Origin of the sequence: Collinsella sp. AF08-23 (genome assembly GCF_003479805.1) — a bacterium.
Lineage (GTDB): Bacteria > Actinomycetota > Coriobacteriia > Coriobacteriales > Coriobacteriaceae > Collinsella.
In genome coordinates, this window is sequence record NZ_QUHV01000016.1 from 1 (window position 1) to 54,661 (window position 54,661).

The 54,661-nt window shown below is 59.9% G+C and carries 53 protein-coding genes and 1 pseudogene; 33 read left to right on the forward strand and 21 right to left on the reverse strand.

All coding sequences use genetic code 11. The features are described 5' to 3' along the window. Positions 1-1,650 (forward strand): hypothetical protein (locus tag DWV48_RS09235; protein ID WP_158574855.1); only part of this gene is annotated, 1,650 nt, incomplete at its 5' end. A gap of 123 nt (positions 1,651-1,773) precedes the next feature. Here DWV48_RS09235 and DWV48_RS08320 read toward each other — a convergent pair. Further along, positions 1,774-2,496 (reverse strand): UTRA domain-containing protein, encoded by a 723-nt coding sequence (locus DWV48_RS08320; protein ID WP_118654345.1) that lies wholly within the window; start codon positions 2,494-2,496, stop codon positions 1,774-1,776. A gap of 310 nt (positions 2,497-2,806) precedes the next feature. On the opposite strand from DWV48_RS08320, the gene DWV48_RS08325 reads away from it, so the two are divergent. The 17 genes from DWV48_RS08325 (at position 2,807) to DWV48_RS08405 (ending at position 25,612) form a co-directional block, all read left to right on the forward strand. Next, positions 2,807-4,399, forward strand: a complete 1,593-nt coding sequence (locus DWV48_RS08325) for an alpha-glucoside-specific PTS transporter subunit IIBC (protein WP_118654346.1) — start codon at positions 2,807-2,809, stop codon at positions 4,397-4,399. A 175-nt stretch (positions 4,400-4,574) separates the two neighbouring features. Next, on the forward strand, positions 4,575-5,918 hold the full coding sequence (locus DWV48_RS08330) for a 6-phospho-alpha-glucosidase (protein ID WP_118654347.1): 1,344 nt from the start codon (positions 4,575-4,577) through the stop codon (positions 5,916-5,918). A gap of 159 nt (positions 5,919-6,077) precedes the next feature. Continuing rightward, positions 6,078-6,740, forward strand: coding sequence for a hypothetical protein (locus DWV48_RS08335; RefSeq protein ID WP_233546244.1), 663 nt, complete (start codon positions 6,078-6,080; stop codon positions 6,738-6,740). Between the two features lie 141 nt (positions 6,741-6,881). Continuing rightward, positions 6,882-8,147 (forward strand): 4Fe-4S dicluster domain-containing protein, encoded by a 1,266-nt coding sequence (locus DWV48_RS08340; RefSeq protein ID WP_118654349.1) that lies wholly within the window; start codon positions 6,882-6,884, stop codon positions 8,145-8,147. Positions 8,148-8,580: 433 nt separating this feature from the next. Beyond that, on the forward strand, positions 8,581-9,660 hold the full coding sequence (gene ychF / locus DWV48_RS08345) for a redox-regulated ATPase YchF (protein WP_118654350.1): 1,080 nt from the start codon (positions 8,581-8,583) through the stop codon (positions 9,658-9,660). 12 nt (positions 9,661-9,672) lie between these two features. Then, positions 9,673-10,050: a DUF1648 domain-containing protein gene (locus DWV48_RS08350; protein ID WP_118654351.1), complete on the forward strand. Its 378-nt coding sequence runs from the start codon at positions 9,673-9,675 to the stop codon at positions 10,048-10,050. Positions 10,051-10,228: 178 nt separating this feature from the next. Beyond that, on the forward strand, positions 10,229-11,590 hold the full coding sequence (rsxC, locus tag DWV48_RS08355; protein WP_118654352.1) for an electron transport complex subunit RsxC: 1,362 nt from the start codon (positions 10,229-10,231) through the stop codon (positions 11,588-11,590). Between the two features lie 3 nt (positions 11,591-11,593). After that, on the forward strand, positions 11,594-12,526 hold the full coding sequence (locus tag DWV48_RS08360) for an RnfABCDGE type electron transport complex subunit D (RefSeq protein ID WP_118654353.1): 933 nt from the start codon (positions 11,594-11,596) through the stop codon (positions 12,524-12,526). Next, the gene (locus DWV48_RS08365; RefSeq protein WP_233546245.1) at positions 12,513-13,106 is read left to right on the forward strand and encodes an FMN-binding protein; all 594 of its coding nucleotides are present in this window, start codon (positions 12,513-12,515) and stop codon (positions 13,104-13,106) included. The genes DWV48_RS08360 and DWV48_RS08365 overlap by 14 nt, the downstream gene beginning before the upstream one ends. Continuing rightward, positions 13,106-13,765, forward strand: a complete 660-nt coding sequence (locus DWV48_RS08370) for an Rnf-Nqr domain containing protein (RefSeq protein ID WP_118654354.1) — start codon at positions 13,106-13,108, stop codon at positions 13,763-13,765. Before DWV48_RS08365 ends, DWV48_RS08370 begins: the two co-directional genes overlap by 1 nt. Then, positions 13,765-14,361, forward strand: a complete 597-nt coding sequence (locus DWV48_RS08375) for an Rnf-Nqr domain containing protein (RefSeq protein ID WP_118654355.1) — start codon at positions 13,765-13,767, stop codon at positions 14,359-14,361. The genes DWV48_RS08370 and DWV48_RS08375 overlap by 1 nt, the downstream gene beginning before the upstream one ends. A 13-nt stretch (positions 14,362-14,374) precedes the next feature. After that, a complete protein-coding gene (locus DWV48_RS08380) occupies positions 14,375-14,566 on the forward strand; it encodes a hypothetical protein (RefSeq protein ID WP_118654356.1) in 192 nt (63 codons plus the stop codon). Between the two features lie 721 nt (positions 14,567-15,287). Then, complete coding sequence (ligA, locus tag DWV48_RS08385; protein WP_118654382.1) at positions 15,288-17,516, forward strand: NAD-dependent DNA ligase LigA; 2,229 nt, start codon at positions 15,288-15,290, stop codon at positions 17,514-17,516. A gap of 456 nt (positions 17,517-17,972) precedes the next feature. Next, the gene (locus DWV48_RS08390) at positions 17,973-19,052 is read left to right on the forward strand and encodes a serine hydrolase (RefSeq protein WP_233546246.1); all 1,080 of its coding nucleotides are present in this window, start codon (positions 17,973-17,975) and stop codon (positions 19,050-19,052) included. Positions 19,053-19,175: 123 nt separating this feature from the next. After that, positions 19,176-20,030, forward strand: coding sequence for an HAD-IIB family hydrolase (locus DWV48_RS08395; protein ID WP_118654358.1), 855 nt, complete (start codon positions 19,176-19,178; stop codon positions 20,028-20,030). Positions 20,031-20,153: 123 nt separating this feature from the next. Then, complete coding sequence (locus tag DWV48_RS08400; protein WP_118654359.1) at positions 20,154-20,927, forward strand: TetR/AcrR family transcriptional regulator; 774 nt, start codon at positions 20,154-20,156, stop codon at positions 20,925-20,927. A 2-nt stretch (positions 20,928-20,929) separates the two neighbouring features. Then, entirely contained in the window at positions 20,930-25,612 is a 4,683-nt protein-coding gene (locus DWV48_RS08405) for a 2-hydroxyacyl-CoA dehydratase (protein WP_118654360.1), read from the forward strand. Between the two features lie 595 nt (positions 25,613-26,207). Here the strand turns inward: DWV48_RS08405 and DWV48_RS09465 are convergent. From DWV48_RS09465 to DWV48_RS08435, 6 genes are all read right to left on the reverse strand, one after another. After that, positions 26,208-26,369 carry a YccF domain-containing protein gene (locus DWV48_RS09465; RefSeq protein WP_118654383.1) on the reverse strand — a complete coding sequence of 54 codons (162 nt, stop codon included), beginning with the start codon at positions 26,367-26,369 and terminating at the stop codon, positions 26,208-26,210. Continuing rightward, positions 26,366-27,175, reverse strand: coding sequence for a hypothetical protein (locus tag DWV48_RS08415; RefSeq protein WP_118654361.1), 810 nt, complete (start codon positions 27,173-27,175; stop codon positions 26,366-26,368). Before DWV48_RS08415 ends, DWV48_RS09465 begins: the two co-directional genes overlap by 4 nt. A gap of 73 nt (positions 27,176-27,248) precedes the next feature. After that, positions 27,249-28,106: a metallophosphoesterase gene (locus tag DWV48_RS08420; RefSeq protein WP_118654362.1), complete on the reverse strand. Its 858-nt coding sequence runs from the start codon at positions 28,104-28,106 to the stop codon at positions 27,249-27,251. 357 nt (positions 28,107-28,463) lie between these two features. Beyond that, the gene (locus DWV48_RS08425) at positions 28,464-29,477 is read right to left on the reverse strand and encodes a putative ABC transporter permease (RefSeq protein ID WP_118654363.1); all 1,014 of its coding nucleotides are present in this window, start codon (positions 29,475-29,477) and stop codon (positions 28,464-28,466) included. 5 nt (positions 29,478-29,482) lie between these two features. Next, a complete protein-coding gene (locus tag DWV48_RS08430; protein WP_233546247.1) occupies positions 29,483-30,049 on the reverse strand; it encodes an HD domain-containing protein in 567 nt (188 codons plus the stop codon). Between the two features lie 261 nt (positions 30,050-30,310). Next, positions 30,311-31,453, reverse strand: coding sequence for a DUF389 domain-containing protein (locus tag DWV48_RS08435; RefSeq protein WP_118654385.1), 1,143 nt, complete (start codon positions 31,451-31,453; stop codon positions 30,311-30,313). 193 nt (positions 31,454-31,646) lie between these two features. On the opposite strand from DWV48_RS08435, the gene DWV48_RS08440 reads away from it, so the two are divergent. Next, entirely contained in the window at positions 31,647-32,189 is a 543-nt protein-coding gene (locus DWV48_RS08440) for a hypothetical protein (protein ID WP_118654364.1), read from the forward strand. On the opposite strand, the gene DWV48_RS08445 is transcribed toward DWV48_RS08440, so the two are convergent. Next, positions 32,161-33,255, reverse strand: coding sequence for an asparaginase (locus DWV48_RS08445; protein ID WP_118654365.1), 1,095 nt, complete (start codon positions 33,253-33,255; stop codon positions 32,161-32,163). The two genes, DWV48_RS08440 and DWV48_RS08445, sit on opposite strands and share 29 nt — an antisense overlap. Before the next feature lie 230 nt (positions 33,256-33,485). On the opposite strand from DWV48_RS08445, the gene guaA reads away from it, so the two are divergent. Beyond that, positions 33,486-35,096, forward strand: coding sequence for a glutamine-hydrolyzing GMP synthase (guaA, locus tag DWV48_RS08450; protein ID WP_118654366.1), 1,611 nt, complete (start codon positions 33,486-33,488; stop codon positions 35,094-35,096). Between the two features lie 506 nt (positions 35,097-35,602). On the opposite strand, the gene DWV48_RS08455 is transcribed toward guaA, so the two are convergent. Continuing rightward, positions 35,603-36,016, reverse strand: a complete 414-nt coding sequence (locus DWV48_RS08455) for a helix-turn-helix domain-containing protein (RefSeq protein ID WP_114949426.1) — start codon at positions 36,014-36,016, stop codon at positions 35,603-35,605. A 135-nt stretch (positions 36,017-36,151) separates the two neighbouring features. Between DWV48_RS08455 and DWV48_RS08460 the strand changes: the two genes are divergently transcribed. From DWV48_RS08460 to DWV48_RS08480, 5 genes are all read left to right on the forward strand, one after another. Further along, positions 36,152-36,358 (forward strand): hypothetical protein, encoded by a 207-nt coding sequence (locus DWV48_RS08460; RefSeq protein ID WP_039688987.1) that lies wholly within the window; start codon positions 36,152-36,154, stop codon positions 36,356-36,358. After that, positions 36,345-37,418: a site-specific integrase gene (locus DWV48_RS08465; RefSeq protein ID WP_118654367.1), complete on the forward strand. Its 1,074-nt coding sequence runs from the start codon at positions 36,345-36,347 to the stop codon at positions 37,416-37,418. The genes DWV48_RS08460 and DWV48_RS08465 overlap by 14 nt, the downstream gene beginning before the upstream one ends. A gap of 2 nt (positions 37,419-37,420) precedes the next feature. Next, positions 37,421-37,789, forward strand: a complete 369-nt coding sequence (locus DWV48_RS08470) for a hypothetical protein (RefSeq protein WP_114949428.1) — start codon at positions 37,421-37,423, stop codon at positions 37,787-37,789. An 80-nt stretch (positions 37,790-37,869) separates the two neighbouring features. After that, a complete protein-coding gene (locus tag DWV48_RS08475) occupies positions 37,870-38,292 on the forward strand; it encodes a hypothetical protein (protein WP_118654368.1) in 423 nt (140 codons plus the stop codon). A gap of 60 nt (positions 38,293-38,352) precedes the next feature. Continuing rightward, a complete protein-coding gene (locus DWV48_RS08480) occupies positions 38,353-38,979 on the forward strand; it encodes a restriction endonuclease subunit S (protein ID WP_118654369.1) in 627 nt (208 codons plus the stop codon). Here DWV48_RS08480 and DWV48_RS08485 read toward each other — a convergent pair. Further along, complete coding sequence (locus tag DWV48_RS08485) at positions 38,948-39,526, reverse strand: restriction endonuclease subunit S (RefSeq protein ID WP_158574857.1); 579 nt, start codon at positions 39,524-39,526, stop codon at positions 38,948-38,950. The genes DWV48_RS08480 and DWV48_RS08485 overlap by 32 nt on opposite strands. Further along, positions 39,516-40,565 (reverse strand): N-6 DNA methylase, encoded by a 1,050-nt coding sequence (locus DWV48_RS08490; RefSeq protein WP_255413670.1) that lies wholly within the window; start codon positions 40,563-40,565, stop codon positions 39,516-39,518. The genes DWV48_RS08485 and DWV48_RS08490 overlap by 11 nt, the downstream gene beginning before the upstream one ends. Positions 40,566-40,688: 123 nt before the next feature. Between DWV48_RS08490 and DWV48_RS08495 the strand changes: the two genes are divergently transcribed. Beyond that, positions 40,689-41,771, forward strand: a complete 1,083-nt coding sequence (locus DWV48_RS08495) for an IS1595 family transposase (protein WP_158574858.1) — start codon at positions 40,689-40,691, stop codon at positions 41,769-41,771. 71 nt (positions 41,772-41,842) lie between these two features. Here DWV48_RS08495 and DWV48_RS08500 read toward each other — a convergent pair whose 3' ends face one another. Then, the gene (locus tag DWV48_RS08500; RefSeq protein ID WP_039689008.1) at positions 41,843-42,337 is read right to left on the reverse strand and encodes a nucleotidyltransferase domain-containing protein; all 495 of its coding nucleotides are present in this window, start codon (positions 42,335-42,337) and stop codon (positions 41,843-41,845) included. A gap of 88 nt (positions 42,338-42,425) precedes the next feature. On the opposite strand from DWV48_RS08500, the gene DWV48_RS08505 reads away from it, so the two are divergent. The 3 genes from DWV48_RS08505 (at position 42,426) to DWV48_RS08515 (ending at position 44,825) form a co-directional block, all read left to right on the forward strand. Further along, positions 42,426-42,644 carry an N-acetyltransferase gene (locus DWV48_RS08505; RefSeq protein ID WP_199588941.1) on the forward strand — a complete coding sequence of 73 codons (219 nt, stop codon included), beginning with the start codon at positions 42,426-42,428 and terminating at the stop codon, positions 42,642-42,644. Beyond that, a complete protein-coding gene (gene aph(2'')-If, locus DWV48_RS08510; protein WP_118654373.1) occupies positions 42,644-43,531 on the forward strand; it encodes an APH(2'')-If/Ih family aminoglycoside O-phosphotransferase in 888 nt (295 codons plus the stop codon). The genes DWV48_RS08505 and aph(2'')-If overlap by 1 nt, the downstream gene beginning before the upstream one ends. 844 nt (positions 43,532-44,375) lie before the next feature. Further along, positions 44,376-44,825 carry a hypothetical protein gene (locus tag DWV48_RS08515; RefSeq protein ID WP_117774390.1) on the forward strand — a complete coding sequence of 150 codons (450 nt, stop codon included), beginning with the start codon at positions 44,376-44,378 and terminating at the stop codon, positions 44,823-44,825. A gap of 217 nt (positions 44,826-45,042) precedes the next feature. Here the strand turns inward: DWV48_RS08515 and DWV48_RS08520 are convergent, their stop codons facing one another. The 5 genes from DWV48_RS08520 to DWV48_RS08545 form a co-directional block, all read right to left on the reverse strand. After that, complete coding sequence (locus tag DWV48_RS08520) at positions 45,043-45,462, reverse strand: YjdF family protein (protein ID WP_118654374.1); 420 nt, start codon at positions 45,460-45,462, stop codon at positions 45,043-45,045. 393 nt (positions 45,463-45,855) lie between these two features. Further along, positions 45,856-46,158 (reverse strand): hypothetical protein, encoded by a 303-nt coding sequence (locus DWV48_RS08530; RefSeq protein ID WP_118654375.1) that lies wholly within the window; start codon positions 46,156-46,158, stop codon positions 45,856-45,858. Between the two features lie 179 nt (positions 46,159-46,337). Beyond that, positions 46,338-47,246: a radical SAM mobile pair protein B gene (locus tag DWV48_RS08535; RefSeq protein WP_055252675.1), complete on the reverse strand. Its 909-nt coding sequence runs from the start codon at positions 47,244-47,246 to the stop codon at positions 46,338-46,340. Then, on the reverse strand, positions 47,234-47,923 hold the full coding sequence (locus DWV48_RS08540; RefSeq protein WP_055252677.1) for a radical SAM mobile pair protein A: 690 nt from the start codon (positions 47,921-47,923) through the stop codon (positions 47,234-47,236). Before DWV48_RS08540 ends, DWV48_RS08535 begins: the two co-directional genes overlap by 13 nt. After that, positions 47,920-48,120, reverse strand: coding sequence for a hypothetical protein (locus DWV48_RS08545; protein WP_118654376.1), 201 nt, complete (start codon positions 48,118-48,120; stop codon positions 47,920-47,922). Before DWV48_RS08545 ends, DWV48_RS08540 begins: the two co-directional genes overlap by 4 nt. Positions 48,121-48,263: 143 nt before the next feature. On the opposite strand from DWV48_RS08545, the gene DWV48_RS08550 reads away from it, so the two are divergent. Further along, positions 48,264-48,824, forward strand: a complete 561-nt coding sequence (locus DWV48_RS08550) for a TetR/AcrR family transcriptional regulator (protein WP_118654377.1) — start codon at positions 48,264-48,266, stop codon at positions 48,822-48,824. A 268-nt stretch (positions 48,825-49,092) separates the two neighbouring features. On the opposite strand, the gene DWV48_RS08555 is transcribed toward DWV48_RS08550, so the two are convergent. Then, positions 49,093-49,446, reverse strand: coding sequence for a cupin domain-containing protein (locus DWV48_RS08555; protein ID WP_118654378.1), 354 nt, complete (start codon positions 49,444-49,446; stop codon positions 49,093-49,095). Positions 49,447-49,598: 152 nt separating this feature from the next. Here DWV48_RS08555 and DWV48_RS08560 point away from each other — a divergent pair, with 152 nt between their 5' ends. Together DWV48_RS08560 and DWV48_RS08565 are read left to right on the forward strand one after the other, a co-directional pair. Next, the gene (locus DWV48_RS08560) at positions 49,599-49,925 is read left to right on the forward strand and encodes a helix-turn-helix domain-containing protein (RefSeq protein WP_117820992.1); all 327 of its coding nucleotides are present in this window, start codon (positions 49,599-49,601) and stop codon (positions 49,923-49,925) included. A 77-nt stretch (positions 49,926-50,002) separates the two neighbouring features. Then, positions 50,003-50,320 (forward strand): annotated as a pseudogene (locus DWV48_RS08565) (GyrI-like domain-containing protein); the annotation flags it as partial. 83 nt (positions 50,321-50,403) lie between these two features. Here the strand turns inward: DWV48_RS08565 and DWV48_RS08570 are convergent. The 3 genes from DWV48_RS08570 to DWV48_RS09115 all read right to left on the reverse strand — a co-directional run bounded on the left by DWV48_RS08570 (position 50,404) and on the right by DWV48_RS09115 (position 52,682). Beyond that, positions 50,404-50,823, reverse strand: coding sequence for a YjdF family protein (locus tag DWV48_RS08570; RefSeq protein WP_118654379.1), 420 nt, complete (start codon positions 50,821-50,823; stop codon positions 50,404-50,406). A gap of 504 nt (positions 50,824-51,327) precedes the next feature. Next, positions 51,328-52,290, reverse strand: coding sequence for an Abi family protein (locus tag DWV48_RS08580; RefSeq protein ID WP_075844146.1), 963 nt, complete (start codon positions 52,288-52,290; stop codon positions 51,328-51,330). A gap of 113 nt (positions 52,291-52,403) precedes the next feature. Next, on the reverse strand, positions 52,404-52,682 hold the full coding sequence (locus DWV48_RS09115; RefSeq protein ID WP_129583900.1) for a hypothetical protein: 279 nt from the start codon (positions 52,680-52,682) through the stop codon (positions 52,404-52,406). Between the two features lie 174 nt (positions 52,683-52,856). On the opposite strand from DWV48_RS09115, the gene DWV48_RS08585 reads away from it, so the two are divergent. Beyond that, positions 52,857-54,080 (forward strand): ATP-binding protein, encoded by a 1,224-nt coding sequence (locus DWV48_RS08585; RefSeq protein ID WP_118654380.1) that lies wholly within the window; start codon positions 52,857-52,859, stop codon positions 54,078-54,080. Positions 54,081-54,661: the final 581 nt, after the last annotated feature.

The window sequence follows — 54,661 nt, forward strand, 5'->3', positions numbered from 1 at the left end:
GAGCATTTCCCAGTTGACAAAACTATAGGAACACCCCCCTCCATCATTTGGCCTGTACTGCTTGTATTGAGCGCCGCATTTCTGCTTACGGGAGCCTTTACTAACGAATTGTGGTTTGACGAGAGCTTCTCAGTTGCTATGGCGACCCACTCGTTTGCGGAGATTTGGGACATTGGTGCTTTGGATGTTCACCCTGTGCTGTACTACTGGATGCTCCATCTGGTGAACGTAATTTTTGGAACGAATTTAATCGTCTATCGCGTGGTTACGCTGCTTCCAACGTTCTTGTTCGCCGTGCTGGGCGCAACGGTCGTTCGACGGGATTACGGCGATATTGCCGGTCTGCTGTTTGCCGTGATGTCCGTTATGTTGCCGCACGCCTCGTCAATGTCCGTGCAGCTTCGCATGTATTCTTGGGCTGCTTTTTCGATCGGGGCGTGTTTCCTGTGCGCGCTGCATATCAAAAAGCTGTCCGATGCAGGCGCCCGACGCCCGACGCGCCTTTGGGTTCTTTTTGCCCTAGCGAGCCTCGCCTCGGCATATTTGCATTATTTTGGTGCCATTGCCGCATTCATTATTAACTTGCTGCTCATGATTCATCTGCTGCGCGGCGTTGCGGCAAAGTCGGAAAATGCTCAATCCAACATGGGCGCATTTGTGGTATCGACCGTATGCCAGCTTGCCTTGTACGCCCCGTGGTTACTTAAACTGTTGGACCAGCTCTCCGTGGTATCAACGTCTTATTGGATTAAGCTCACGCCCGCCCGCCTTGCTCAAATGATGGTATATCCGCTCGTTTCGACCCAGATGCTCGATGAGGCTCGTGGTCTGAGCGGTGGCATGTTCCAAATGGTTGCGCTGGTGTTCCTTGCGCTTGCTGCTGCGCTTCTGCTTCTACTTGCCTCTCTGTTTATCAGGTTTTGCATGATTTCATTGAGGCCGATGGCACGCGGGTCCCATTGTCGCGTGCAGCGCTCGGATGATTGGGCCGTCGACGTTTGGTGGGGCGTTGCAGTGTATGCAGGTACGGTGGCGTTCGCCTTGGCTGCTTCGGTGCTTCTGGCATCCCCTATAGCTGTTGCTCGCTACTTTTACGTTGCGTTGCCGCCTTTGCTGCTGGCCATCTCTATCGTTGCGGCAAAGCTTTTGGGTGTGCGTGCAATCGCCTGCGGCTGTGCGGCGCTCATCGCTGTGGGGCTATATGGCCAGGCGGTTTTTGTGGTCGCCGGGTATTCCCAGCTCAACAATGAGCCGATTGACTATCTCGAGGCGGTGGCGCACACCTACGATAACGATGGTGAGCCCACCGTTATTTCAAGTAATATTATGTGTGCAGGAACGTATGCGGTGATGTGCGACGATGTGCCGCAGACGTTCATTGCCCCCGATACGGGTATCGGCCGCGCGTACCGCGTGTACGCGCCCGTTATGTCGTTTGCGGCACATGTCGAGGAGGTCCTGAGTGCCTCCGGGCGATTTATTGTGGTGCTTGATGAAGACAATGCGGAGGAAAACGACGTATACGAGGTCACGTCGCTTGCAGATGACCTCGTGGCGACCGGTGCATTTGAGGTGGTTGAGGGAAGGACGTTCTATCGTCCGTACGAGCGGAACAACTATACGGTTACCGTGCTTGAGCGCATGCAATGACACGTGGCTTTGGCCACGGTTGCAGCCATGCTCGCCCCCGTTTTCCGTAGGGAATGCGGAGGCGTTGCACGTGGGAAGGGGTGCGGTTGACTCGCGGACGGGTCGACGGGCCAACGCGGCAGCTTATCGCGTGCGAATGGTGGTGGAGTACTGGGAGAAAGTCTCGGGCCGTTGACGCGTCTCGGTGTATTCGACCATGATGCCCTCAAGGTCAAATGTGTGGCTGCGCATAACCGAGACGGCGTTGAACCCATCAAGATCGATGCAGCGCTCGTCCTGCTCGGTTACGCCTTCAACGGTGATGATGCGGCGGCTTGTGGCGATTTTGATTCTGCGCTCCCCCTCTAAAAAACGATAGATGCCGCCCTCTACGATCGGGGGCGTGAGCCCCTCAACCACCGACGAGAGGTAGTAGCTTTCGTCGGTCGAGAGAGCCTTGCCGTCGGCGATGCGGACGCGCAGCACGTGCGTGAGCTCGCTTCCTGCAGGAAAGCCCGTCAGACGGGCGAGGTCTTCGTCTGCCGTGAGGTCCTCAAGTACCAGGCATCGCGTGGTCGGCGTGAAATTGAGGCGCGCTGCCATCTCGTTGAAGGTTTCAAGCCCGTCGTAGCCGCGGCTTACGTCGAGCGTGGGGTCGCGGATAACGCGCACGCCCTTACCCTGCTGCGACTGCACATAGCCGTCGGACGCGAGCTCGGCGAGCGCCCGCCGTACCGAGCTGCGCGAGCAGCTGTACCTGCCCGTAAGCTCGTTTTCGGAGGGCAAAAACGCGCCATACGCAATATCTCCGCATTCGATGCGGCCTTTGAGATCTTGATAGATGTCTTGGTAGACCGATTTAGGCATGATGACCCCACGTCCGTGCGAGCTTACCTTGTTTGAGCTTGTACGAACATGATACTGCAACAGGGCGCGCTGGTGTACGATCGCGCATGCCGTCGACCATCAGCATGGAAACACGTTCACCGGTAAAAACCGACCGTTCAGGGAAGGTCCCTTCTCAATAATTGACTTGTACGAACAAGTAAGCAATTATGATGCCACACAACTTGTACGAACAAGCAATCCCGTAAAGGCGCCAAGGGATGTTCGCGCAGGTGGCACGTAGCGCCCCGCAAAGGACGGGACGCACGAGAGGGGAAAGGAACTTCCTGCCATGATGCAGAAGATTCAGAAGTTCGGAGGTGCGATGTTCACCCCGGTCATGCTGTTCGCGTTCGCGGGCGTCGTGATCGGATTTGGCACGCTCTTCACGACCGAGGTCATCTTTGGGCCTCTCGCCGCACCCGACACCATGTGGTACGGCGTCTGGAATGTCATCCTTCAGGGTGGTTGGACCGTCTTCAACCAGCTGCCGTTGCTATTCGCCGTGTCGCTTCCCATTGGCCTCGCCAATAAGCAGAACGCTCGTTGCTGCATGGAAGCTCTTGTGGGCTACCTCACGTTCCAGTACTTCGTGAGCACGCTGCTCTCGCAGTGGGGCGGCTTCTTCGGTGTCGACTTCGCCGCCGAGGTGGGCGGAACGTCCGGACTTGCCATGATCGCCTCGATCAAGACGCTCGACATGGGCATGATCGGCGCTCTCGCTGTCTCCGGCATCGTGATTGCCATCCACAACAAGTTCTACGAGGTCGAACTGCCCGAATGGCTGGGCGTCTTTGCCGGTTCCACCTTCGTCTACATCGTCACGTTCTTCGTGATGCTCCCGGTTGCCTTCCTTGCCTGCCTCGGCTGGCCCCATGTCCAGGACGGCATCCGTGCCTTCCAGGGCTTCGTGGCAACCACCGGCACCTTGGGCGTGGGCGTGTTCGCCTTCCTTGAGCGCGCGCTCATCCCGTTCGGTCTGCACCATCTCATGTACAGCCCGTTCTATTATGACAATGCCGTGGTCGACGGCGGCATCTACACCGCCTTCGCCACCGCACTGCCCCAGATCGCCGCATCCACCGATTCGCTCAAGGAGCTCGCTCCCTACGCCGCCTTCACTTGTTCCAGCTGGTCGAAGATCTTCGGTTGCCCGGGCATCGCGCTTGCCTTCTACGCCACCGCCAAGCCCGAGAAGAAGAAGGAGCTGCTCTCCCTGCTCATCCCCATTACCCTCACCGCGATCTTCTGCGGCGTGACCGAGCCCATCGAGTTCACCTTCCTGTTCATCGCCCCGCCGCTGTTCCTGGTCCACTGCATCATCACGGCGTTCCTCGCCATGGCTATCAACATGGTCGGCTGCGTGGGCGTGTTCGCCGGTGGCCTCATCGAGATCAGCTCGCTGAACTTCATTCCGCTCATGGCCAATCACTGGCAGCAGTACTTCATGACGCTCGCCATCGGCCTCGTCTTTACCCTCATCTGGTTTGTGGTCTTCCGCTTCCTCATCCTCAAGTTCGACTTCAAGACCCCTGGTCGCGAGGATGATGCCGAGGAGGTTAAGTTCCGCAGCAAGGCCGAGTACCGCGCCGCCAAGAATGGCGAGCTCGCCGATGCCGTAGGCGTCGAGATCGACGAGTCCGACCCCTACGCGGTCATGGCTGCGGCCGTCCTCGAGCTGCTCGGCGGTGCGGACAACATCGTCGACGTGACCAACTGCGTGACCCGTCTGCGCGTCAACGTGAAGGACGAGACCCTCGTGGCCGACGATCCCGACTTCAAGTCCATTGGTACGAGCGGCATCGCCAAGAACGGCAAGGGCATGCAGGTCATCATCGGCCTCAAGGTGCCCAAGGTCCGCGATCGCTTCGAAGCTCTTCTCTAAGGGGTGGGCAGGCGCCGGGCGGTGACGCCTTGCGTCTCCCAAAACGCGCCGACCATCACGGGGCCGCCCGTCCCAGCACAACCGGGCACGCCATTTTGGTACCAACCGGGCGCCGCACGTGGCCGCGGCGGCGCCCCCAAAACAGGTAGGCGGCCGGATCCAGGAGGGATCAACCATGGCAAAGTCCAGCTACGCAGTAACCATCGCCGGCGGCGGCTCTACCTTCACCCCCGGCATCGCGCTGATGCTCCTCAAGGAGCACGATCGCTTCCCCGTGGACAAGGTCATCTTCTACGACAACAACGCCGAGCGCCAGGAGATCGTGGCCAAGGCCTGCGAGATCTACTTCAAGGAGAATGCGCCTGAGCTCGACTTCTCCTACACCACCGACCCTGTGGAGGCATTCACCGGCATCGACTTCGTCCTCGCCCACATCCGTGTGGGCCTCTACGCCATGCGCGAGCTCGACGAGAAGATCCCGCTGAAGTACGGATGCGTGGGCCAGGAGACCTGCGGCGCCGGCGGCATCGCCTACGGCATGCGCTCCATCGGCGGCGTCATCGAGATCCTCGACTACATGGAGAAGTACTCTCCCAACGCCTGGATGCTCAACTACTCCAACCCGGCCGCCATCGTGGCCGAGGCCTGCCGCGTGCTGCGCCCGAACTCCAAGATCATCAACATCTGCGACATGCCCATCGACCTCATGGACAAGATGGCCGTCATGTGCGGTCTTGAGGATCACCGCGACCTGCAGTACAGCTACTACGGCCTGAACCACTACGGCTGGTTCACCAAGATCTTTGACAAGCAGGGCAACGACCTCATGCCCGAAATCAAGAAGCACATGGCCAAGAACGGTTACCTCGACGGCATCAGCCATGAGGAGGGCCAGGAGCAGCATATCGACGAGTCCTGGATCCACACCTTCGGCAAGGCCAAGGACGTCTATGCGCTCGACCCGGAGACCATCCCGAACACCTACCTCAAGTACTATACCTTCCCGGACTATGTGGTTGAGACCTCCAACCCCGAGTACACCCGCGCCAACGAGGTCATGGACGGCCGCGAGAAGAAGGTCTTCGGCGCCTGCCGCAAGGTGATCGAGACCGGCACCGCCAAGGGTGCGGGCTTCGAGGCCGATGCGCACGCCACCTACATCGTCGACCTGGCCTGCGCCTTGGCCGAGAACACGGGTGAGCGCTTCTTGCTCATCGTCCCCAACGACGGTGCCGTGTCAAACTTCGACGAGACCGCCATGGTCGAGGTCCCCTGCATCGTGGGCTCCAACGGCTACGAGAAGATCTGCCAGGGCAAGGTCCCGCAGTGGCAGAAGGGCATGCTCGAGCAGCAGGTCTCCGTCGAGAAGCTCGTCGTCCAGGCCTGGGTCGAGGGCTCCTACCAGAAGCTGTGGCAGGCGCTGACGCTCTCCGCCACCATCCCGTCCGCCAAGGTCGCCAAGCAGATTTTGGACGAGCTCATCGAGGCCAACAAGGGCTTCTGGCCCGAGCTCAAGTAGTCGACTTCCCCAAGCACCGCACCTCGCCCCTCAATCGTCGGGCGCCGCTCGCAAGGCGTGCGCCCTCCTCTTTCAGGGCGATCTGCGGCACTTGGGAAAGCCTTAAAAACCCTTGAGGTGGCATGGTTGCGTGTTGGCAGGCGAAAGGATGTATTGGGCATGGCGAAGAAGACGAGGGCGCAGGCTGCGGCGGCTGGTACGAAGGCCGATGTTCGGCGCGAGGGGCGCTCGGGCGTGCAGGGCCAAGTAGCTCGCAACGGAGAGACGGCGGGCGCACGCAAAGCCAATGCCCCCGGCGATCGTCAATCCTGGTGGCTACCGGCACTTGACGAGGAGAACTTGCCTGGCCGTGAGCAGCTCACGAAGCGCATCTTCACGACGGTCGAGGTCGTGCTGTGCCTTGTGCTGGTGGGGTCGGTCGCGGTGTTGTCCATGACGGGCGGTGGGCTTTCGGCCGAGGGCCTGCAAGCGACGTTCGCCGAGAACCCCGCCGCATCGATCACGCTCATCGCCGCGTGCCTGCAGCCGTTCGTGGCGTATTTGCTGCGGTTCGTCTACCGTCATTACGCGCAGGGGGACACGGGCTATGCCGTGTCGAACCTCATCGCGCTTCTGTGCGCCGAGATGCTCCTGCAAAATATCGTGGGAATCGCCGGTATGGCCGTGCTGCTCTGGCGCACGTGGAGGCGCGGCTCCGAGGGCCTTGATGCCTGGCGTGCGCATCGTGGCGTCGGCGGCATGCTCGTCGATATCTCCGGAGCTCTCGTGGTGCTGGCACTCGCCGGTATCTGCTTCTTCGCGAGCACGCGCCTTGGCGTGTAGCGGACGGCAGGCACCTTGGGCGCGCCTCTGCATTTGGAACTCTCGCGAAGTGAGTCGGCGCTGAGTACAATATGGTGCTGTGAACGCGCCCGTCTGGATGGCGGGCGCGTTTTTCGGCAAATCGAGCGCAAGGGGATACGCATGGCTCAGCAGCGCGACATGTTCGACGACATTATCGATATCAGCAAGGGCATCGATGCGCTCAAAAACCCGTTCGGCGGCATTACCGACGCGCTGATCGGCACGGTGGACGATTCCAAGCCGCATTGGAACCCGGCGGATTACAAGGAACGTCCGCGTGTGAACTGCATTCCATGCCTGGCCTGCAAGTCCGACAAGAGCGGCTGCCGCGCGTGCATCGACGTGTGCCCCGTTAACGCCATCGAGATCGAGGACGGCGCCATCGACGTGCTCGACAGCTGCCGCAAGTGCGGCCTGTGCGTGGCATCGTGTCCCACGGAGGCGTTCGTGAGCCCGCGCCTGCAGCCCAAGAAGGTTTACGACGCCGTGGCTCGCGCGGCGACCGCTCACGAGACGGCCTACGTCACCTGTACGCGTGCCCTCAAGCGCGTCCCGCGCGAGAACGAAGTCGTGCTTGCCTGCGTGGGCGATGTCACGCGCGAGACGTGGTTCTCCATCCTCACCGATTTTCCCAACGTGAGCGTGTACCTGCCGCTCGACATCTGCACGGCCTGTCGAAACGCCGCGGGCGAGGAGATGCTCGGCGAGGCCATCGCGACTGCCGAGGAGTGGGCCGGTCGTGGCATGGGTCTCGAGGTCGAGCCGAAGGACCTTGTGTGCAACAAACGCCGCGAGTACGAGCGCAAGGAGTTCGTCGACAACATCGTGCGCCAGACGGGTCTGACGGTGTCCAAGCTCACGCCGGCGACCGCTGCCGTGGCAACCGTGACGCAGCGCATCCGCGAGCATTCGAGCCGCGTGAGCGCGCTGGAGAAGACTCTCAACACCGCCTGCGGGACGACGTCGCAAAAGCGCCGCCGCGTCCTCACCCAGGGTCGCCAGCTCATGCTTTCCACACTTCAGCAGCACCCGGAGCTCGCGGAGAACGTGCGGGTGCAGATACCCGAGTGCGACCATGACAAATGCACCATGTGCGGGGATTGCGTCGCGGCGTGCCCCGTGTTCGCATGCGATCTGCTCGCAAGTGGCAAGCTCGCCATTGAACCCACGTATTGCATCGGCTGCGGCCTGTGCGCCGAGGTGTGCGGCGACCACGCCCTCACGATGGTCGAGCGCGATGGCGCCGAGCTCGTGGTTCCCGATCCCGAGGCCGAGCGCAAGGCGAAGCTCGCTGCGGAGGCCAAGGCCGAGTATGCCGAGGCTAAGGCCCAGGTCAAGAAGACCGTGGACAAGGTCCTCGACAGCGTGGAGAAGTTCGCGGAGTAAGGGACGCGGAAATAATTCGTACGACCCCGCGCTTCTGGCTCGATCTTGAGACAACATATCAGCTGAAGATGCTCGAGAGCCGGGAAATGCCCGAAGTGCGAGCGCTTGCCTGATGTGATTACCCTACATATGGTCAAATAACGCCAAATGTAGGGTAATACTCGATTAAAACTCGCGAGAGTTAACTTTCGCGGAGCTTTCACGGGGATGCATCCGCAAAAATGCCGCGAGAGTTAACTCTCGACAAGGAGTAGGCAGATTTGCAGCAAGATTGCAGGGAGGGATTGCGGTAGAGGGATTGCGGCGGAGGGATTGCGGGGCCGCGCGGCGCGAGGGGCTTGACCCCCGCGTCTCTTTGCTATGTCAACGGGCTATAATAACAAGGTTTACATGTTAACGGCGCCATATGCGCCGCGTTGAGTAAAGGAATCCCATGGCACTCTCCATCGGAATCGTCGGCTTGCCCAACGTGGGCAAGTCCACGCTGTTCACCGCCCTTACCAAGAAGGGCGGCCTGGCCGCAAACTACCCGTTCGCCACGATCGACCCCAACGTGGGCATCGTCGATGTCCCGGACGACCGCCTGCAGGCGCTCGCCGACATCGTGCATCCTGGTCGCATCGTTCCCGCGACGGTCGAGTTTGTCGACATCGCCGGCCTGGTCAAGGGTGCCGCCTCCGAGGGCGCAGGCCTGGGCAACCAGTTCCTGGCGAACATCCGCGAGTGCGATGCCATCTGCCAGGTGGTTCGCTATTTCAAGGACCCGGACGTCATGCGCGAGGCCAACCACACGGGCGATTTCGTCGACCCCGCGAGCGATGCCGAGACCATCATGACCGAGCTCATCCTGGCCGACATGCAGTCGCTCGAGAAGCAGCTTCCCAAGCTCGAGAAGGAGGCCAAGCGCGACGCCGAGCTCAAGCCCAAGCTCGAGATCGCCAAGCGCCAGCTCGAGTGGCTCAACGAGGGCAACCGCGCCGCCACGCTCGAGATGACCGACGAAGAGCGCGCCGCCGCCAAGGGCCTCTTCCTGCTCACCATGAAGCCCATGCTCTATGTGGCCAACGTCGACGAGGACATGCTGGGCGAGGAGCTCGACCCCATCGACGGCGTCGTGCCCATCCCAATCTGCGCTAAAGTGGAGGCCGAGCTTTCCGAGCTCGACCCCGAGGAGGCTCAGATGTTCCTGGCCGACCTTGGGCTTGAGCGCTCGGGTTTGGAGACCCTCGCCCAGGCGGCATACAAGCTCCTCGGCCTGCAGAGCTTCTTTACCGCGGGCGAGATGGAGGTCAAGGCTTGGACCGTGCGCCAGGGCGCCACGGCTCCTCAGGCCGCGGGCGTGATCCACACCGATTTCGAGCGCGGATTCATCAAGGCCGAGACGATCGCGTACGACGATTACGTTGAGCTCGGCGGCGAGAAGGGCGCCAAGGAGGCGGGACGTCTGCGCATGGAGGGTAAGGACTACGTCATGCAGGACGGCGACGTCGTTCACTTCCGTTTCAACGTGTAAGGAGGGGCTGTAATGTTCTCGTTTGGCAAGAAAAATGGCACAAGGGCCATGGTGGCCATCATGCTTTCGTTCATCCCGCTGATCGCGGTGCTGATGGTTTTCCCGCAGCTCGGCGACCAGGTTCCCATGAAGGTCAGCTCCGCGGGCGAGGTTCTGCGCTGGGGCTCCAAGTGGGAGCTCATGCTCATTCCGGCTTTTGGCTTCCTGCTTTCGGGTGCCACGATCGCCACGGGCATCAAGAACGCCAAGAGCTATCGCGATGATAAGACCCTCGCCGTCATCACCTTCCAGCGTGCGGTCCGCAATGCGACGGTCCAGGGAATCGTCTTCATCGTCGCCACGGGCATTATCCTGTACGGCGTCTATACCGGCTCGGGGATTGGCATCTAATCCGAGCGCGTGGAGAGCTTTGTCGTCCATTGTGGACGCTAAAACGCTTCAGGCCGCATAAAACTGCTCATTGGCACCCCATATCGGGTGGAAACCCGTTACAATTTTTCCTAGCTATGCGCCGCGGCCGTGCTTTGCGCGGCCGCGCATTGTTGGGGGAGATATGGAAGGGAAGCCAATGTTCTCTCTGCACAAGACGAGGGGTGGCGTGCATCCGCCCCAGTGCAAGGATATGCGGGATTTTGCCTGCACGTCCATCACGTCGCCCGAGCGAGTGCTCATTCCGCTGAATATGCACATCGGCGCGCCGGCGAGTCCGGTGGTGAGCGAGGGCGACCATGTATATGTCGGCACGTTGATCGGCCAGGTCGAGGGCCTGGGCTCCCCGATCCACGCGAGCATTTCCGGCACGGTCGCCAAGGTGGCGACCGAGCAGCTGCCCACGGGCGCGACCGCACCCGTGGTGGAGATCGTCTCCGACGGCAAGATGGAGGCCGACCCCGCGCTCAAGGCGCCCGAGTACACCACCAAGGAGGAGTTTATCTCCTGCGTGCGCGATTCCGGCATGGTGGGCCTGGGCGGTGCCTCGTTCCCCACGTGGTTCAAGATGCGCGCCCCGCAAGGCAAGAGCTTCGAGTTTCTCGTGGTCAACGGCATGGAGTGCGAGCCCTACATCACGAGCGACTACCGCCAGATGATGGAGCATACCGAGCGCGTCGTCGACGGCGTGTTCCGCACCATCGAGGCGCTCGAGATTCCCGCCGCCGTCATCGGCGTCGAGGATAACAAGCCCGAGGCCATCCTCGAGCTCCAGCGCGTGGTCAAGGAGAAGGGTCGCGAGGACCGTATCGAGGTCATGTCGATCCCCACCAAGTACCCCGCCGGTGGCGAGAAGGTGCTCATCAAGGCCACGACCGGCCGCGACGTCCCCGCCGGTGGCCTGCCCATCGATGTGGGCTGCCTCGTGGTCAACGTCACCACCATCTCGCGCGTGGAGCAGTACTTCCGCTATGGCATGCCCCTCACCTGCAAGACCGTCACGGTCACGGGCGACTGTATCGCCAAGCCGGGCAACTATCGCATCCCCATCGGCATGAGCGTCCGCGACGTCATCGAGGCCACGGGCGGTATGGTCAAGGAGCCCAGGAAGATCATCATGGGCGGACCGATGATGGGTCGCACCATCACCGATATCGATTGCCCGATCATCAAGGCGAACAACGCGATCGTCGCCCTGCACGACGCCGCCGTCCTGCCGGACGAGACCGCCTGCATCCGCTGCGGCCGCTGCGTGCGCGCCTGCCCGCTGTCGCTGTCGCCCTTTGCGCTCGACGGCGCCTCCCGCAGCCATGACGTGGTCGCGCTCGACGAGCTCGCCGTCATGAACTGCATGGAGTGCGGCTCCTGCGCGTACGTGTGCCCGGCGCACCGTCGCATTACCGCGGCGATCCGCGAGGGCAAGGCCGTGTACCGCGGCGAAGTTGCCCGCTTGACCGCCCCGGCCAAGCCTGCGGCCCCGTCCGAGAAGAAGGAGGCGTAAATCATGAACCTCATCAACGAGGCGTCGCCTCACTTCCATGGGAAGGGTTCCACGCAGTGGATCATGGGCATGGTGTGCCTGTCGCTTGTGCCCACGCTCGTGGCGTCTGTGTTCCTGTACGGCCTCGGCGCCCCGCTGCTCGTGCTGGTGTGCGTTGCCACCGCGCTCGTGACCGAGCACGTGTGCTGCAAGCTCATGCACCGCGAGAGCACCGCGGGCGACCTGTCCTGTGTGGTCACCGCCATGCTGTTCGCCTTCACCCTGCCTGCCGACTGCGGTTATTTCCCGGCGATCCTGGGCACCGTGTTCGCCGTCGCCGTGGTCAAGATGCTCTTCGGCGGCATAGGCTGCAACTTCGCCAACCCGGCTGTCGCCGGCCGCGTGTTCATCATGCTCGCCATGCCCATCGCCCTGGGTGCCTACCCCGACATCATGGGCCGACCGCTCGACGCCATCACTGGCGCCACCCCGCTGGCGATGAACGCCGCGGGTGATGCTCCCTACAGCTACATGGACATGATGTTCGGCATGCACGCAGGCGCGCTTGGCGAGACCTGCATTATCACGTTGCTCGCGGGCTACGTGTTCCTGCTCGTGCTGCGTGTGGTCGACGCCTGGGCGACCGTGCCCTTCATCGCCACGGTTGCCGTTATCACGGGCCTGGCCGGCCAGGACGCCATCTACCAGGTTCTCTCCGGCGGTCTTGCGCTCGGTGCCTTCTATATGGCTACCGACTACACCACCACGCCCATGACGCCGAAGGGCAAGATCATCTTCGGCATAGGCTGTGGCGTCATCACCGCGCTCGTGCGCCTGTTCGCCTCCGCCCCCGAGGGCGTGGCGTTCTCCATCCTGTTCATGAACATGTTCACCCCGCTGATCGACCGCTACACGCGTCCTCAGCCCGCTGGAGGTGTGAAGCATGCCCTCGTCTAGCAAATGTCCCCTGGCCCGTCGTCGCAACGGTGCCATCTTCTCCGCGTTCGCGGTCCTGCTCGTCGCGCTTGCGTGCGCGGGCGTGCTCGCGGGCGCGCACTACGGCCTGACCGACGCTTTCACCGCCTCCGACGCCGCACTCGACGAGGCGAAGGGCGGCGCCCAGCGCAAGGCCCTGTTCCCCGAGGCCGGTTCCTTCGAGGCGCAGTCCGCCCCGGCTGTCGAGGGCCTCAACTCCGTCTACCGCGCCGACACCGGCGAGTGGGTCTTCGACGTGACCTCCTCCCAGGGCTACCACGGCGACGTTGAGCTCATGGTGGGCATCAACGCCGACGGCACCGTGGCGGGCCTGCAGGTCGTCGCCGAGAACGAGACCGACGGCATCGGCACCAACGCGCTCACCGAGGAGTACTTCGGCGGTTTCGCGGGCTCTCCCGCCGCCGGTGAGCTCACGGTCGAGGAAGCGGGCTCGGGCCAGACCCACGTCGACGCCGTCTCCGGTGCGACCTTCACCTCGCGCGCCGTGGTCGACTGCCTCAATATCGCCTTCGCCGCCTACGCTCAGATGGGAGGCAACTAATGGCCTTGAATGAGAACATCGTGCGCGAGCAGGACGCTCGTATCTCCAAGATGATCCATACGCCCACGTTCCTCGTGGTCGCGGGCGCCCTGCCCGCCCTGTACGCCGCCACCTCGCTGGAGAACGGCGTTGCTATCGGCATCGTGACCGCCGTTGCCATTTTGGTGATGGCCCTCGTCGCCCCGGTGCTGCGTGCCTTTACCGGCGTGTGGTCGCGTTCCGCCGTCATGCTCATGCTGAGCGTCACCGTGGTGACGCTGCTCGGGTACGCCGTGCGCGTGATCGATCCCGTCGTGTTCGAGGCGCTCGGCATCTACCTGCCGCTCGTCGCCGTCAACGCGCTCGTGGTCGCTTGGATCGCCGGCGACGGCCTCGTGGTCGCCCCGGCCAAGACGCCGCTCGCCACCGCCGCCTTCGCGGCCGTGTGCGTGTTCGCGACCCTCGCGTTCGTCGGCTTCATCAACGGCATGTTCACCATCGGCCAGGTCTTCGGCCTCACCATGGGCGAGCTCGCCGCCTCGCCGATCGCCGCCTTCGGCAAGCCCACGGGCTCGCTGCTGGTGCTGGCGTTCGTGGCAGTGTTCGTGCAGTCCATCGAGCAGGTGTGCGCCAAGGGCGCTGCCGCCGATGGCGCCGATGCGGAAGGGGGTGAGCGCTAATGGCGTTCCTCAATGCGCTCTTTACCGCCGCTCTCGATAACAACCTCGTGTTCGCGCAGCTCGTCGGCATGGTGTCCGTCGTGCTGGTGGCCGGCCGCCCGCAGGACTCCTGGTGCTTCGGCGGCATGGTCGCGGTGGCGACCGCCGTCGCCGGCGCCTTGGGCTGGCCGCTGTACACGCAGCTCCTGCAGCCTTGGGGCGTGGCCTATCTGGCCCCGCTCGCGTATGTGCTCGTGAGCTGGACCGCCATCGTCGTCATCGCGACGGTTCTCGGTGCCGGCAAGACCGTGGCGGAACGCGAGCGCCTGCTGCGCGCGTGCCCGATCATCGCCTGCAACGCCGCCGTGCTGGCCGTCTCGCTCGGCAATGCCGCCGCTGCTGAGACCCTCACCTGGGACGCCGCCCTCGGCAGCTCGCTGGGAGCCGGCCTGGGCGTGCTCCTCGCCGTCGTGCTGTTCGCCTTCGTGCGCGACCGCATCGACGAGCGCCTGGTGCCCGCCGCCCTGCGCGGCCTGCCCATTACGCTCGTGACCGCGTCCCTCATGGCGCTGGCGTTCACCGGAGTCGCCGGTATCGCCGGCGGACTGTTCGTGTAAGGGGGTTTGAGCCATGTTCGAATCCGTGTTCTACACCGTGGCGCCCATGCTCGTCCTGGGCTTCGTGGCGGTTTCCGCGGCGCTCGTGCTGTCCGTGTGCGCCGGCGTGCACAAGCACGCCGAGTGGCGCGAGTACAAGGCGGCGCTTGCCGCCGAGGCGGAGGCCGATGCCAGTGCCGCCGAGTTCGGAGCTGACGAGGCCTAGTCGATCCTCCTCTAAGGTCGCCGGGTCCGGAGATGATGCCGCCGGTGCCGATACCGACGGGCCTGGAGATGACGCTACCAGGGCAGCCAGGGGCGCATCGTTTCCATTGCCAAGGCGGTCGAGATCTGGTCGCACCCGCCGACGTCTAGAGCGTCGCTGCCATCGAGAACTTCGCTGTTAGAGCGTCGTTTTCCGCCAACAAGGCATCCATTAGATGTGCCATTGAGGACGATGTCCTCAATGGCACATTTTTTCTTTGGCGATCGATGACCGCGAGGCCTTGGATTGCATCTGCTGCCATCGCAACATCTCTGTCGGCTTGCAAATACACAAATGTTGCCTCAAAACGCGATGCGTGAAGTACGCAAAATCATGTCATCCTTTCTACCTGCTCTTTTGTGATGCCAATATAGCTCTCTACTCGGCCTAACGTGATTTGGGGCAACATTTGCGTATTTGCACGCCAAACGTTCGCTGCAATGACTCTTTGACATGCCGTATGGGCAGCTTAGACGGTCCGTAGGAGAGGGGCCGTGTGTTTGTGAGGGGCGACCATGCGAAGGCGCTTGATTCTCGACGCGATGGTACTCTGTAACAGTTGAAATCAATCAAGGAGGCAGACGTGGCTGATCAGCAGAGTTTGTTCGGGGGTATGACGGGACAGGGAGAGACCGGGGTTCCAGCGCACGTCGCTGCGGACGGCGAGGGCACTGGTGCCCAGATGGTCGCCAACGCGTCAGCCGGTGCCGCCGCGGATGCATCCACCGGCTCTCGGTCCCCCCTTGAGGGCGCCGCCCATGCTCAGACGGTCGACCAGGCGGCGGCGCGTGCGGCCGAGCTGCGCCATCTGCTCGATTACCACGCCTATCGGTACTACGCCCTCGACGCTCCCGAGATTACGGACGCGGCGTTCGACAAGCTCCTCATCGAGCTCCAGCAGATCGAGGCAGCCTATCCCGGGCTCGTCACCCCGGATTCCTACACCCAGCGCGTGGGCGGTTACGTGTCTGAGCAGTTCACGCCTGTCACGCACATGGCGCGCATGTATTCCATGGACGATGCCATGAACCTCGAGGAGCTCGACGAGTGGCTCGCCCGCACGGAAGATGCGCTTGGCGCCGGGCACGTGGCCTACACCTGCGAGCTCAAGATTGACGGCCTCGGTGTGGCCCTCACCTACCAAAATGGCGCCTTTGTGCGCGCTGCCACGCGCGGCGACGGCACCACGGGCGAGGACGTATCGCTTAACGTTCGCACGATCAAGGACGTGCCCATGCATCTCTCCGAGGCGGCGCTCGCGCACATGGGCGCGGACCGCGCGACCCCCATCGAGGTCCGCGGCGAGGTCTATATGCCCAAGGGCAGCTTCGCCCGCCTGAACGCCGAGGCCGACGCCGAGGGCCGCGAGCCCTTCGCCAACCCCCGCAACGCCGCTGCGGGCAGTCTGCGTCAGAAGGACCCCAAGGTCACGGCAACGCGCAACCTCGCTACCTTCATGTATGCCATCGCCGACACGGCGCCGCTGCACGTTGACTCCCAACACGAGTTCCTCGACTGGCTCCGCAGTGCCGGCTTTTCGGTGAACCCCAACGTCGCTCGCTGCACTTCGCCGGCGGAAGTCCACGCCTTCTGCGCCGACGCCCTTGCGCATCGCGCCGACCTCGATTACGACATCGATGGCGTGGTGGTGAAGGTCGACGGATTCGATCAGCAGCTTGACCTGGGCTTCACCGCCCGTGCTCCGCGCTGGGCCATCGCCTTCAAGTTCCCTCCTGAGGAGAAGACAACCGTTCTGCGCGAGATTCGCATCCAGGTAGGCCGAACCGGCGTGCTCACCCCGGTCGCCGAATTCGACCCCGTCACGGTGGCCGGCTCCACCATCGCCCGCGCCACCCTGCATAACCTCGACGAGATCCGCCGCAAGGACGTCCGTCCCGGCGACACCATCATCGTCCATAAGGCGGGTGACGTGATCCCCGAGGTCGTGGGGCCGGTGCTGGACAAGCGCCCGGCCGACGCGCCCGAGTGGAATATGCCCGTTGCCTGCCCCGCCTGCGGCAGCCCCGTCGTGCATGAGGGCGATGAGGTCGCGTACCGCTGCATCTCACTCGACTGCCCCGCTCAGCTCAAGGAGCGCCTCATCCATTGGGTGAGCCGCGGCTGCATGGACGTGGACGGCGTGGGCGACGAACTCATCGACAAGATGATCGAGGCGGGCCTGCTGCACGATGTCGCCGATTTCTACCTGCTCGACGTCGATGCAATCGCCGCGCTCGATACCGGCCGCACCTACGCCAAGGACGACAAGAAGAAGGGCGTTGCCGCGGGCGACTCCATCAAGGTGGGCACCACTATCGCAACCAAAGTCATGGACGAGCTCATACGCTCCAAGGAGCAGCCGCTCTCTCGCGTGCTGTTCGCGCTCGGCATCCGCCATGTGGGCAAGTCCGTTGCCGAGGTCCTCGCGAAGCGATTCCTCACCATCGACGCGCTGGCCGCCGCATCCGAGGAGGACATTGCCGCGTGTGAGGGCATCGGCCCCAAGATCGCGGCGTCCGTGCGTGAGTTCCTCTCCGTGCCCGAGAATCTCGAGGTCCTGCAGCGCCTGCGCGACGTTGGCCTCACACTCGAGGAGAACCTGGGTGCCGCGGTGGCGCAGGCGGCGCAAGAGACCGGCGTCGATGCCACCCTCGCGGCCGGGCAACCGCTCGCCGGCCTCACTTTCGTGCTCACCGGTACGCTCGTCAACCGCACGCGCGACGAGGCGGGCGCGGCGCTCAAGCTGCTCGGCGCCAAGGTTTCCGGCTCGGTCTCCAAGAAGACGAGCTACCTGGTGGCGGGACCCAAGGCGGGGTCAAAACTCACCAAGGCAGAGAGTTTGGGCGTGCCTGTGCTCGATGAAGCAGCGATGGAGGCGATTCTTGCAACCGGAGAGGTACCAAATGTGTAGTACCATGCGGTGACAAAATTGTCACTTGTACGTTAGGCGGTTGCAGACATGGGGTACGCATCTGACCGCGGTCGCTCGAGGCGCCCTGTGGAACGCGATGAGGAAGCCTACGGGTCCACCGACTGGAACGGCGACGGCGGATATGCCTCCGGCGGGGGATTTGGGTCAAGTCGCGCCTCGGGGAATGGATCCGCAAGAAGGCCGGGCATTCAGCTGGCGTCATCGCGGAGTGGGAGTGCCGGCGCAGGGGCAACGCGTCGATCCGTGGGACATGCAGGCACCGATGGTTACGAGCGTGACCGTGGCGATCGCCCTGCACACGCATCTTGGCACGGCAACGCGCGTGACGACTACGGGACGCGTTCATCCTCTCAGTATGGGTATCGTCGGAGTGGGGCATCGGGTTATCGCTCCTCGTATGCCGGCGCGGGTGGACAGGGGGCGCTCGAACGAGCCGTGTGCCTACTGCGCTCCGTACCTGCGTCTTGGTATGCCGCGCTTGCCTGCATTGTGGTGTTGGCGGCGATCATCCCGAGTGCGATTGCCCACAACGCCGCTGCTGCGGCTGAGGCTGCCAAGCAGGAAGCCGCCAAGGAGAAGGCCGCGACGAAAGCCGAGGTAAAGACCGCGTCAGAGTCCGAACAGCTTGAGGACCTCCAGTTCGATCTCACTGCGGCGTCGTTTGACGAAATGCCCACCGATGACGGACTGCGGCTGTTCTCACTGTCCGGATTGAAGAGCCCCACGATCGCATCGGACGACTTTGCCAGCGTCGAGCAGGCAATCGACGCTATCGAGGAGCAGGGAAGCGCATCCGTCGTGTTTATTGATGTGGAGACGGGCCGCGGCATCTCGTACCAGCCCGATTTGGTGACGTATGGTGCGAGCTCCTTCAAGGCCCTCTACTCCCTGTATGTGTGCGAGGAGTTCATCGAGACGGGCGACGCCTCGCTGGACACGCATTGCACGGTCAACTACTCGCTGAGCCCTGACGGGTTTTACGCGGGCAGCTCCTACACCATCTCCAGCCTCATCGAAGGAGCGATCACGCAGTCGAGCAACAACGCGTATGGAGCGTTGAGGAACGCGTTTGATCAAGAGGGGTTCGACGAATGGGTCACGGCGCTTGGCGCCATGGACGCCGTCTATCGCTCCGACTCCTGGTTCCCTACCTATTGCGCCCGTAGCTCGGCGCGCTTATGGACGGAAATGCTCAGCTATATATCGGGTGGCACGGACACGGCGCAATGGCTAAGCGATCTGACAAGCCAGACGGCGGTCTCCTTTATCCGCGATGGACTTGAGGGTATGGGCGCGACCGTGCGTGACAAGGCAGGCTGGTGCTCCGATTCCGATCCCGCGTACAACAGCGTGAGCGATGCCGGCATCGTCGAGATCGACGGGAAGACTTACATCATGTCGATCCTCACCGGCATGCCTGACTCCGAGTCGAACCGTGAGCTCGTGGGCGATTTGGCGCGTGCCCTGCTCTCGTGTCGCGAAGGCCTTGACGTGCAGGATTCCGCCGAGGCGTAGGCTCCGGGGTGCTTCGAGGCTGGCCGTGGTCGGAAGTTCTGCCGAAGTCGGGGCGTGCCGAGGGGTTCGTATGCCCGTGCGGCGTACAATGATGCGCGGAAAGCCTCGGCTAAGGAGATGCGCATGATCAAGTTGTTCGCGAGTGATTTGGATGGAACCCTGCTGAATGCCCTGCACGAGGCGGACCGCACGATCCGCGGTGCCATCAAGAAGGCGGGTGAACTCGGCGCGCATGTTGTTCCCGCTACGGGACGCTCGGTGTTGCCCATTGGCGACCGCGGTTTCACGGGCCTCAAGATCGACGCTGTGTGCGCCAACGGGTCGATTGTCCGCGGGCAAAATGGCGAGGTGCTCAAGACGTTTTCCGTCGACCCCGCATTCGTGGAGGAGCTGCTGTGCGCATTCCCGCAGATCTGCTTTGATTGCTGTACGCCCGACGGCATGTTCTCGAGCGGCAGCTACGAAATGCATCAGGCGGGATTCAAACGCGATGGCCTCATGCGACGCATCATCATGCGCGGCATGCGCGCCCGCGGCGGCGCGCATGAGGAGCAGTTCTTCGACCAGCCGCTCTCGTCAATCCTCTCGCACGAGGTCTGCAAGATCAATTGCCGCGTGACGTCCGAGGAGCTCGACCGCGAGCTCAAGGCGTTCCTCGCCGACCATGCGGATACGGTGGTCAACGCCCCGTTCGATCCCGTGATGTTTGAGATTACCGACAAGGACTGCAATAAGGGCGAGTCGGTGGCGTGGCTCGGCCGCCACTACGGCATCGAGGAGGATGAGATCGCCGTGTACGGTGACGGTGGCAACGACCTGGCAATGCTCAGCCGCTTCCGCCATTCTTACGCCACGGCGAATGGCAGTGATGCCGCCAAGGCCGCCGCGAGCGCGACGATCGGCCGTTGCGAGTTCCACGCGGTACCCAAGCACATCCTCAAGACCCTCCACAGCCAGCAGTGTATTCAAATCGCGTAATCCCTTCGCCCGTTTTCGCGTTGAAGCTTGCACAACCCTTACCGTGCTGATTCCATGTTGATGCACACCGTGTGCAATAATGCACAGAGAGTGAATTAGAACTCGGTCGAGGAAAGGGGCGATATGCCTCAGCCAACGGGCACATCCGCGTGCAAGTCCGATCGTCGCAGCCTGCGCTCCCAGCGCGCGCTCAGGTCGGCCCTCGCGGAGGAGATCACGGCGGGGGAGGACATCTCGCGCATCAGCGTCGCCGCGCTCACGGAGCGCGCGGGTCTTACGCGGCGAACGTTCTACTCGCACTATAAGGACATTCCCGACTTCATCGAGCAGGTGGAAGACGCGCTTTTGGCCGAGGTTCGCACGCTCGTGCGCGCCATTGCCGAGGCGACCCTGCCCGAGCTGTACGAGAGCATCGAGCACCTTGAGCCGGCGCCCGGCTCGGTTGAGCTGCTCCGTTACATCGCCGACAACCGCGAGCTCATCGGGGCACTGATTGGTCCCGGCGGTGACCAGGCGTTTATCAAGAAAGTCATCGATATGGCCTGCGCCGCAGTGTCGGACCGCATGCAGACGGGCATCTTTCCCGGCGCGCTCGGTGCCTTTTTCGACTACTACCTCGCCTCGGTGGTCGCCTCCGAGGTGGGCGTGGTGCAGCGCTGGTTCGATCGCGACCTCGCCGAGACGCCCGAGACGATGGCGCGCATCATGACGGTCATCGCCTTTGTGCGCCCGGGCGACCTCTACGGCATGCCCATCGACGTCAATGTGGCCGCATATGGCCTCAAGCTCATGGGACTGAATGTAGACAATTGCGAAATACCCCCGAATGACCTCCTTGCCGACCTTACGGCCATGCTCGCGGGCGGCACTTCGTCTTCCCCGACGGAAGGGAACTAACTATGGCTGACGATATGCAGAACATGCAGGCGAATTGCTCTGGGGTCTGCGGTGCCCCGGATTCTCCCGAACGGGGAGAGCTCGCGGGGGTGCCGCAGGCCCCGGAGGGTGCCATCTGGAACCCCGAGAACGCCCGCGGCGATCTCCGCGTGGGCATCGATGTGGGCTCCACCACGGTCAAGCTCGCCGTGCTGAACGACGAGAGCCAGATTGTATACGCTAAGTACCAGCGCCATCACACCGACGTCCGCGCCTGCGCGCGCGACCTGTTCGCCGGGGCCGCCACCGTGCTGCCCGAGGCTCGCATGACCTGCGCCATCACCGGCTCGGGCGGTCTTCTGCTCTCGCAGTGGCTCGGCCTCGAGTTCGTACAGGAGGTCATCGCGAGCAAGCGCGCCGTCGAGACGCTCATCCCGCAAACCGACGTCGCCATCGAGCTCGGTGGCGAGGACGCCAAGATCATCTACTTCGACTCGGGCATCGAACAGCGCATGAACGGCACGTGCGCGGGAGGCACCGGCGCGTTCATCGACCAGATGGCGACCCTCTTGCACACGGACGCCGGCGGCCTGAACGAACTCGCCGCGCGCGCCGAGACCATCTATCCCATCGCGAGCCGCTGCGGCGTGTTCGCCAAGACGGATGTGCAGCCCCTCCTCAATGAGGGCGCCCGCCCCGAGGACGTCGCCGCCTCGATCTTCCAGGCGGTTGTGACCCAGACCATCTCCGGCCTGGCGTGCGGCAGGCCGATCCGCGGTCACGTCGCCTTCCTCGGCGGCCCGCTGCAGTACCTCTCCGAGCTGCGTCATCGCTTCTACCTCACGCTCAACCTCGACGACGAGCACATCATCGTGCCCGACAACGCCCATCTGTTCGTGGCCTCCGGCGCGGCCATGGCACATGAGTCGAGCAAGCTCGTGCGGTTCGGCGAGCTCATCGACGCCATCGACGCGCTGGGCGACACCCAGGGTGACGAGGTCGCCCGCCTGGATCCGCTGTTCGCGACCGAGGCCGACCTCGCCGAGTTCCGGGAGCGTCACGCGCGCGAGGTCGTGCCCCGCGGCGAGCTTGAGGGCTACACCGGGCGCGTGTTCATCGGCCTCGACGCCGGCTCCACCACGATGAAGGCCGCGATGGTGGGTGAGGATGGTCAGCTCCTGCACACCTGGTACGGTAACAACAACGGCGACATTCTGGGTACCGCCAAGACCATCATGGCGGACTTCTACGCGCATATCCCGGCTGGTTGCACCATCGGCCACGTGACCACCACCGGTTACGGCGAGGCCCTGCTCATCGAGGCCCTCAAGGCCGACTCGGGCGAGATCGAGACCGTCGCCCATCTGCGCGGCGCCCGCGCCTTCCTCCCCGGCGTCGAGTTCATCCTCGACATCGGCGGCCAGGACATGAAGTGCCTGCGCGTGCGCGACGGCGTGATCGAGCACATCATGCTCAACGAGGCCTGCTCCTCTGGCTGCGGTAGCTTCATCGAGAGCTTCGCCGTGTCTATGGATATGGACGTGCGCGCGTTCGCGGCCGAGGCCATCGCGGCGAAGAACCCCGTCGACCTGGGCAGCCGCTGCACCGTGTTCATGAACTCGCGCGTCAAGCAGGCGCAGAAGGAGGGCGCCACGGTGGGCGACATCGCGGCGGGCCTGTCCTACTCCGTGATCAAGAACGCCCTGTTCAAGGTCATCAAGCTGCGTGATCCCAAGGAGATCGGCACGCAGGTGATCGTCCAGGGCGGCACCTTCATGTCCGACGCGACCCTGCGCGCGTTCGAGCAGCTCACGGGCGTGCACGCCGTGCGCCCCGACATCGCCGGCTGCATGGGCGCGTACGGCGCAGCCCTGCTCGCCCGCGACCGCGCCGGCGCCTCTGGAGTCTCGACGGTGCTCTCTGCCCCCGATATCGCCGCGCTGACGGTCGAGCAGAGGCACGCCCGTTGCGGACGCTGCTCCAACAACTGTCAGCTCACCATCAACGACTTTGGCGGCGGCCGCCGCTTCATCACGGGCAACCGCTGCGAGAAGGGCGCGGGCCACAAGAAGCAGAAGTCTGAGGCGCCCAACCTGTTCGCCGCCAAGAACGACCTTCTGTTCAACCGCCCGACCCTGGCGCCCGAGGAGGCTCCGCGCGGCACCGTGGGCATCCCGCGCGCCCTCAACATGTACGAGAACTACCCGTTCTGGCACGCGTTCTTCACGCGCCTGGGCTTCTCCGTCGTGCTTTCCGACAACTCCAGTAAGGCCACGTACGAGAGCGGCATCGAGTCCATGCCGAGCGAGAGCGTGTGCTATCCGGCCAAGCTCTCCCACGGCCACGTGATGAACCTCATCGAGAAAGATCCGGATTTCATCTGGATGCCCTGCGTGCGCTGGGAGCGCAAGGAGGATCCGTCGGCGGGCAACTGCTACAACTGCCCCATCGTGATGAGTTACCCCACGGCGCTCGGACTGAATATCGACGACATCAGCGAGAAGCACGTCGAGTTCATGTATCCGTTCGTGCCCTACCACGACAAGATCGAGCTCAAGCGCCGCCTGTATGAGCTGCTCGCCGTCGAGCGCGTGGCCGATGCGGAGGCCGGACGCGGCCGCGTGCACGGGCCCAAGCTCACCCGTACCGAGATCGACGACGCCGTGAACGCCGCCTACGAGGCCGACGCCCGCTTTCATCAGGACATCCAGACCATGGGCGAGGAGGCCATGCACTGGATCGAGGAGCACGGCGGCCACGGCATCGTGCTGGCGGGGCGTCCCTACCACAACGACCCCGAGATCAACCACTCGCTGCCCGAGCTCATCGCGAGCTTTGGCTTTGCGGTCCTCACCGAGGACTCCGTGGCGCACCTGGTGAAGCCGGAGCGCCCGATCCGCGTGGTCGACCAGTGGATGTACCACAGCCGCCTCTACGCGGCCGCGCGCTTCGTGACCATGCGCAACGACCTCGACCTTATCCAGCTCAACTCCTTCGGCTGCGGCCTGGACGCCCTCACCACCGACCAGGTGCAGGAGATCTTGGAGGCCTCCGGCAAGATCTACACGGTGCTCAAGATTGACGAGGTGTCCAACCTGGGCGCCGCACGCATTCGCATCCGATCGCTCATGGCGGCGCTCAAGGACCAGGAGGCCGAGCGCGCCGCCGAGGCCGCCGCGTCGGGCGACGCCTACGAGCCGGGCGAGGCCTCGCCCGTGGCGCCCTCCACCGACGCGCCGGTGTTCGCGACGCACAAGTACGCCCTCGAGGCGCAGCGCGCGAGCAAGAGCGCCGCGTTCCCCAAGGTCGCGTTCACCGAGGAGATGCGCGACGCGGGCTACACCATCCTGTGCCCGCAGATGGCGCCCATCCACTTCGACCTCATCAAGGAGGTCTTCCAGGCGGCCGGCTACAACCTGGAGCTTCTGCCCTCCACGGATCGCGGCGCCGTCGAAGCCGGCCTGCGCTACGTGAACAACGACATCTGCTACCCGTCCATCCTGGTCACGGGCCAGATCATGGAGGCCATCGAGAGCGGCCGCTACAATCTGTCCAAGACCGCCGTGGTGATCACCCAGACCGGCGGCGGCTGCCGTGCCACCAACTACATCGCGCTCATCCGCAAGGCCCTGCGCGAGAGCGGGCACCCCGAGATTCCCGTGATTAGCCTGTCCGCGGTCAAGCTCGACGAGCAGAACCCCGGCTTCAAGCTCACGCCCGCCATGCTCAAGGCATGCGTGTACAGCGTGTTGTTCGGTGACCTCATGATGCAGATGCTCTACCGCACGCGTCCCTACGAGGCCGAGCCCGGCTCCGCAAACGCGCTGTTCGAGGAGTTCATGGACCGCGCGCGCCGCATGGCTCCGAGCTTCACGCGCCGCAGCTACACCCAGCTGTCGCGCGAGGCGATCGACGCGTTCGACGTCCTGCCCCTCACCGGCGAGGGCACCAAGCCGCGCGTGGGCGTGGTCGGCGAGATCCTCGTGAAGTTCCATCCCACGGCGAACAACCACGTGGTCGACGTCATCGAGGCGGAGGGCTGCGAGGCCGTGGTGCCGGGCCTGCTCGACTTCTTCCTGTACTCCATGAGCAACGCGCAGGTGCAGAAGGGCGAGCTCGGCAGCTCTGCCGCTGCGCGCGCCAGCATGGACGCCGCCATCCGCCTGGTGGATTGGATGCGCAAGCCGGTCGAGGACCTGCTCGAGCGCAGCGTGCGCTTCGAGCGCCCCGAGCCCATCTCCGTGATGGCCGACAAGGCGAGCCAGGTGCTCTCCCTGTGCAACAACATGGGGGAGGGCTGGCTGCTCACCGCCGAGATGCTCGACCTGATCGACCACGGGGCGCCGAACATCATCTGCACGCAGCCCTTCGCGTGCCTGCCCAACCACGTGGTGGGCAAGGCCGTGATCAAAGAGCTGCGCCGCCAGCATCCCGAGAGCAACATCGTGGCCGTGGATTACGACCCCGGTGCGAGCGAGGTCAACCAGCTCAACCGCATTAAGCTCATGATCAGCGTCGCCAAGGAGAACATGCGCGCGGGCAAGGGCTTCGTGATGGAGCCGATCGCGACCATCCGCCGCGACTCGGTGACGAGCCGCATGAAGCCGCACCATCTCACGAGCGATGCCGAGGTCGAGCGCGTGGCGCATCGCCTGAGCCGCGGCCTGCACTGGAGGCGCGCGAGTAGGGGCGACACGGAGGAGTAAGCATCTCGACCAGGCATCTTACCCGAGGATAAGTTTCGATCAAAAAAGGAGGCGGCCGCCCGAGCCGCCTTCTTTCTCTCATGTCCAAGAAATGGGAGGCAGCCTATCACCGGGCTCGTCTCCTTTTTGTCGTTTACGTTCCAAGCTGGCAAGCCTAAATGAGGTTTTTCGTATTCAAATCGGGATTCGTCGAGTAGGTGGCATTTGCGGCCTCCGGCGACCTGCGGTTTTTCCTACCGCCACTTTCGGCCTACTCGCGAGTTTTTAATTTCGATACGAAAAACTTCAAGAAGTGCGGCGCGCATCTCCGAAAGCGCGTGCCGCCAACGTAGTCTTGGCATAAAACGAGCGCTCTGGCGACTGCGATTGTCAAAAACGGTGCTTGTGTGACCGACGAATGGCAAAAGAAGGGGGCGGCTGGGCCGTTAACGAGAATCGAGCGATGCGGTAAACAAACGTATGTCAGTTATCTGCGCACCAAATGAGACATCTCAGAGAGCTGATAGCATTTATCTTCAAATAATGATGTGACACCTATCCACTAAATGGCATTGGTAGTGACTGGTCCGGTTGAACAAGTGGAAAACTGACAGCGCTATCGAACTGTTGCGCCAAACGGCAGCAACGAGAGCTTCGCCATCTTGAACGCCTGGCGGCCCAGGGGAATCCCGATGATGGTGATGCAGAACAGGCATCCAACGCCAAACCAGTAGAGCGCGGTGAAGACGCCGCCTCTCGTGCGGGTTGCTCGAGTTATTGTTGCTGAGAAGCCTTCGCGTCAGCCTCTTTCGCGCGCTTCCCTATTTGATCTTGTATGCGCGCCCAGAGCTTCGGGCGAATACTTTTCGCGTTCAATACGGCCCGCAGCTTCTCTTTTGGCTCGGGAATAATGTCGATATCGATCTGCTGCGTGTCTTTCAGGTCTTCGAGGAGTATCTGGTCGTTCAAGATGTTGACTCCGAAGCAGAGCAGTACGGAAAGGTACATGCTCGAGTCCTGCCAAAAGGTAACCTTGAATTCTGTTTCGGGATCATCGGACCTTAGTCCTTTTCTGTATCCGGAGAAGCCCCAGACTTTGCAAATCAAGTTGCTCAGGGCGTGGTCCATGCAGCTGCAGTATGGCCAGCCGCTCCTTTCCCCACCTTGGAAAACAAGTTTCTTCTCTTCCAGGGGTTTCGGCATCGCGCGCTTTTCGTACCAAGTCCAATGGATGGCATCGCACTTGTGTCCACCCCAGACACCTCCCTTCTTCCTGTCAAGCTCGGGGTCGCTCAACAGTTCGGCGTAGTCGCTCAATACGCTGCACCCTTGGGAGTATTGGAGCCACAGATCGTCAAACAGGTAGCTGTTTGCAAGCTGGTTGCGCACCAGCAAGATGAGCTGCCGAGCCAGGGCATCCCGCTCGCTCATGACGCGTTCCAAATCCTCGATCTCGCTGTCGAGCTCGTCCGTTATCCTCTCCCACTCGCTTGTAAACTCTTCGGGGTTGGCTGCGTAGGGTCGGATCTGCTCGAAGATCGCTTCGAGAAATTCTCTGGCGGTAAGGTTCGTTTTGTCGCTCATTTGTCGTCTTTCTTTCTCTCCGTCCGCGTGACTACTTCATTTATGTGACGGGTGGGCCTGATATCCGCAGGAATCAGAATGTCCCCGCCCACTCGCAGTCTACTTCCTCGGGTATAACGGCGCGCATCTCGTGCGTCTCGTCATCGGCGAGCAGGATGCTTCCATCTCCGAGCGGGCGGAAATCGAAATCGGTCGAAAACGTGTCGCAGGCCATGAATCGCTCGCCACTGAAGCCTTGCTCCTCAAGCTCGTGGACGGAATAGACGGGCGTGTGGCCGACGATCTGGTCGAGGTGCGGCATCCCGAGGACCGTGAGTTCGCTGGTCGATGCCCACAGGGGGCCGGGGATGCTTATGCCGCCACGTCCGGGGCCGCAGAGGTTGAACAGCAGGAGCTCCTCATCGTTACCATGATCGAACATCTCGGTCAGCGCGTGGTCAAATGCAGCGTTGAGCCGGGCGGCAAGCGACTCGGCGGAATACGATGGCTTGCCGAAAGGCTCGGCCTCGTCATCGATTTCAAGCACAATGTCCGCGAATTGGCTGGTGAGACCCGCGTGCGTGGCGAGCCATCCATCGACGGCGGCAGCCATGCGCACGTTCATCTGGGCGAGCAGGCGCCGGACGGGGACGATGCAGTTCAGGTTGGTGCCGGGCCCCCGACGCTCGACGAGGTACTGCATGTCGTGGTTTCCCAGCAAGACGTCTACCTGTACGCCGCGGTTGCGCGTGCAGTCGACCCAATCCACCTGGTATTCCAGCCCTCTGAGTAGCTTTTCGGCGTCGGTCTCGTCCCTGTCGGGGCTGTAGTCATCGCAATAATCCCCGAGCAACACGACCCGCTTCGCGCCGAGGAACCGGATGGCGTTGTCCACGATCGGCAAGACCAGATGTTGCTTCTGATGCATGTCCCCAACAACGATGGTCCTCATGTCTTCTCCTTTCAGGGGAGGGTCAAACAATACAATATTCTAATAATCACGTCTCCCTATTAATAAACAAGTTTTATAAAACAGCTGTTAGATGGCTATGGGAAATCGTCAAGGACAGAGGGTCTAAAAATAAAACGTCTAATGGTCGCATGCTATCAGATAGACGGAGATCTGTGGCGAGGTGTACTCGTTGAACTCCTCTTTGGGCTCCGTGTCGGAGAGGGGTCCAGGCGCGCAGCGTGCCGGTATCGTCGAGGTCCGTGTTAATGGCGGTGCAGAAGTTGCCGGCAAAGAACGCCTGGCATACTCATCTGGGCGCGCCTTGACGGCTCGTCATCGGTTCAGCTTTGTCGCTGATCAGTCCCTATGGAACAGCTCGCGGGCACGCTCCTTGAGCTTTGTCGCACGGATGACGCCCTCGTAGGACTTCAGCTTGATTTCGGGGAATGCGTTAAAGAAGCGCAGTTCGCGCCGGGTCATCATGGTCTTGAGCTTCTCGGGGGCGGCTTTCTCGGCGCGCGTCGCGATGCCATGTGCATGGCGGGCGACCAATCTCACCCCGCGCGTCCCCTCGGCGATGAAAGAGGGGAGCTCCACCCTTCCGCGAACGGCCTCGAACGTGCCGTCCGACATGTCGGCGAGCCACGAATTGAGTGCCCGGCTCCGCGTCTTGAGTTCGGCGGCCGAATCCAGTATCGGGGTGGGCACCTTGTCGAGCAGCGAGGTGGAGGCGTCCTTGAGGGAGTCGTTGAACTTGTCGGCGATCTCGATGCGCAACAACTCGAGTTTTTGGGAGAGCTGGCGCCAGCTCACTACGGCGAACACGGTGTCGATCGCGATGCACGCGGCGCACCCGAGCGCAATGACTTTCAGCGCGAGGGAGGGGATGAGCTGCAGCGCGGCGAGGAGCGCGGGTTCGGCGACGCGGCAGACGATCACCGCGCCGGCCCCGAAGAGCGCGGCTCCGTATAGGCAGACCCTTCCCTTGATGTTGAAGGGGAGCTTGGAGTAATCCCAAAAGCGCGCGCCGGTGAGCCGTTCGAGCAGGGCGCCCACGGTGTACTCGATTGCGCTGCACACGAGGGCGGCGGCGAGGAACTGCGTGAAGACGCCGGGTATGTCGCGCAACAGCAGCCAGCACGCGACTGCCCCCACGCCGTAGATGGGGCAATAGGGGCCGAGGAGGAAGCCGCTGTTGGCGAAGTGACCGTAGTTCGCCATGGCGCAGACGGTGGATTCGTAAAGCCAGCCGGCGAACGAGAAGACCAAAAACGAGAGGAACAGCGCCGACAGGGGAGCGCCGGTTGAGAGCAGCGCCGACAGGGGAGCGCCGGTTGCGGTCAGTGCGGCGAAAAATCCATCAAGGCTCATCGACGTTACACCGCCCGATTCTTGCTCGATGCCCGCTTGGGCAGGCGACCCGCGATGGTCTCGTGAAGGGCGCACGCCTTGTCGGCGAGGCAGACGATCCACGCCTCGCGGCAGGTCGGCGGCATGGGCGCCAGCGGGAACATGTGACGGGCGATGATGTTGCGTTCGCGCGCGGTGAGTTCAAAGTCCTCCTCGGCGCGTGCGAGGGCCGTCGAGGGGTGCGTGAAGCCGTGCAGGCGGTGCGATGGATCGGGGTCGTGCCAGTCGTAGAGGAAGTAGTCGTGCAGCAGCGCGCCGCGGATGAGCGAGGCGCGGTCGACGCGGACTCCGGCGCGGCCGAGGAAGTCCGCCATGGCGACGCTCGCGCGGGCGACCGAAAGCACATGGGCGTGCACGCTCACGTCTCCATGCTGGATGAAGCCGTGCGTGAGGCCAAAGCGCCCCTGTGATTCGAGCGCGCGTGCGGCGAGCTCGACTTCGTCGGCGGCGTGGGACGCGCACGGAGCGTGGCAGGAACCTGCGCATCCGCGTTCCCGTGCGCATGCCATGTTGCTCTCGAGTTCGTTCGCCACGGTCCACCTCCTCGTGGTCGCTTCAACGCAAAGCGGGCTGTCGGCGTATCGAGCCGATGCCCCGGCGTTAATGCCAAGACGTTACCACGCAAATGAGGACGCTCCGTGCACTTGGTGTGTTCGTTGTAAAAAACTGTTCTTTGCTCGCGTTTGGTCGGATGGGGTGTTTCAGTCCTGTCGATCGTTGGGAGATGATACCTGCCGCGACGTCGCTGTTCCTATTGGCGACCGGTCCGTTGCTTCTTATCCGCGTCGAAAACCCTATCCCACGCTGAACTCGACGCGCTCCACGTCGGGGGCGTCCAGGCGTATCAGCTCCTCCGCGATGGTGCGCTCTCGGCTGGCAAGGGGCTCCGACGTCGTGACGCGAGCCACGAGCTGCTCGGTGCCGCTTTGCCTCTCGGCCCCGTCCCCGCCCTGCGCCTGGGCGGACACCTCCATGCCGATCGAGTAGTTCTTGAATTTCGGGCACACCACGGCGAGCTCGCGTGCGGTCTCGGCGGCGCCGTAGTGGTCGGTGGCTCCGGCGGCCTGCTCCTCGGCGGTGGCGAGCATGTTGCCGGTAAGTATCACACAGGGGATGGCGAAGATGGCGGTTCCCAGCATGATGCGCCAACGAATCTTGTGCGACTCGGCACGCACGAGCTCGTCTTCCGCTTCCGTCACCACTCCGTCGTCGTTGAGGTCGCGCTTGAGCGGCGTGTGCAGCAACAGCAAAACGACCGCGGCGGAGAGTGCGATGAAGACGACGTTGATGCCGAATTCATACAGCGCCCCAAGGAAGACCCCGGCATTGGCAACGGCGAGTCCGTAGCCCGCCGCGCACAGTGGAGGCATGAGGGCTGTGGCCACAGCGACGCCCGAGATGACGGTTGCTGGTTCTTGGTCGCGTGAGTTGCCCAGGCCACCCGCGAAGCCACCTACGAGTGCGAGCATAAGATCCCATACAGTGGGCCCCGAGTTGTCAACGAGGGCGGGGGTCATGCCCGCGACTGGCGAGAGCGCAAAATAGATGGTCGACGTAATGAGGCAAAAGGCCATTTGGAGCACGAGGCCGCCCAAGGCGTCGCGCATAAGCGCCCGATCTACCGTAGCGACACCGTAGGCGATGGCGAGCACGGACCCCATGAGCGGGCAGATGAGCATGGCGCCCACGATGGCGATGTCGGAGTCGGTGTCCAAGCCAATGCACGCAATGATCATTGCGACGATGAGGATGCACAAATGGGTGCCCGTAAGACGGGCGCCGTTGACGAAGCGCTTGCGGATCACATGGTAGGGCGCGCGCCCCTCGCGGATATTGAAGGTGCGGCAAACGAATTTCTGCACGCCCCTCCAGACGCGTTGCAGCGCAGGGCGATCGCCGTGGCGCCGCCGATGTCTGTCGATGTACTTCTGCCGCATGTTGTCGTCGTTGCTCAAGGCGCTCACCTGTTGTTGTGGTTGGAATCCATATTGTGGAGTCGCGGAAATTCTATCTCTAAAGTGCTTGGAGTCGAGCGCCGCTCGCAAAGCGATGCGAAGCTGATGGATAAGATGTAAAGTACAGTTTACGTCTGGGCTTGATTGAGGGCGCAGGGGAGGTGCAGAGATCCCAATGAGGCAAAAGCTGTCGTTGACCGTGTTGCATGGTGGGAAATTTGTGCGCGTGCCCAAAGCGCTGGCGATTGGCACCGGCACGAGGGGGTTCACGGTCTCCGAGCGCGATGCAATCGCACGCGCCGCTGTTGCGGGGTTCAAAATCGTCGTGTTCACCGAGCTGTATGGAAGGCAAGCAGCGAAGGAGTTCAACGGGGTTGACGGAGTGTCCATAGCGGTCCCCCGCGATTCGAGGCTTATGCCGGGTCCGCCCTTGACGCGCCGAGCGGCGCGGGTGGAGGCACTGACGACGGTGCTTCAAGGATGGGGTATGGGCTTGGAAGACGTGGTGGCAGTCGGTACCAGCCCCATCGATCGCGACCTGCTCATGGCAGCGGGTGCCCCCATTGCCCTGGAGGGGGCAGGTTATGACGCTTTGGCAGTTGCCGGTCTCAGGTTTTCCGCACGCGAGGCCGACGGCCTTGTGCGGGCGATTGATGCAGCGTGCACGTTGGTCTCGAATTGCAGAGTGCCTACCACTCGTCCACACGATCGTGGTTGATGGGGGTGTAGAACAGGCGCTGCAGCTCTTTGGGCTCGCGCGTTTGTCCAAGGGCCCACATGGTTTTTGCCACAAGTGCCTCGGTGGTCATGTCTCCGCCCTTGAGGACCCCGGGGTGTTCGGCATATGCGCGACCGACCTCGTATACACCAAGGTCAAGGCCTTCTTCGGGCACTTGGGTCGTCATGACGATGGTGCGCCCCGAGTCGACCCAGTCAAAGATCGCCTCTTGGAACGATGAGTTGTCGGCGCCGAGTTCGGGCACGCCCCCCATGCCGAAAGTTTCGAGGATGATGGCGTTGTAATCGGGTTTGAGCAGCTCAAACATGTGCGGGGTGAGACCCGGAGTGAGCTTGAGGACGCACACGCGGTTGTCAACGTGAGTGTAGAAGCGGGGGCCATCTTCGCTTGTGAGGCGCTGGTCAATTGGGGCGCCGGCACCCACGGAGGCGGTGCCCATGGATGCGGCGACTTCGCCTTCGGCAAGACCTGCGGCCACGGCAACGGAACCGCTGCGGATAATCTTGCCTTGCCGCAGGTAGGCGAGGACGGGATAGTTGACGCTGGCGAACGCGTTGAAGCTCATGGTGCGCTGCTTGCGGGCTCGCGTGCCGGCGATGGCGTAGCCGCCAAAGACGATGGAGACGTCGCGTGAGCGGTCGTCTGCCGCGTACACGAGGCTCTGGTACAGGTTGATCTTGGCGTCGGTGAAGGGATTGCCCATGGGCTGCTGGGAGCCGGTGAGTATGATGGGTTTGGGGCTGCCTTGGATAAGGTAGGAGAGCGCCGCGGCGGTATATGCCATGGTGTCGGTGCCGTGCATGACTACGAACCCATCGTGGGCGTCGTAGCCCTCGCGGATGACCTCGGCGATGCGTAGCCAGTCGGCGGGTCGCATGTTGGTGCTGTCGATGTTCATGGGCTGCACGATGTCAAGCTCGTAGAGGCCTTCGATTTGGGGCACGCTGCGTGCGAGTTCCTCACCAGAGAGAGCGGGGGAGAGGCCATTGCCTTCCTCGGCCGAGGCGATCGTGCCGCCCGTGGCAATCAAAAGAATGCGTTTCACGCGTGGGCCTCCTCAACATGGCGGGTTACGACGACTCAGACATTGTAGTGGATGCCGACTGCTGCGAGAGATGCGTTCGCGGATGACGCGAGGAGGTTTTACGAGTCGTATCGGCACAATGTGGCTAAAAACCATGTAAGGATTCTGCGCACGCGCAGCTTGGCGAGTATGATGTACCAATTGGCTAACACGTCTCGCCGTCGATTATGGCGGCACGGTTGGGAGGGTTCATGACCCAGAATGCATCCGAGCGGGCCGCGCAGAAGGTGCTGGTCTTCGACTTTGGCGCGCAGTATGCGCAGCTCATCGCCCGTCGCGTGCGCGACCTGCATGTATATTCCGAGATCGTCCCGTGCGACATCACGGCCGAAGAGGTGCGCGAGATGGCGCCCGCGGCGCTGATTCTGTCTGGCGGCCCCGCGTCCGTGTACGCGGAGGACGCGCCCACGGTCGATCCCGCAATCTATGACCTCGGCCTGCCCATTCTGGGCTTCTGCTACGGCCACCAGGTGACCGCCGTCACGCTCGGCGGCGAGGTAGGCCACTCCGAGATCGGCGAGTACGGCCCCGCCACCATCGAGCGCGACCGCGAGAGCAAGCTCTTCAACGCCACGCCGCTTGAGCAGACCGTGTGGATGAGCCACCGCGACGCCGTCTCCCGCGTGCCCGAGGGGTTCGCCGTGACCGCGAGCACCTTCGTGTGCCCGGTTGCCGCCATGGAGGACGCCGAGCGCCGCATCTACACTACGCAGTTCCACCCCGAGGTCAAGCATTCCGAGTACGGTCAGCAGCTGCTGAGCAACTTCCTGTTTGAGATCTGCGGCCTGGAGCCCAACTGGAGCATGGACAACCTGGTCGAGACCATGACGGCCGAGTTCCGCGAGAAGGTCGGCGACGACCGCGTGATTCTGGCCCTGTCCGGTGGCGTCGACTCCTCCGTCGTGGCTGCGCTGGGCGCCCGCGCCGTGGGCAAGCAGATGACCTGCGTGTTCATCAACCACGGCCTGCTGCGCAAGGGCGAGCCCGAGCAGGTGGAGGAGGTCTTCACCAAGCAGTTCGACGTCGACTTTATCCACGTCCACGCCGAGGACCGCTATGCCGAACTTCTGGCCGGTGTGACCGAGCCCGAGGAGAAGCGCCGTATCATCGGCACGCAGTTCTGGAAAGAGTTCTTCGCTGTGGCCCAGCAGCTCGAGTGCGATGGCAAGCCGGTCAAGTACCTGGCTCAGGGCACCATCTACCCCGACATCATCGAGTCCGGCGCTCGTAAGACGGGCGGCAAGACGGCCACCATCAAGAGCCATCACAACCTGATCCCGTTCCCCGAGGGCGTGCACTTCGACCTTATCGAGCCGCTCGACCACTTCTTTAAGGACGAGGTCCGCGCACTTGGTCTGGCGCTGGGCCTGCCGGGTCATATCGTGTTCCGCCAGCCTTTCCCGGGCCCGGGTCTGGCCATCCGCATCATCGGCGCGGTCGATAAGGAGAAGCTCGAGATTCTCAAGAATGCCGACGCCATCGTGCGCGAGGAGCTCGATGCTTACAACCAGCGTCTGTTTGAGCAGACCGGTGAGCGCAACTCCGAGCACAGCTGCTGGCAGTATTTCGCGGTCCTGCCCGACATCAAGTCCGTCGGCGTTATGGGCGACGAGCGCACCTATCAGCGCCCGATTATCCTGCGCGCCGTCGAGTCCAGCGACGCCATGACCGCCGACTGGGCCAAGCTGCCCTACGACGTCCTGGCCCGCATCTCCGGCCGCATCGTGGCCGAGGTTCCCGGCGCCAACCGCGTGTGCTACGACATCACGTCCAAGCCGCCCGCGACCATCGAGTGGGAGTAGCCGAAGGGTTATTTTGAAACGTCGATTTTCCGTCCGCTGAGTACCGCAGAGTGTCGCAGCGTACGGGAGAAACGCAAAGCCCCCAGCAACTTTGGGGAATAAATTGAACGAGATACCCCCGATTTCAGGTGAAAATCGGGGGTATTTTTTACCCGTTTGACCTGCTGTTTTAGGAAGTTTTACTCCCAATTGCCGTACAGGACGGACATGGCGGCACCCCACGGACGGGGAGTAAAAGGTTTGTTGGGGGAGTAAATTGTCCCAGTTGCCTGTCCCAGCCGATCAAAATGCGCCCCAAAACTCAACTGAAACTCAACGGGGCGAAATATGGTGGCTTTTCAGCAAAACCGCAGGTCAACAATGGGGAGTAAAAATTTACTCCCCCAAGCGATTTCATCGGCTTCAACACGCTTCGAATGGTGGGTTTCAGGCATAAGAAAAGCAGGTGTTTTACTCCCAATTGCGGGGGTAAAGCCACCTGCTCGCGTTTCAGTAAATATTTACTCCTAGAACTTGGCCTTCCAGTCGGCGTATTCCTCCGATGTGATCTCGCCGGATTCCAGCTCGTTTCGCTTCGCAGCCCAGGCCTTGAGCATCTGGGTCGTCTTGGGCGCCTTCTCAGCAGACGCGTCGATAGAAAGACCAGAGCCATCCTCAGCGGGCACGATTCCGAACTCATCCTCCAGCTGCAGAAGGAGGCCCAGAAGGTCACGGGCGTTCTCCACACCGAAGTCCTTCAGGACAAGCGGAGAGATGTCGAGGGCTTCGGCGATGGCTTCGATCTGAGGCTGCTTGGGAGTCCTGAAATCCGTCTCGTAATGGCGGATCGCGCCCTCGGAGACGCCGATCCTCTCACCCAGCTCCCCCTGGTAGAGCCCGCGCAGCTTACGGTAGTGCCTGATCTTCTCGCCAGTCGTCATCTTCCCTCCTGAAAATCTAAACCTCGTAATTCTAGCACCGTACGTAAACGTACGCAATTTCTTGACAGTACGAAACCGTACGATTATGATTCGCTCATATATAACGTACATATTCGTACGATGTTAGGAGGACAAATGAACCAGGAAGAAGGCAAGCCAACCATGCTCAACGCCGAGCAGGTCGCACAGAGGCTGAACATGTCGAAAGGGTTCGCCTACAAGATCATCCAGGAGATGAATGAGGAGCAGATCAAGAAGGGTCGCGCTGTGGTCAAGGGCCGCGTCCGCTCCGATCATTTCGAAGCAAGATTCTTTGCCGGTGATGAAGATGCCCGTATATAGAAGCGAGAACGGAACCTTCTATTCACAGTGCTTCTACCGAGATGGCAGGGGCGCGAAGCGCCATAAGGTCAAGAGAGGCTTTGCCACCGAGCTTGAAGCGCTCATGTGGGAGAAGGACTTCCTTGCTGTCCATAACGGGACCATGGACATGCTCTTCGCGGACTTCGTCGACGTATACGCCACCGAGATCAAGCCTCGAATCAGGGAGCACACCTGGCTGACCAAGGAGTACATGATCAAGGACAAGATCATTCCCTTCTTCGGGAAAATGAGGATGTCCGAGATCAAGCCCATCGACGTCGTCCGCTGGCAGAACCAGCTTATCGACCACAAGGATGCCAATGGCAAGCCGTACTCGGCCACATATCTCAGAACCATCAACAACCAGCTAAATGCCATCTTCAACCATGCCGAGCGCTACTACGACCTGACGGGCAACCCCTGCAGGAAGGTAACGAAGATGGGCTCGAAGAAAGGCGGAGAGATGAACTTCTGGACGAAGCAGGAGTATCTGAGGTTCTCGGAGGCCATCATGGACAAGCCTCTTTCCTTTTACGCTTTCGAGGTCCTCTACTGGACAGGTATCCGCTGTGGAGAGCTCCTCGCCCTCACCCCATCCGATTTCATCTTCGAGACTTCGGAGCTCAGCATCACGAAGTCGTATCAGCGTTTGAAGGGCATCGACACCATCACCGACCCGAAGACTCCGAACTCCGTGCGAAGGATCGCCATGCCCAAGTTCCTCGCCGAGGAGATGAAGGAATACCTGGAAGACTTCAGAGACGACCTCGGTCCCCATGACCGCATCTTCGACGTGACGAAGTACTACTTGACGCACGAGATGGAGCGCGGATGCAAGGAGTCCGGCGTCAAGAGGATCAGGGTCCATGACCTGAGGCACAGCCATGTCTCCCCACTCATCGAGATGGGCTTCTCCGCATTGGCGATCGCTGATCGCGTTGGCCACGAGAGCACCGATATCACCTACCGATACGCCCACCTCTTCCCGAACAAGCAGTCCGAGATAGCCAATGCCCTTGACTACTCCAAGGAGGGCTAGCCATGCCCTGCCCTAACTCCGCACGCAAGAGGTCGAAGACCATGGCTTTCAGGGTGAGCCCGGAGGAATACGAGCAGATCACCAATTTGGCCAAGCTGAGTGGCATGGACAAGCAGGATTTCATCATGGCGAAGCTAATGGACCACGAGATAGTCGTGAAGCCCTCTACGAGGGTCTACAAAGCCCTGAAAGACACGATGGCGGAAATCTACCGGCAACTGCTCAGAATCCGCGCAGGAGGCGAAACCAGCGCCTCCATGGAGGAGACACTGCTGATCCTGTCCACAATCTTCGCCGGGCTCGAATCATCCGAACAACCTGCCGAGATCGATGCTGAGAATCAGAGTGTATGGGATTTGAAAAGAGAGTGAGGGTGTCCGTTCGTGGGGACAAAGGCTAGCAAATTAACGCCGTAAAATCCTCGAAGCGTCCAGGAACGAAAGGAGCGATTATGGATAACAAGCGATGCGAAATCACAGTCGCCTTGTATGGCGATACGTCAGATAGCTCTTCTGTTCCTGATGTGGCTGGAACATCTCCTCAGTATTTCATAGAAGCTTATGCGGTACGCGATGCTCATGATGAGGAATCTGGCTGGCACTACCCTGTCATATTGAGATTTGAGGATACTGACTTCGTGATTAGCTGGCCAGGCCGCAAATCCGACCCCGCCATTAACAAAAACGACGGCGATGCGCGCTTGTTGGTCAAGAATGACCTTGAATCCGATAAAGCAAATCTCGGCTGCTTCTATCTGGCGCGAATCGAATTATTTGATTGCTGCCACGGTGAGCAATTAACTGCTCTCCGGTATTCGATAGATGGTAGATCCATTCAAGTGACCACAGAGGGCCATGCAATTTGCATCTCCTAAACAACGGGTGGCCCCTACAGCCACCCGTTTTGCTTTCATATAAATGATTATTTAGCTGAGATGGCCGATGCCTTGTTCGCTGATGCATTTGGTGATCTTGAAGACAACGCGGTTCTTTCAGATATCGCTAATATCACCATGGGTCAATCACCGGCCGGCACTTCTTACAACGAAGAGGGTGTTGGCACCGTGTTCTATCAAGGTCGTGGAGAGTTTGGATGGCGTTATCCCACGCAGAGATTGTTCACGACAGAACCTAAACGCATGGCCAAAGCGGGCGATGTGCTAATGAGCGTGCGTGCACCAGTTGGGGATCTGAACCTCGCTTACGAAGACTGCTGCATTGGTCGAGGACTTGCAGCAATTAGTTGCGATTACCCGTCATATTGCTTGTATCTCATGAGATCTTTGAGCAAGAAGCTAGATGCGTACAACGGTGAGGGAACGGTGTTTGGCTCAATTAACGGCAAGGCCCTTAAAGGCCTAGAGATTGCGCTTCCCGGAATTGATGACATTGCTACTTTTGAAGCAATGGTTGCGCCGATCGATGCTCAAATCAGGTGCAATGAGACAGAAAGCAGGAGCTTGTCCCAGCTTCGCGACGCGCTTTTGCCCAAGTTGATGTCTGGCGAAATCGACGTCTCGAAGGTTGACCTTACGCAGCTAAATAATCATTTAGCCGATTAATATTGCTGCACTTTTCGTAAATAGCATCGAGAATATGCACAACTTTATTCTGAGTATCAATATCAGGAAGGTTTACTTCGATCTTGGCGATATCGCGGGGATGAACACGAAATACTTTCATTCCCGTGACATACTGCCTGAGCTTGCGCTTAAACAACTCAGTCTGAAGCATGTAATTGATATATGCAGGATTTGCGACATCACAGTTTTCAATACGCATGACGGTGGTTTCTGTGCCAGCTACAATCTCTTCGCCTTCTCCGCCCTTGACCATTAATGCTTTTCCCAAGTCATCGATCGTTTCCGAAGTTAAAACATAAATAATGTCCCCGTCGGAAACGAACTGGTCGGATTTTATTCGCTCATCATCGGAGATGAAAGGGATGGCCTTGGTTGGTTTCTCGATATCGATATATAGATTGTGACCCTTATACAGGTCGCCATAGTGCAGATACTTCCATGGCCCGCAATCAAACATTCTGTCCCTGGGGATGCTTGCTCCTTTGGCGAAAGAGCAAAACTCTCCAATCAAGTAATTAGAGCCCATAGCCGATAGCCTCCAGGTTCTTCTTGATCTGCTCCTGCAGGCGGTTGGACTCATCGAAGCACTTGGCTATCTCGCCGGTCAAACGCGCCATCTTCTCCTCGAAGGGCTCGCCGTCATCCTCGATGTCTGCAATGCCGACATAGCGGCCCGGAGTCAGGATGTAGTCCTGCTTCGCGATGTCTGCGATGCTAGCCACAGCGCAGAAGCCCTTCTCATCCTCGAGGGTTCCCTCATGGAAAGAGTTGAAGGCATCCGCGATCTTCTTGATGTCGGTGTCGGGCTTGAGCTCGCAGAGCTTGCGGCTCACCATGGTGCCGAGCTCGCGCGCGTCGATGAAAAGGGTCTTTCCGGGCTGCTTCTTGTTCTTATTGATAAACCAAAGCGAGACGGGGATCTGGGTGGTGAGGAACAGCTTTCCAGGAAGGGCGACGATGCCGTCGACCAGGTCCGCATCGACGATAGCCTTTCGGATATCACCTTCAGTGCCGGTCTGACTGGAAAGGGAGCCGTTTGCAAGGACCATCGCCATGCGACCCTTGGAGTTGAGGTGCCAGATCATGTGCTGGAGCCACGCGAAGTTGGCGTTGCCAACCGGCGGGATGCCGTACTGCCATCGCACGTCCTCCTCGAGCTTGTCGCCGCCCCAGTCCTTCAGGTTGAAAGGTGGGTTGGCCAGGATGAAGTCGAACTTCTCGCGCTTGTGCTGGTCGTCGAAGAACGTGTCCGCGTAGTTGCCCAGGTCGGCCTCGATGCCGCGGATGGCGAGGTTCATCGTGGCAAGCTTCCAGGTGGAGGGATTCGACTCCTGGCCGAACACGGTGATGTCGTCGCGGACGCTTCCGCCGTGCTCCTTGACGAACTCCGCGCTCTGTACAAACATGCCTCCCGCGCCGCAGCATGGGTCATACACGCGGCCATGGAAGGGTTGCAGGACCTCGACGAGCGTCCTGACGACGCAGCTCGGGGTGTAGAACTCGCCAGCGAGCTTGCCCTCCTGCTCGGCGAACTTGCCGAGGCAGTACATGTAGGTCTCGCCCAGGACGTCGACGTTGTCCTCTTCGTCCGTTGTGTTAGACCGCTTTGGATAAGTGTCCTATGCACAGTACACGCAGCAGGACCCCCAATTGCGACAATTCCATCATCAGGAAAGATGGAGGTTGCAATGGAAGACGTGCTCACCCAGCTGACGAGGCAGTTCCTCCCGCAGATGACGGCTGCCGAGAAGAGCAGGGTCCTGAGATCGCTCAAGGCGCTGATAGACGCGGAGTTGTTCGACCTCGCGGCAAGCGAGGGGGCGGAAGACGATCCCGACAGAGCCTGCCCCTGGTGCGGCTCCCCGCATTACGTGAAGAGGGGGCGAGACGGGCGCGGCCGTCAGCGGTTCCTCTGCCGAGGGTGCGCCAGGACCTTCACCGACGCCACCATGCGCATCTTCTCCACCACCAAGCTCGACAGGTCGGCCTGGATGAGGTTCGCGGAGTGCCACGTGGACATGCTCCCGCTGCGCGAGTCGGCGGAAAAGTGCGGCGTGTGCCTCAAGACGGCGTTCTTCATGCGCCACAGGCTGCTCGAGGCCATGGCCAAGCGCATGCCCGCCTTCCGCGTGGAGGCCGGCGGCGGGGCCGAGCTCGACGAGTGCTTCTTCAGGGAGAGCTTCAAGGGAAACCGCTCCAGGTCGGAGTCCGGCGTGCCCAGGAAGCCCCGCGCAAGGTCGCAGGGAACCGACGGGCACGAGAAGATATGCGTGCTCACCGGCATCAACGACGCCGGCGACATCTTCTACGAGATCGCGGGGAGGGGCGGCCTCGACGAGGCGGCAGCCAGGGAGCTGCTCGCCGACAAGCTCGCGGTCGGCGCGATAATCTCGACGGACCGTGCGCACGTGTACCGCCGCGTCCTGCCCGCCCTCGGCGTCGGCGAGCACATCGCCAGCAAGAGGGAGGAGCACGCCATCAACAGGGTGAACAGCCTCCACTCCCAGATGAGGCACTTCATCGGCAGGTTCCGGGGCGTCTCCACGAGACGCCTCGAGAACTACCTCGCCTGGTTCAAGTGGACGTGGTGCTTCAAGGTCCGCAGGAGCGCGGACGAGCTCGCCGAGCTCATAGTGAGGCAGGCGGCCCGCGGCACGTACGAGAAGACCTGGCGCCAGTACAAGGTGACCCCCTATCCGTTCTACGAGTACTGGATCAAGCAGGCGAAATGGGACTCGCGTGCGCGGAGGGCCATATACGGCGTGGCGTGATGTCCAGGGCGGTCTGGCGCAGCGCATCTGCGGCAAGCGCTGAAGTCGTGACCCGATGCAAAAAGCAACAGCTAGCGATATTCTTCGGGAACGTCGAAACCGTACTCACGGCATAGGAGCATGACATCGTGGACGTCGTGCTCGTCATGCTGATAGCCCAAGTGAAACAACAGCTGGCTTTCGGGGTCGATGCACGACACCTCCACCTCGCCGATGCGCCCCCTCCCCGAAAAGACCTCCCCGGGAAAACGATCTCCCTGATACAGAATATCGCCATTCTCGGCGAAATCGAAGCAATGCAGGTCGACGATGCGCCCCGCCTCGTCTTGCCACACCGTGTGATCTTCGGTGGTGAAAGATGCAGCCACCTCGGAAAACCCCTCATCAGCAATTAGATCCACGAACCTTTGGTAATCCCCGCGCTGAACGAACAGGTCGATGTCGTTATGAGCCCTGGTCTCACGCCCGACAAGCGCATCGACGCCCCAGCCGCCATCAAGATATACGCCAATGCCCGCACCTGCGGAAAGGCCGATTATCCAACACGCATCATCCTTGGTGACCATAGGAGCTCCTTCGCTTTCGCCTGCTATTTAAGCAAGAAAGATTATAGGAAAAGTCCCAGTATCCAAAGTGGTCTAACACAACGAATGCATGGGACATACAAACCCCCTGCAACCATTTACTATAGGTTATGGAACGGGTTTAATATCATTTGCTCGTGATTATGCTAAAACTATTGATTGTTATAAAATGTATTTAATAACGAATAGAAGCAATATTTCTGCTTGTAAATGTTATGAAAAAGCAGGAGGAATAAATAAAGTAGATGATGAAATTATTTATGTGTATGATTTTAAGGAGAAAAACTAATGGATATAAAAAAGATAATAGAAGAAAAATGCAATATAGTTGTTGATAGTATAAAGTTGATTGGTGAGGGTTATGACAGCAAAGCATACATTGTAAATAATGAATATGTTTTCAAAATCAAATTTAGTGCTAATAAGAAAAAAGGGTATGAAAAAGAAAAAGCAATATATGATTTTCTAAACAAAAAATTAAATACAAATATTAAAATACCAAATATAGAATATTCATATATAAGTGAAGAATTATCTATTTTAGGATATAAAGAAATTAAAGGAACTTTTTTAACACCAGAAATATATTTTGCCTTATCAAAAGAAAAGCAAGAATTATTAAAGCAAGATATTGCTATGTTTTTAAGACAAATGCACGATTTAGATTATAGTGAAATAAGTTCATATACGATAGACAATAAACAAAATGTTTTAGAAGAATATCAATTACTTAAAGAAACAATATATGATAGTCTTACTGATATTGAAAAACAATATGTAGAAGAATTTATGCAAAGATTAAATAGTACAACTATATTTGATGGTAAAAAATGCTTATGCCATAATGATTTTAGTTGTAATCATTTATTACTTGATGATGAAAATAGATTATGTGGTGTAATAGATTTTGGAGATTCTGGAATTATAGATGAATACTGTGATTTCATATATTTGCTAGAAGATAGTGAAGAAGAAATTGGCGTGTCTTTTGGAGAAGATATATTAAGATTATACGGAAATATTGATATTTCAAAAGCAAAGGAATATCAAGATGTTGTAGAACAATATTATCCAATAGAAACTATTGTATATGGTATTAAAAATAATAGACCTGATTTTATAGAAAAAGGTAGAAATATGCAGACACGAGATGTTGGGAGATTTTTCAGCGGATAAATATTTGAATTTAGAAAACTTACAAAAATCATCTTGACAAACTCGTTCCCGAGGGTTCCGAATTCCCAGGAAGGTATTTCTCTTGGAAAGAAAGTGACTACTGCTTCAAAGTCGGAGAGGGGATCTACTTCAACCCAGGCAGCTCCACTTCGGTAAAAATTGAAACTCTCAAAATCATTTTTGAGGCAGCGGGCATTGATTGCTTCGGAACTTTTGATTGAACTGTACAAGTCGAAGACCGAGGATCCCGATTAGCTACCAGGGGAGGGTTTGGTGGAGTTCGCTCTACCCCGCCCTCCCTTGGTTATATAATGCCAAGCAGAGCTAAATTTTTACACGAATCGCCGTGACCCCCGTGACCCCAGAGATTGACCCAGATAACCCGAAAAACCGTGACCCAAATTTGACCCCATGGATTTTCGTCAATTTTTGAGACTGGGTATAAATTGGGCGAACTAGAACAAACTGCGACAAACTGGAACAAACTGGAGAGAATTTTTAACTATTGAGTGGGAATAGAAAATTCCTTAGTTATGGGGGTATTAATTTGATTTCCTTTAGGATACACCCCCATAACTATATGAATTGACCTGCTGACTCCAATGAAGATTGGAGGGCAACGGCCAGGGGTGACGGCCCAGCGAGTGTTATTTTGCGAGCTATGCGCGTTGAAAGCGACCTTTCGTGGTATAAACTGCTTGCCGGAAGCCGCGGCTTTCAGAGTACGGCTTACGTGTACGTTTAACCTCCGTGGGCGACGGGGTGCCGCAAGGCGTAGAATATCGCCCACCTGTAGGGGCCTGCAGCGATGCGGGCCCCGCTTCGTATGAAGGGGGCGCAACCGGTGAAGGTCGTATCCATCTCCCAGGACTTCTTCGACCTCGTCGAGGGCGACCGCGAGCTCATGCTTAAGCACAATCTCCCCTGCATCGTGGTGGTGAGGCTGCGTTTCCGCGGGAAGCGCAGGGACTTCGCCGTACCGCTGCATTCCAACATCGCCCCCAACGTGCCCAAAGACCAGTACTTTGCGTTGCCACCCCGCCCCACGACGCGCCCCGGCTGCCGCCACGGCATCCACTACATCAAGATGTTCCCCATAACCAAGTCCTACCAGCGCCGCTTCAGGACCGAGGGCTCGGCCTACTACGAGACGCTCCAGCGCATCATCGACGGCAACACCAAGCGCATTGTCTCCGAGTGCCAGGCGTACCTCGACCGCTACGAGCGCGAGGGAAGGCCCCACTTCGCCGTCGACATCGACCGTATCGTGGGGCTGCTGGAGGGCGAGAAGTAGGGCACTTCGGCTCAGTCTCGAGCCATGTGGAGTCGCTCCGCATTTTTGAACGCCGCGTGTGCGTCCCAAATACTTGAGAAACTTGAGAAACAAGCTGTGAAGTGCAGTGGCTCGCCCGTGCCCGTGCATAGCCGTCACCATTAGCGTCTACGCGGCGTCGGCTTCAAGTGGAACTGGCCCCACTGCTGTATATGGTTTGCCTTGCTGCACATGGCGATCAATGCCCGCGATGCTTCTGCTTGCGCTTCAGCTTTCGCTGCTCGAAGCGCGCCTCCGCCTCATCCGCGCGACGCTGGCTTCTTGCTTGAGCCGACTCCCGCTTCATCGCTTCCCGCTGTGCTGCGAGCGCCTGTTGTGCCTTGGTGCTCACCGCGGGCCGCTTAAGGGCTTTCGCTGCCTCGCGAGCGCGTCGCTTGGGATTCTTCGCGGGCTTGCTTGTTTCCGTGGCCTCGTCACCGAAGAACGTGAGCTTCGCCCATTTGCTTGTAACGAATTGCAGGATTTCCTCATCGGACGGTTCCGCGCCGAAGACGATGCGGGCGGCGCCGTATCTGCCGTCCTCGACATGCTCCGCCAGCCCGACCCAGAATTGGCCGTCATGATATACGGTCAGGGTGGATGACACGCTGATCTGCATGGTTGGTTCCTCCTTTATGTAGATGACCATGCAGAGAAGGGACAACCAAGGAGGCAGGTTACTGATGCGGACTCCCGCACGCCCACGACTACCCGACGGGGACTGTGTTTTCATCTCTGGTGGTTGGATTGTAGCATGAGCGAATGCGCATTGACCTCGCTGCCGGCATGCTGTGACTGGTCGAGGGTTTTACCAGGAATGGGGAAAGCCGGCACAGGAGCTGCGCCCGGGCGATGTGGTCAACATCGCCCCGGGGGTGAAGCATTGACACGGAGCCGCGCCCGACGGCTGGTTCTCCCATCTCGCGCTGGAGGTTCCGGGCGAGGAGACCTCCAACGAGTGGTTGGAGCCTGTGAACGACGAGGATTATCTCAAAGCGACTAACAAAGAGGCTTAAGCACCGTCGCCCACCCGCGCCGCCGAGAGCAGTGCGCCCAAATCGGCCTGGATTGCCTCCGCCTTGCTTCCGAGCTGCAAGGGGGCTGAGTCGCCCGAGATGTTTACGCTCAACAGATGCACATCCGGCAGCTTTGCGGCCATGCTCCAGAACGGGAGCGTGATGATGCCGGGGGTCATCTCGCCCACGCCAAGCTCCAGCAGCAGCACGCGGCCAGCTCCGCGCTCGTGCACGAAGCGCTCGTATCGTCCGAGGCTCTCGCGCCATGTCGCACCCTGCAGAAACGTGTCGTCGCGCACCCACGGTACAAGATACTGATTTTCCGTGCGAAAACGCTCATGCCGCTAAATTGAGCGACCGCCTGTACTGCAGCGGGATCATCCGCCCGAGCGATCCCTTAATCCGTCGCCCGTTGCGCCAATCGGCAGAAGCCACGCGTGGACGCTAATCGCTCGAGCGAATCGTCGTCGGTTTCCGTTTAACGATTTCTTTTTCCGCTATTATCTGACCCTCGGACTTCCTCGTGATAGAAGTAGTCCACGATCACCGGATGCCCCTGGGGGACTCTGCCATAAGGCATTTCGTTGTCCACAAAGGGGCAATCGTACTTCTTGGCCATTTCCTCGGCTTTTACTTCAAGCGCTTCAAAATAGCTACGGTTGCGCTTGTTATAGATCTCATCGTAAAGCGGTACGAGATTGGGATGTTTCTCGGCGATATAATCCAGGATTGCTTTTTTGAAACCACCCCGAAGATTGAGATTTTCGAGCCAAAACAAATCGCACCGATCCTTTACTCGCTCAAAAATCATCTCAAAATCCGTGATGCCGGGAAATACCGGGGACACGAAGCAGACCGTACGGATACCTTCGTCATACACCTGCTTCATAGCAGCGATACGACGCTCGATGCTCGACGCGGAGTCCATATCGTTCTTGAAGTTCTCATCCAGCGTGTTGATCGACCATGAAACGGTCACTCGTCCAAGCCTCTTCAGCAGATCGATATCCCGTACCACAAGATCGGACTTTGTGCAGATCAGAATATCTGCATCGCTGCCAATCAGCTGCTCCAGGAGTTTCCTGGTATTCCCGAATCGCTCCTCCTGTGGATTGTAGCCATCCGTCACAGAACCGATAACCACCCGCTGTCCAGCGTATTTCTTCGGATTCTTGATTTCCGGCCAATGCTTCACATCAAGAAAGGTGCCCCATTCCTCCTTGTGTCCGGTAAAGCGCTTCATAAAGGAGGCATAGCAATACTTGCAGGCATGCGTGCAGCCTACATAGGGATTGACCGAGTAGCCGCCTACCGGCAGGCTGGACTTGGTCATGATGTTCTTTGCTTCCACCTCATTGATGAGGATTCCATCGATCACTTCCGCCATGTTCTCTGTACCTCCAGCACTCTTTCGAATTCTTCCGGCAATTCCTGGATCATGTTTTCGTCCCCTATGACAGAGACGAGGTCTTCCTTCATAAACATTGGAATGCCAAGCGCGTGCGCCTGGTCCGTCAAAGACCATGCCCACTCCGGTTCCGTATGAACCTTCCTGCTCTGCGCCCCGGTCATGGTACCGACGACGATCCAGTTGATTCCGGAAAGGTCGACCGTACCGGGATCGTCGAATAGCGGCTCAAAAGTAACGAAGAAGTGATTTGCTTTGACGTTTTTCCGAAGGGCGTCGATACGCCACAGCTCCGCTTTCCTCGTCACCGTAACGCCGAACCATGCGTTTTCCAGGTCGGTATCTAAATCCAGCAAATCGGGTCTCTTGGTCAGGAACAGGAACTGATGCTGTGGATTCTCATGGATCTTTGCAAATACCTCGTCTCGCCATTCCAGCTTCCACCCGGAGAGATCGCTCATGCCGGTAAGGAGAAAGTTCTGCGGGCGTTTCTTTTCCATCATCTTGAGCTTGCTCGGGAAGAACGCAGGATCAGCGAAGTCGTCAATCATATGCCAACGTTTCACATTGTTACGGGCATAGCAATATGGACACCCCACCGTGCACCCGATGACGATATTCATATTCTGAATCTGATTTTTGATGCAGATGCTCATAACGCCTGCCTACCTGCCTCTCCCGTAAACACGCAATCAGCCTCCCCCACCTTGCGGGCAAAAGCCTCGATATCTTGCTTGCAAGCAGCAGGCTCGCAATCGCTCAAATCGTATGACGTGCCGCCGTTTCGATAGACGGCCCGATGGGAAAACGATCGGCTGACAAGCCCGATGCCGAGCTTCTCGTACAGGGTCATCCGTGCTCCCTTTCAGCTATTATAAACAGGTGTCTATAAACAGTATCCTTGTTGATTTTCGTAGGGGCAATGAACAAACGCGTGCACCTGTCGATAAACGAACAGCTACTGGACATTGTCAAACGACTCAGATTGGAGAGGCGATGGGAGAAACCAAGATCGACCGCCGGCGGCGCTACACCCTCTCGATCATACAGGAGGCGTTCTTCGCGCTGCTGGCCGAGGTCGGCTTCGCGAAGATGACGGTGGCGGACATCTGCCGCCGCGCCGATATCAACCGCGGCACGTTCTATCTGCACTACGAGGACAAATTCGCGCTGCTCGACGCGCTTATCGACGAGGCCCTGGCGGCGGCACCCCCACTCGAAGGAACGGAAGCGGGGGCCCTCTGCCAGCGCCCGCCGGCAAACGAGGACTATTATCTGCTCTACTTGGATGACGACGCGTATGCCCGCGTGGCACAGCACGTCGTCGAGCGCGGCGCCGAGCAAATGGTTCCCTCGATCATGGAGAAGACCGGGCTTTCGCACGAAGACGCCTACCTGCTCTTCGTCCACAACGTCCAGGGAAATCTCGCGGTCAACCGCCTGCTCGGTTGGAGGCGAGGGCCTGAGTTCGCCCATGCACAGGAGCTGCTCGGCGCCTATTCCGAAGGAGGCATGCGAGCGGTGTCAAGTCGCCACGATTCCCGTAGCTCATCTTAAGCGTAGGCCCATTCTGGGCAGGCGGCGCGTATCTCCAACTCCATGCGGGCCTTCTGCTCCTCGAACACGGCCTTGCGTCAAGCGAAAACCCGGCAGGGCCCGAGTTTTGCGCAGCAATGCCCAGCTTCGTGCGGATATACGGCAAGAACGCATCGGAGAAACCCATCCCTGCAAAAGGCAGAGACAACGACGATGATACCGTGGGCATTGTCAAGGTAGAACACCTCAAAGATGGGGTTAGTAGCCTTGCCGTATTCCCGAATCAGAATTAGCACATAATGGCGTCGTCGGCGGTGAAGGCGCCGAGGGAGCCCTGCTTGACCTGGATGCAGACGTAGGTGATGCCCGAGTCGGCCGCGGCGCGGAACCTGCGGCGCGCAGCGGGGGAGATGCGCAGCCAGTCGCCGACTGCAAGCTCGATATCCTCATCGTCGATGGTGACCGTGCCAGCGCCCTCGAGCACGCCGTAGATTTCCTCGTTTTCCTTGTGCGCATGGACGAACGGAACGTCGGCGCCGGCGGGAAGCTTGTTGATGCTCACCTCTGCCCCGGTGAGGCCGAGCGCCTCGTGCAGCTCGACGCGACCTTCGTCACCAGTGCTGGTCTTCGCGTAATTAACCATAGTAGTTCCTCTCTCAGAGAACCGATTTGCCTTGCGGGCATATCCCGCTTGAGCTATATTTCACGTGATAGTGCATGCAAAAGCGAGTACGCACTTATTTGTAACTACGTATTTTTTTGTGAAACCGGCGCGATCAAGAAGGAGGGCCTCCCGTGATGGCCAAAGAGGAACTTCCGGAGTGTCCGGTAGCGACGGCGGTGGCGCTCATCGGCGGCAAGTGGAAGCTGCTCATCATTCGCAACTTGCGCAAGCGGCCCTGGCGCTTCAACGAGTTGCGCCGCGACCTTGAAGGCATCTCTCAGAAGGTGCTTACCGACAGCCTGCGCCAGCTGGAGGATGACGGCCTCGTCTTTCGCCACGACTATGGTGAAAACCCTCCCCGCGTTGAGTACGGGCTCACCGAGCTCGGCCGGCAAATGATGCCCGTTATAGACTCGCTCGCAGACTTCGGCGCCTATTACAAGGCGATTGTTCCGTAGCAGACGCGTCACTCGGCGGCACTCGCTTCACGACGGCGTGGGAAACGAGGCGCTGCTGGAGCGGCAAAATGCCGAACATCCGCCCACCCGATTTCGTCACCCGAGAGGACTTCGACTGGGCCGTTTCGGAAGCTGCCGCCAAGAAGAAGCTGGACTTCTCGGCGGTCGAGCTGCTGAGGGTCGGCGAGGGCTTTTGCGTTCAGTGCATGCACACCGGGCCTTACGACGGCGAGCCGGCGACCATAGACGCCATGCGCGCATTTGCAGCGGAGGAGGGCTACGCCCCCGATTTCTCCGAATCCCGTCTCCATCACGAAATCTACCTCTCCGACCCGCGCAAGTGCGCGCCGGAGAAGCTCAAGACCGTGATCCGCCATCCTATAAAGTTGATTTAGCGAAACGAGCGACGCAATAGATAGCGGTGTCGGTTCAAATGGAACCGACACCGCTTCTGTATGAGGCTTGCTGCAAATGGCGATCAATGCCCGCGATGCTTCCGCTTGCGCTTCAGTTTTCGCTGCTCGAAGCGCGCCTCCGCCTCATCCGCGCGACGCTGGCTTCTTGCTTGAGCCGATTCCCGCTTCATCGTCTCCCGCTGATTCGCGAGCGCCTGCTGCGCCTTGGTGCTCATCGCCGGCTGCTTGAGGGCTTTCGCCGCCTCGCGGGCGCGTCTCTTGGGGTTCTTCGCGGGCTCGCTCGCCTCCGCGGGATCGTCACCGAAGAACGCGAGCTTCGCCCATTTGCTTGTAACGAATCGCAGGATCTCCTCATCGGACGGTTCTGCGCCGAAGACGATGCGGGCGACGCCGTACCTGCCGTCCTCGACATGCTCCGCCAGCCCGACCCAGAATTGGCCGTCGTGATATACGGTCAGGGTGGACGACACGCTGATCTGCATGGCTGGTTCCTCCTTTATGTAGATGACCATGCAGAGAAGGGACAACCAAGGAGGCAGGTTACTGATGCGGACTCCCGCACGCCCACGACTACCCGACGGGGACTGTGTTTTCATCTCTGGTGCCCGCATTGTAGCACGCGCGGATTCACGATGTTGATTGCCGGCGCCTAGACGGAGATGAAGGCGGTTCGATCTAGGTCAAGCCGGTCGCTCGTTCATGAAGCGGCCGATTCCCTGAAAATAAAAGGCGCCCACGAGGACACCTACAGGCTATCTTCGAACTACTTGGTTGGGGCAGACGGAGGAAAAAAATAGGGTAGAATCGCTCTCACGATCCCGCCCCGCAAACCCGAGGGTTTCTAACTGGCTCCATTATTCCGGGCTTCTCAGTTCTGTCATTGACCCAGGTATCATCCGTCTCCTATAGCGAGTGAATATAAAAATAGGGCAGAGTCGCTTGCGCAAGTCCGCCCCTAAAACCGTGAAGGTTTTGCTATCTGCAGGCTATTCTACCAACCCGAGCGATTCTGTCAACCTGCGAAGGAACTCGAGCGCGGAGCGAGCTGCGGCGTCGGGCCCCTTGTCGGGCAGCGCCTCGGTTTCGCCGTCGGCCCTGGCGAACATCTCGGCGAGCTCGGATGCGGCGCGCGAGCGCGAGGAGCCCTCGGGTACCAAGCCGGAGTGCGCCACGAGCACGGTCGCGACCTCCTGCATGGCCGTATTCCCCATCCACTTCCTCCTGGTCGCCTTGGGAATCCCCACGGCGGCGACCCTTCGGGAGACGCCGCTGGACGCCGAGCCCCGGGCGGCGCCCCTCTCGGCGAAGCAGTTGATCAGGCACGAGCCGTGCGCGGCGCAGTTGCGGACGGACTTCACGCGCTTGAGGTCGTAGTGGGAGGCCTCGAGGCGCCTGTCGCCCCATCGCCTGGCGCAGAAGCGCACGAAGTCGATGAGGGTGCCGAACGAGGTGAGCTCAAGGAAGGCCCAGGCAGGCATGTCGCCGGAGTACTTCGCGTAGAGGCTCGAGCTGTAGGGGCTGCGGCCGCTCATCTTGAGCTCGCGCAGGCGGTACTCCCTGTTTGCAGTGGTAAGCGATGCCATGTAGTCGGCCACGATGGCGTAGCCGTCCTCTCCACGGTCCTCCATCTCGCGAAGCAGTGTCACCTTCTGGAAATGCTCGATGTCGAGCGTCATGCCGAGCAGGGCGTGGCGCAGCTCCTGGTCGAGCGCCGCGAGCAGGCGCAGCTGGCCGAAGTCGAGGTCTACGTAGCGGCCGTCGCGCGGGCCTCCCTCGTATTTCGAGAAGAGTTTGCGGTAGGATGCGAGCTTGAAGAAGTTGCACTTGTCGCGCAGGTAGTCCGCGGCCTCTTCCTCGGAACACAGTTCGAAGGCTACGCCCTTCTGCTTGAGGTGCTCTATCTGCTGCTCGATCGTGAGGATCGGCTTCCTATCGTGGGGTTCGGCCATGCTCGGACTCCTGTCATTGATTTGAGAATCCTATTCTACCAGCATGTTTGCCCTGAATCCTGAAGGCCCGTTCGCCAACTCATAAGCAAGCCACCTGAGACTACTCACTTTGTTCACGAATGGCGAAGACCTGCGACCTGGGGTTTTGCAAATGGCGCGCAAGCCACCCGCGTTAATTCACTTGCGATTGCAGCTGGCGGCTTGCGGGCAAAAGGGCGGTTGAGTTTCAAAACGGGCGTTTTCGGCGCCATCGAGCCTCCAAAGGCGACCCGCCGCGCACTTTGGGACAAAAACAAAAACTCAAAGCCCTGAGTTTGAAAAAAGTTTTTGAGGTTGTCCCAGCTTTTGTCCCCGAAGCCGACGAAACGCGACATCGCGTCATTCGGCGGCACGCGTTCCGTGTCGATGCCGAAAACTGGGTGTAACTGGAGTGACGGGACGGCAGAACCGACGCCATCGAATGGGAATAAGGTTTAAGGAACCAACTTCTGAAAAATCAAAAATATTAGTGTCTTAACTGACGATTATCGCCTCCTCTGATAAACTAGGCAGAGGAGGCGGTTTACATGAAACTGTACCATCGCGAGCAATATCTGAAAAAGATTCGACCGTTCTACGATGACGATCTAATCAAGGTAATCACAGGTATTCGTCGCTGCGGCAAATCGTGCCTCATGGCAGCGATTGCCGAAGAACTAAGAAATCGCGGCGTCGAAGATAAGGACATCATCTACCTCGATCTTGATAAGCGCGGAAACCGCTCGATTAAGACGCCTGAGCAGCTGGAGAAAAAAATCGAGTCGCTTCTGGCTGACAACGACTTCAAATACCTCTTCATCGATGAGGTGCAGAACGTCCGAGACTACGAGGAGGTCGTGAACGCCTACAACTCGGATGGCGGCTTCTCGATATTCATCACAGGCTCCAACTCGTATCTGCTGTCTGGCGAGCTGATGACCAAGCTCACGGGCCGATACGTGGAGTTCGAGATGTTCACCCTGTCCTTTTCCGAGTTCCTCGATATGAAGAGGTTCATGGGCAAGGCGGTCGGTGACGCGCGAATCGAATTTGACGAATATCTACGCTATGGCGGGTTTCCTCGGTCTCTGGAATACGAAGATCCCGAGGCAAAGGCTCGCTACATCGAGGATGTCGTTGGGCAGATCGTCGACAAGGACATCAGGTCTCGCAACAAGATCCGGAACATTGATACGTTCAACCGTGTCATGACCTACGTCATCAACAACTATGGTGCGCCAACGAGCCTCACCAACCTTCATGACTATTTCACTAAGACGGAGCGCATTGCCGTCGAGCGGCGGACGATCGCCTCCTACATCCAGATGCTCGTTGACGCCAAGGTGCTCTACAGATGCGAGAGATTCGACCTTAAGTCCCGCAAATCGTTGCGTGGCGAGGAGAAGTACTACCTTGCGGATCCGGGTATCTATTTTGCGCGCAACATCGATGTCCGGTTGAATTACGGGCCCTCGTTGGAAAACGCCTTGTACATCTATCTCCGCTCGAGGGGATATAAGCTATCCGTAGGCCGCATCGGGAAGCTGGAGTGCGACTTCATCGCCCGCAGGCGCAACGCCTATGCCTACATCCAGGTTTCGATGACAATTGCCGATAGGAACGTGGAAGAGCGTGAGTACAGGCCATTCGGCTACATCAGGGACGGGTATCCGCGATACCTTTTCACGCTTGATCCCCTGCTGCAGGAGAGAGACGGCGTCAGGCACCTTAACATGGTGTCGTTCATAAAAGACGGTGCAGACCTGATTTGAGTGGAGGCCGGATTCCCTTTCTCCCTGGCGCGTGATAGGCGTGAGTATCAAATGAGGATCATCGACTTACGAAAAGTCAGCAGGTTGAGAACTCACACTGAAGGTAACGAACTTTTGACCAGTGGTTTCTGTTGTCGAGCGGGAGTAGTCCCGGGTGGTTTCCCCATGAGTCACGGAACGGGCTGGGGGCTTTGCTTGCGTCCAGATCGATTTGCGCGCGTTCGAACTCCTGTGCGGGAAATGATATGAAGTGAATGACTTTCCGCCAGGAGGGCTTCCGAGTGCCGGGGCGTATCCCTCGGCATTTTCTTATCCGAGAGAATCCCGCGATAGCCCCACGCTACGCTCAGAACCACTGCTCGCCGAGCAGCCACCTCGCGAGGTCCAGCACGAGAACGCCCTCCCGGGTATAGGGCTCATGCCTCGTGCGGGCGATGAGAACCTTCGGGAACGCGTCCCTGATGGACAGAAGCGGCGCGAGCTCCCTCTCGAGCGTCGATTCGGAGCTGATGTCGTCACTTGCCTGGATGTAGACGAGCTCCGCCCATTACAGTCTGAAATAGGCCATCGATAAATTTCGA

Bases quoted from the DNA above. Each gene is read 5' to 3' on its own strand.
- DWV48_RS08370 (WP_118654354.1), top strand. From the start codon at position 13,106: ATGGCCTTGAATGAGAACATCGTGCGCGAGCAGGACGCTCGTATCTCC.
- DWV48_RS08350 (WP_118654351.1), top strand. From the start codon at position 9,673: ATGTTCTCGTTTGGCAAGAAAAATGGCACAAGGGCCATGGTGGCCATC.
- DWV48_RS08580 (WP_075844146.1), bottom strand. From the start codon at position 52,290: ATGGCCGAACCCCACGATAGGAAGCCGATCCTCACGATCGAGCAGCAG.
- DWV48_RS08465 (WP_118654367.1), top strand. From the start codon at position 36,345: ATGCCCGTATATAGAAGCGAGAACGGAACCTTCTATTCACAGTGCTTC.
- DWV48_RS08545 (WP_118654376.1), bottom strand. From the start codon at position 48,120: ATGACCCTGTACGAGAAGCTCGGCATCGGGCTTGTCAGCCGATCGTTT.
- DWV48_RS08505 (WP_199588941.1), top strand. From the start codon at position 42,426: ATGGGACATACAAACCCCCTGCAACCATTTACTATAGGTTATGGAACG.
- ychF (WP_118654350.1), top strand. From the start codon at position 8,581: ATGGCACTCTCCATCGGAATCGTCGGCTTGCCCAACGTGGGCAAGTCC.
- DWV48_RS08420 (WP_118654362.1), bottom strand. From the start codon at position 28,106: ATGAGGACCATCGTTGTTGGGGACATGCATCAGAAGCAACATCTGGTC.
- DWV48_RS08470 (WP_114949428.1), top strand. From the start codon at position 37,421: ATGCCCTGCCCTAACTCCGCACGCAAGAGGTCGAAGACCATGGCTTTC.
- DWV48_RS08540 (WP_055252677.1), bottom strand. From the start codon at position 47,923: ATGAGCATCTGCATCAAAAATCAGATTCAGAATATGAATATCGTCATC.
- DWV48_RS08475 (WP_118654368.1), top strand. From the start codon at position 37,870: ATGGATAACAAGCGATGCGAAATCACAGTCGCCTTGTATGGCGATACG.
- DWV48_RS08340 (WP_118654349.1), top strand. From the start codon at position 6,882: ATGGCTCAGCAGCGCGACATGTTCGACGACATTATCGATATCAGCAAG.
- DWV48_RS08550 (WP_118654377.1), top strand. From the start codon at position 48,264: ATGGGAGAAACCAAGATCGACCGCCGGCGGCGCTACACCCTCTCGATC.
- DWV48_RS08520 (WP_118654374.1), bottom strand. From the start codon at position 45,462: ATGCAGATCAGCGTGTCATCCACCCTGACCGTATATCATGACGGCCAA.
- DWV48_RS08440 (WP_118654364.1), top strand. From the start codon at position 31,647: ATGAGGCAAAAGCTGTCGTTGACCGTGTTGCATGGTGGGAAATTTGTG.
- DWV48_RS08400 (WP_118654359.1), top strand. From the start codon at position 20,154: ATGCCTCAGCCAACGGGCACATCCGCGTGCAAGTCCGATCGTCGCAGC.
- DWV48_RS08395 (WP_118654358.1), top strand. From the start codon at position 19,176: ATGATCAAGTTGTTCGCGAGTGATTTGGATGGAACCCTGCTGAATGCC.
- DWV48_RS08405 (WP_118654360.1), top strand. From the start codon at position 20,930: ATGGCTGACGATATGCAGAACATGCAGGCGAATTGCTCTGGGGTCTGC.
- DWV48_RS08585 (WP_118654380.1), top strand. From the start codon at position 52,857: ATGAAACTGTACCATCGCGAGCAATATCTGAAAAAGATTCGACCGTTC.
- DWV48_RS08415 (WP_118654361.1), bottom strand. From the start codon at position 27,175: ATGAGCGACAAAACGAACCTTACCGCCAGAGAATTTCTCGAAGCGATC.
- DWV48_RS08460 (WP_039688987.1), top strand. From the start codon at position 36,152: ATGAACCAGGAAGAAGGCAAGCCAACCATGCTCAACGCCGAGCAGGTC.
- DWV48_RS08500 (WP_039689008.1), bottom strand. From the start codon at position 42,337: ATGGTCACCAAGGATGATGCGTGTTGGATAATCGGCCTTTCCGCAGGT.
- DWV48_RS08330 (WP_118654347.1), top strand. From the start codon at position 4,575: ATGGCAAAGTCCAGCTACGCAGTAACCATCGCCGGCGGCGGCTCTACC.
- rsxC (WP_118654352.1), top strand. From the start codon at position 10,229: ATGTTCTCTCTGCACAAGACGAGGGGTGGCGTGCATCCGCCCCAGTGC.
- DWV48_RS08325 (WP_118654346.1), top strand. From the start codon at position 2,807: ATGATGCAGAAGATTCAGAAGTTCGGAGGTGCGATGTTCACCCCGGTC.
- DWV48_RS08320 (WP_118654345.1), bottom strand. From the start codon at position 2,496: ATGCCTAAATCGGTCTACCAAGACATCTATCAAGATCTCAAAGGCCGC.
- DWV48_RS08455 (WP_114949426.1), bottom strand. From the start codon at position 36,016: ATGACGACTGGCGAGAAGATCAGGCACTACCGTAAGCTGCGCGGGCTC.
- DWV48_RS08435 (WP_118654385.1), bottom strand. From the start codon at position 31,453: ATGCGGCAGAAGTACATCGACAGACATCGGCGGCGCCACGGCGATCGC.
- DWV48_RS08570 (WP_118654379.1), bottom strand. From the start codon at position 50,823: ATGCAGATCAGCGTGTCGTCCACCCTGACCGTATATCACGACGGCCAA.
- DWV48_RS08535 (WP_055252675.1), bottom strand. From the start codon at position 47,246: ATGGCGGAAGTGATCGATGGAATCCTCATCAATGAGGTGGAAGCAAAG.
- DWV48_RS08375 (WP_118654355.1), top strand. From the start codon at position 13,765: ATGGCGTTCCTCAATGCGCTCTTTACCGCCGCTCTCGATAACAACCTC.
- DWV48_RS08485 (WP_158574857.1), bottom strand. From the start codon at position 39,526: ATGGGCTCTAATTACTTGATTGGAGAGTTTTGCTCTTTCGCCAAAGGA.
- DWV48_RS08365 (WP_233546245.1), top strand. From the start codon at position 12,513: ATGCCCTCGTCTAGCAAATGTCCCCTGGCCCGTCGTCGCAACGGTGCC.
- DWV48_RS08360 (WP_118654353.1), top strand. From the start codon at position 11,594: ATGAACCTCATCAACGAGGCGTCGCCTCACTTCCATGGGAAGGGTTCC.
- DWV48_RS08555 (WP_118654378.1), bottom strand. From the start codon at position 49,446: ATGGTTAATTACGCGAAGACCAGCACTGGTGACGAAGGTCGCGTCGAG.
- DWV48_RS08425 (WP_118654363.1), bottom strand. From the start codon at position 29,477: ATGAGCCTTGATGGATTTTTCGCCGCACTGACCGCAACCGGCGCTCCC.
- DWV48_RS08495 (WP_158574858.1), top strand. From the start codon at position 40,689: ATGGAAGACGTGCTCACCCAGCTGACGAGGCAGTTCCTCCCGCAGATG.
- DWV48_RS08380 (WP_118654356.1), top strand. From the start codon at position 14,375: ATGTTCGAATCCGTGTTCTACACCGTGGCGCCCATGCTCGTCCTGGGC.
- guaA (WP_118654366.1), top strand. From the start codon at position 33,486: ATGACCCAGAATGCATCCGAGCGGGCCGCGCAGAAGGTGCTGGTCTTC.
- ligA (WP_118654382.1), top strand. From the start codon at position 15,288: ATGGTCGCCAACGCGTCAGCCGGTGCCGCCGCGGATGCATCCACCGGC.
- DWV48_RS08480 (WP_118654369.1), top strand. From the start codon at position 38,353: ATGGCCGATGCCTTGTTCGCTGATGCATTTGGTGATCTTGAAGACAAC.
- DWV48_RS08335 (WP_233546244.1), top strand. From the start codon at position 6,078: ATGGCGAAGAAGACGAGGGCGCAGGCTGCGGCGGCTGGTACGAAGGCC.